This is a genomic window from Dictyobacter arantiisoli, assembly GCF_008326305.1.
GTDB lineage: Bacteria > Chloroflexota > Ktedonobacteria > Ktedonobacterales > Ktedonobacteraceae > Dictyobacter > Dictyobacter arantiisoli.
The window spans coordinates 1-56,321 of sequence record NZ_BIXY01000044.1; the positions used below are offsets into that span (position 1 = coordinate 1).

Sequence of the window (56,321 nt, forward strand, 5' to 3'; positions counted from 1 at the left end):
TCAGTTGTCAAGGTACTCTTTGTTTTTGGTGTGTCGAGGAGCAGTACGTTTCTTTTCGCTTGCTCGCTTCAACTCCCGTAGTATCGCATATCCCTTGTGGTTTGTCAAGCGTTTTTCCCGGGGGATTTGCGCTTGCGCTGAAATTCATTTTACTCATCGTTCGTGCTGTCTCCAGCAAGGAGACGATCCGAAAAAAAGAGCCGGCAGCTCCCGGCAATCTCAACCAGGTTGGGAAGCGCGTGAGAGATGCATGATCTCAGAGGAGCCACCTTAGCGTGGCACACAGGATGTTCGAACAAACAGGAGCACAATCCCTTCAAAAAGGAAGGTGTGATTGTTTCGTTTCGACAGCTCGCTGATTATGCCATACAGCAATGACTTTGTCAAGCACTTCAATCTTTGCACAAAAAAGTACTGCTGGAAAAGTTTTTGCGGCTATTTAATCACTCTTACTCTGTCTCTTCATTCAAATCTTGCCATTGCAGGCGTAATTGCCGTGACCTGGCAAATTCTTCGTTCAACTTACTGCTATGCATGGCAATTTGGTCGCGCAACATCGACAGGTTAGCCACATAAGCGTCCATCCAACGTACAATTGCTGCACTATTCGTGAAACAAATATCCCGATACATCTCAGGACTGCCAGCAGCCAGACGGGTCGCATCCCGAAATCCACTTGATGCTAATAAAGAGGAGTCTGCCCAGGTTGGATCTTCGGCTACCGTGCTCATCAATGCAGTCGAAGCCAAAAATGGAAGATGGCTCACTGCCGCCACCAGGCCATCATGCTCAGATGGTTCTATAAAACGTGGATGAGCCCCTAATAACTCAACCAGGATAGCAACCTTCCGAACCGCACTGGCCGGTGTCCGTGCGGTAGGAGTCAGGCAATAAATACACTTTTGAAACAAATCAGCATCTGCAACTTCGATCCCACTTACCTCTTTGCCAGCCATCGGATGCCCTCCCACAAACGAAACATGAGTTGGTAAAAACTCTTCCGCCCAGGTGATGACTTGCGATTTTGTACTGGAAACATCTGTCACAACTGTCCCGGGAGTTAACGATGGCGCAATGATCTGCAGTAGAGTGCGCACAACTCCTACAGGGGTCGCTAAAATTACTAAATCAGCACCACGGACAGCATCAGGTACATTTGTACACGCTTGATCAATCACCCCAATTTTGCGGGCACGTTCACCAACCCCAGGACCTGAATCATATCCAACTACTTTTTGTGCGACTCCCGCTTTCTTCAATCCAAGCCCAATAGAGCCGCCAATCAGCCCCAGGCCGATAATTGCCACATGATTAAACATAAAATCGGAGCTCCTTACTCTTTCATCTCCCAACATTTGCCCACTCTTTAGATTCGACCTATTATACTAAAACACCTGCCAAAATCATAGGGGCAACAAGCCATGTTGCACAACGATACGAATCTCCTCAGGAGAAGATTTAGGAAACAAGGCTTGCAGGAACTTGCCAATACCTGATTTTATCAGCAGTTCCTTCCAATGCCAGAGCTCCTGCATAAGGTGGCTCCACAGGCAAAGCAGTAAGTGACCAATTTTGTGCTACTGAAGGAATTTCGCGACAAGCTAATAATTGCGCTGGCAGATCAGGTCGTAATGTGACATCAAAAGAAGTCAGAGGAATAGACAGTCCCTTGCCACGAGCCTTAATGTAAGCCTCTTTACGGGTCCAGCCTGCAAAAAAAGCCTGCGCTTTCTGCTCTCCAGACAAACTATTCAGTTGCTCATTTTCATCAGGAGAAAAATAATGCTGCGCTAGTTGCTCATATTCAATATTTGTACGCATATATTCAACATCAATACCCACGGGATTCATCAAAGTAAAAGCATAGGCAACCATATTATATGAATGCGCCAGATTAAAATAAACAAGAGGGTAGCGCTCACTTTCACTCAAAGCGGGCTTTCCATAGTCATTATAAGTAAAAATAATATCGCGAGGAGGACATGAACAATACTTTCCTAGCAGTATACGTAACAAGCCTCGTGCAATAATCGAGCGCTGCCTATCCTTCTCAAAATGAAAGCGACTTGCCCGCTCTCTCTCATCGTCGGATAACACTGATGTAAGCCGAGAAATATCCGACAGCCAGGCATCAAAATATGTTCCCCAAACATGTATTTCCTGCCTGGTAAGTGTAAAGTTTTCAGGGGCCTCCTGCCATATTGCCACAAGCTTCCTCCATGTTAAACTTCAATTTAGCCATTAAAAAAGAGAAGATGTAAATATAATCTTTACCATCTCCTCTTCTCGTATGAATGCGTTACAACCTGAAGAGTAAAACCTCTTCCTTAAAAGTATACAAGTTCTTCAAGCCACTCTTCAGCACCCGATCCAAGTGCATCGGCGAGCATTTTTGTCACCTGGTCACTGAGGAATTGTTTGCTCTCAACACGGTAAGCCGAGAGGAAGCGAGAAATAACAGAAACATTGTAACGCTTTAATAGATCTGCAGCAAACTGCTCCAACAATAATTCGTACGTGAGATACTCTTCAGGCGTGGTATCTTCATACCAATCAAATCCTCGAATGGTAACAGGCGTCTTCCCATCCAGTTCTGGCTCAAAGGCTTCCTCGTATTGCTCCAGGCCATCCTTATTGACAACGCCTTCAACATTGTTCAATTTCTGAGCCAACCATAACGCAATAAACTTAAATTGCCATTCATCAGCCCATAAGGGGGTTTCATCTGGCCATGGACGCGGGTCATCTTCGAGATAAGCAACCGTCAACTCGTGGTAGAGCATAAACGCAAATTTTTCTGGCGTTACTACTCCAAAAATCGGATCGATTTCAAGCGGCACAACTAACGTCGCAGGAGTTGTCAGGTCTGTCATATATGGATGTGGCGAGTCTACTTCTTCGCTCTCACTGTGAGGGACGAGAGGCCAATCATCCATATTGACGAGCAATACTTCAAAATCAGGCATGTCAACATGGAGTAAAGCAGTAAGTTGCTTCGCTGCTTGATCCAATGATTGTAAAACCTGGTGGGCAAGGGTCTCCTCGCCCACCGGATAATACGCTGTAAAGGGCTCAATCACAGTTTTATAATGATCGTAAGGAAAGAGCATTGGCACAGTTTAGGCTTTCCCTTCTTCTATGAGCCTGTCGGGATCTTCCAACAACGGAACAGAATGTCCCTCTTGCAGCTCAGTAATTGCTTGTGCGCGCAGCGCATCAACGTTTTTATCACGACGGAAACGACGATACGTGTCCTTGTATAATTGCTGTAAACGCTTTGGATTTACTTGCTTGTTACCTTCATAATATTCCAGGGCGACTTGACCGATTGACCAGGTAGCTGCACCTGCAATTGCACCTGCCACAAAATCACCTCCAAATGGGACGGCTTTCGCAGCTTGCTGAGCCAGATAACGTAAACCCAATCCACCACCAATAGTAGCAATCAATTCACGTGCATGCTTCTTCGCATCGGCATTGTCCATCGGCTCACCATATAAAGCTGCCAGACGTAATACCAGACGAATCTGCGTTCCCAAAAGAATAGGAATATCTATAAATGGAATCGGTTCTAAGCCAGCGGCCAGGCTTACCAATGTGGCATTACGAATAATTCTTTGCGCCGCAGCGCGCCGATATGCGGGCAACTCACGGCCAATAGCCAGTGCAGCTTCTGGGCTGGCTTCAATAATTACCGGGATCAACTCTTCAGCGATATTTTCGCCAGTTTTAGCAGAGACAGGAATAACACCAGGGGCTTCTAATAAAACAGCGACTTCTGTTGCCAGTTGATCGCCAGTTTCTCCTCTTTTGAGCTCATCGATTTTATTCACAGCTACGACCGTTGGCTTTTCAAAGCGTTTGATCACGTTATACAACTCGCGATCTGATGTCTGCAAGCCCTTTGAAGCATCTATCAAAAACACAATCACACTTGCCTGATCCATACCACTTTCCATTACATCGGGCAAATGTCCTGGAGTATCTACCAGCGTAAAGGGACCAAAGTCAGTGCGCACTAATGTTCGTGTCGTACCAGCCTGGGGGGATGCTGGAGATAATGTCTGTCCTTTAAGGGTATTAAACAGTGTACTCTTACCAGTGTTCGGCTGTCCAACCAGAACAACAGTATTATTAAGACCATCAAGTACTTCTTGTTGTGCTAACTTCCAGTTAACAGCTTTCATCAGCCCTTGAACCATTGAGATATTCGCTGGCAGGTTGCGCAGCGTATGAATACTGAAATCCTTCAGAGTTTTCGGTTGATTCCGCTTGCGGAATATACTGGCAGTCAGATCATTTCTCAATTTTTCACTACTGCCCTGGGTATTTGCTATTTGTTTTTTATTAGCCATGCTCAACTTCCTTCCCTGACGTTGTTTAATGAAGTTTCTTTATATCAACATGCCACAAGTACATTTTTTATTGTACCGCCCTGATATATTTCGCTAACAATGTTTACAACAATAGTACGAGCATATATAAGGACACGTTTCATGGAGAACGATAAGTCATCCTATAAAGTTTGTCTCCAGCCAAATAATGATGCTTTGATTCTAGCATACCGCATAGCCTCAAGCTAAAAAAATAGACTAATCGGTTCGTCTTATCTCATCCATAGGAGCTTACAGGCCCCATCACATACCCGACACGCATGAAAAAAGAAGAATCTTTCTTGACACATCGATACAATTTCTGCCATAATCGTGTCAGGAAAATTACACATCGAAGTATATTCTTTTCACTTCATCGTTTTTCTGCAGAAGAGGCGTTATTATGCAAAATATACCCATGCGCAATGACTCAGCAGATCGAGAATATGAGGCTGGTTATACGCGCATTATGTGGCTGGCTGATCGGGCTCATCAACATGGTTGGCGCTTGAGTGAGCGCCAACTAATTCACGAAATCATTCAACGGGAGAGAGCGGCACAAATCCGCGAAAAAAGCTCCCTTCCCATTGTTGGTACTGAAGTGCATTCCGCAGCCTGGAATCATGGACAAGCTGATGCTTTGCGTGCTTTGCTACGCGGTCAACGGGAATCCAATGCTTAACCATTTTATCCTATCATTTTTTTACAGACACATATAGCCATCAAAAAATATGCCTGGATTGCAATAACCCTCATTAAGGATCTATCCAACAATCGTTAATGAGGGATGCCAGGCACCATTCGCTCCCCCCCTCGTTCTTCTCCTGTTGCTTCTTCAACTTTCGCCAGGTACAATATCCATACCCTATTCATTATGCCGCTCTATTCTCCTGTTCGAATAGACCCGATTGCAGCAACAGCTTGCATATGCACTGAAAAGTTATCGAGAGAAAGAAACAACACTCATGAATCTCACAACACCTATTTACTCCGGTCCTCAACCAGGTTCACCAGAGCAAGTAAACGCCATTATTGCTGAAATACGACGTCTCTATCCAGGGGCAACCTGCTCGCTCAACTTTACCAATCCCCTGGAACTTTTGCTTGCAACGCAATTATCCGCACAGTGTACTGATGAACGCGTAAATATTGTTACGGCCAAACTTTTCAAGAAATATACCAATGTTGAAGATTTTGCAGCGGCCAGCCAGGAAGAATTGGAGCAAGATATTCGCTCGACAGGCTTTTATCGCAATAAAGCAAAAAATATACGTGCAACTTGCCAGCGTTTGATTACTGAGTATAATAGTGAAGTTCCCCACACGATGGAGGAACTATTGACGCTACCTGGAGTAGCCCGTAAAACAGCCAACGTGGTGTTGGGCAATGCCTTTGGTATCGTAGTTGGTTTTGTAGTTGACACGCATGTGGGGCGCCTTGCCCGGCGATTTGGCTGGACGACAAATACTGATCCGGTCAAAATCGAACAGGAGTTAATGCTGATTGTTCCCAAAGACGATTGGCTTGATCTCTCTCACTTGTTAATTTTTCATGGTCGAGCTATCTGTGATGCTCGCAGGCCGCTTTGTGAACAATGTACCATAGCCTCACTCTGCCCATCAGCATTTATCGCTGCCCCGATACGTAGTACAACTAAAGAGAATAAGAAAAACCAGCTATAAAAAGCACTGCTACACACGTATCCATAATGCGCCGGGCAAAACCGCGGCATCGATCATCGTTACGCGCGACTCCTCGCCATCCGCTTGCATAGTCGCACCTTGCTTGCTCTCAATATGCACTGTTTTTGCACGGTAAAAGGTCACTTCGGGCTCACCAACATGTTTCCCTTGTCTGACACCAGGAAACAATCGCAAGACTCTCTTGATGGGCATGTACTCTACCACACAAATGTCCAGGAAACCATCGGTATGATCAGCAACAGGATTAATTCTGAAACCAGCGCCATAGGCGGGTCCATTGGTAACAGCAAGCAAGATATAGCGCTTCTCATGCGTTTGTGAAACCTTGCCAGCGTCAAAAAGAAAGGTCAACCAGGGGCAACGATGAAAATGAAAGAGAAGTTGCCATAATGCCGCAACATAGTATAATTGAGCACCACTCATCAGCGGTATATTTTTCATCTGATTGGTCATAGCACCTATTTCTGCATCAAGACCGATGCTAAAACCATTCGCAAAATAGCTATTGTTCACGCGACCTGCGTCTACATCTATCAATGTTCCATTAAAGGCATGCTCAATCGCTTCCAATGGTGCATGTGGAAGTTTTAAAGTATTCCAGGCAAAATCATTGCCTGATCCCGCCGCCACAATCCCTAATGGAACCCGCCTTCCAGCAGTGAGCAAACCATTTACTACTTCATGAATTGTTCCATCACCACCTACAACTATTATTGAACGATTTGCCATCGCTGCCTGCTGGGCCAGGTCTTTTGCTTCTCCCGGCGCCCGTGTCTCTCTATATTCTGCCTGATGCGAGACTATATACTGTTGAAGCAAATCCTGATATACTCGCATACGTCCTCGGTTCGCGGCAGGATTAAGAATGATGAGAGGATTCCCAATGGGAGTAGATGCCTTCATTGGCAACAACTCCTTCCAAGTTGAATTATAGACGATACTCTGTCATGATATTCACTACTACTTATCCTTAACTAGGACAACTATCTCGTCTCGCTTGATTATGTAAGAGCCTTATTTTATGCTGCAGTAAGCTTTAAAACTATAAGAGATACACATGTCGAGCATTTTCATTCCATAGTTTACGCTTTGCCACCACAGACAAATCAGCCGTCACAACATCTAAAGCCTCTACCCAACGTGGATAGCTCGTTGTTTCCAACACAACGGGCCAATCACCACCGAAAAGCACACGGTCTTCTCCAAAAGATGCTATCACATGGCTCACATATGGGGCGAGATCTTCAATCTGCCAATGCTCATGGTCTGCCTCAGTCACCAGACCACTAATCTTACACACAACATTGGAGAAGGCCGCCAGAGCCTTTATGTCGTCATACCAGGGCTCTAATATATGTCCTTGAATATCGGGCTTCCCAATATGATCCAAAATAAAAGTTGTTTCGGGACAGGCACACACCAACTCAACCATACTGGACAATTGACCATGACGCACACAAATATCAAAAGAGAGCTGATATTCCGCGAGAAGTTGCACACCCCGCACAAAGTCAGGCCGCAAACCATATGCGCTATCTGCTTCAGATTGCAGTAAACGACGTACCCCTTTTATTAAAGGGCTTATTTGCACCAATGTATCCAGATAGGCACGCACTCTTTCTCCAAATTCAAGCGGAGCATGCGCGACAATGCCCAGTAAACGTGAATCTTTGGCTGCTTGTTCTGCGGCCCATTTTGCTTCCGCTAAAGCATAATGGGGATCTACATCCACCTCGACGTACACCATACCTTCCACAGAGACTCCCTGTGTATACTGTTGATATTCTTGTAAACCATAACGCCTGTTCAAAAGCTCTGTATCATCCAACCAGGGAATACGAAAATGTTCGGGGTCCCACAAGTGCACATGAGCATCCAAAATTGGGAAATCAGGCATACTATTCACACCTTTCAATGTTTCTACGTTGCAACATCAAAATCAATTCAAGCAGTCAAATGGATAGTATTACTCACCACTGCTATCCGCTAGTAATAGTGGGCGTAGCAAAAAAAACGTCGGTTAGAATCATAACATATTTCATTCATCTAAAGTGGGAAAAGAGCTCATTTCACGATAGAGAAAAGAGCTTTCTCACACTTCAACTTCACATATTTCTCAAATATGATAAAGACTCTATTATCCCTGTATGCGAGGACGATATTGGATCGCTTCGGCGACATGGTTAGCAGCAATAAGATCACTGTTGGCTAGATCAGCAATGGTCCGGGCCAATTTCAGCACGCGGTGGTAAGCCCGAGCAGAAAGATGCATCTGTTGCATAGCAGCCTTCAACAACTTCTCTCCACCACTATCCACTCCGCAGAACTCCTGGATCTCGCAAGCACCCATATCAGCATTGCAGGTTAATCCAGTCGCTTGGAGACGTTGCAACTGGCGTTCACGGGCTTGCTGGACACGCATCTGGATAGTCACCGATGACTCGACGTTGCGCTTATCCGCCAGTTTCTCATAATCTACCCGTGGCACCTCAATATGAATATCAATACGATCCATGAGCGGGCCACTGATACGCTTTTGATAGCGTGTAATAGCCAGTGCCGAACACGTACATTCACGAACAGGGTCACCATAGAAGCCACAAGGACAAGGATTCATGGCAGCAACTAACATAAAATTTGCAGGATAGGTAATACTTCCCTGGGCACGAGAGATGGTGACAATTTTATCCTCTAGCGGCTGCCGCAAAACTTCCAATACATTCTTTCCAAACTCAGGTAACTCATCCAGAAAGAGCACGCCACGATGAGCCAGGCTAATCTCACCTGGTCGTGGCATACGTCCACCTCCGACCAGGCCAGCATGACTGATAGTATGATGGGGAGCCCGAAATGGACGCTGACGCACCAATGGAACATCTGAAGAAAGCATGCCACTTACACTATATATTTTCGTTACATCTAAGGCTTCTTCAATAACCATGGAAGGAAGAATAGAAGGCATTGAGCGAGCTAGCAATGTCTTACCAGAACCTGGAGAGCCACTCATTAATACATTATGTCCACCGCTGGCCGCGACTTCTAAAGCACGCTTCACATGTTCCTGACCTCGTACTGCTGACATATTCTGTCCACTATACATTTCCTCGATATTGAGCAAAGATGCATCACGCTTATATTGCTGTATCAGTACGCTTCCATTTAAATGCTCTATCAATTGCCGCAATGTCTCAACCGGATAGATCTCAATACCCTCCACCAACGTTGCCTCCAGCGCATCTATAGCAGGAACGAAGACAGTTTTAATATGCTTCTCGCGTGCGAGAGACACCATTGGCAACACGCCATTGGTATGGCGTACACTACCATCCAGCGATAACTCTCCCAGGAACAGAGCACCCTCTATCTGCTCATGCTTAACCACTTGCTCAGAAGCCAGGAGAATCCCTATCGCTATCGGCAAATCATAGACGGGGCCTTCTTTACGCAAATCGGCCGGCGCTAGATTTACAGTAATACGTTTGAATGGAAATGTACAACCACTATTTTTGATAGCTGCACGCACACGATCTTTAGCTTCATTCACTGCAGCATCAGGCAAACCCACAATCGCAAAGGCTGATAACCCAAATGCCAGATCCACTTCTACCTCGATCAGAGCACCTTCTAAACCAACGACAGCACAGCTACGAGCCATTGCCAGCATATTTACTATCCTCCTACCAGATAAGATGCTTACCATTTCTACCTCTACTTTATATAATGCGTATCGTGGTGCGTTATCTGGAAATATTTGCAAGAAAGATCATATTTTCCACCAATGTTGGTGCCATTTGCGTGCAGTAAGCAGAGCCTGTTGTGTTTCCTGGCTAAAAATAGTCTGACAACGAAGCAACTCATTTGAAGTAGCATATAAATCAACGATGCCCAGATCGACTCCAACCAGGGCTTCAACAATGGCTGCCGTACAATAAGGGACATAGGGAGCGCTATAGCCCCCCTCATGGCACATAAGCAATCTTCCAGCACAAATATTCTCAGAAAATTCAAGCAGGCATCTGGTAAGATTTCGATATCCATCCATAGTCATCATCATCTGTGCCAGTGGATCAAGCCAACTAGCATCCTGACCGGCAGAAACAAGCACAAGTTGGGGACGATACAGGGTTCCAATCGGTACAATAATCTGTTCAAAGGCTGCCAGGTAGCCTACATCTCCCGTACCTGGCGGCAGAGGAATATTGACAGTATAACCTCTACCCGCATCAATACCTACCTGATCCAGATTACCGCCAGAGGGAGGGAACCAATCATGTTGATGGAGTGAGACAAATAATATTCCTGGATCAGCATAAAAAGCATCCTGGGTACCATTCCCATGGTGAACGTCCCAATCTACAATCATAATCCGTTCCAGCCCCAAAACACGTCTGGCGTACTGTGCAACCAGAGCGACATTATTAAAAAGGCAAAATCCCAATGCCTGATTGTGGGTAGCATGGTGACCAGGAGGACGCAATAAAGCATAGGCATTTCGCACTGTCCCGTCCAACACCGCCTGCACAGCGTTCATCGCACCACCAGCAGCATATACCGCAGCATCAAATGAACCAGGACTGAGCACAGTATCTTCGTCAATCTCACCCCAGGAGGCGGTCAATGGCCCGGTAACACCCTGGTATGAAAGCTCTCGTATACCAACAATGTATTCACGAGTATGACACATAAGTAACTCATCTTCCGACGCCGCACGGGCGGGTATTGGGATCATACGTGCCGTCAGCTCAGCACCATCCAAAAACTCTTTGGTGCGCCGGATAATTGTGAATGCTGACGGATGCACTTCAGGAGATACTTGAAATGAGCCTTCACGCATGTTCACTTTATCTTCGACACCGGTATCGTGAGCCAAAAAACGTTTATCATAGACCAGGCCAGAGCCAGATGTGGCTGACATAACAAAACATTCCTCTCTACATGTTATAAAATTATTAAAATTTTTACATACCTCAAAAACAGCTCTCGCAATGTACGCATCATTACTTTATCATATACGAAATTTCTGTCTGTCTATCCTACCAGTTAAGCCATTAAAAACGCTTAGATGATGGAGAGAAACACAATAAAATCCACTATGTGAGGACATCTCACAATGCTCTCATTAAGTAGTCCTAGAGGCAGTCAATGACGTGTACATGTTCTACGAACTGGTGTATAATGCGAATGCTAGTGTGAAAACGGCCTGGACACCAAAAAACAAGGGACCTTATTTATTCATTGGTAACAACACATTGTCTGCTTAACTATACGAAGAGTTGTCTCCTCGTCACGTACTTTAATTCACACACGAACAGTTTATATTTTTAGCCACTTACTTAAATTTTGATCCCGGTACGGATCATCAACCGTCACCACCAGGGGATTATATGGGTAAAAGAGGATAGATGTTGCTATTTCACATTCTCAGCCCCCAATAAGTTCAATGTTCCCCGTTCACAAAACAAACAGAAACATTTTCTGGAGGCACGAATGATAGAGACAATCCCATCAGGTACGATTGTGCATGGACGTTATCGTATCGAACGTGTGTTAGGAAGTGGTGGCTTTGGTCACGTCTACCTGGCACATGACCTGATGACAAACCAACAATCTGCGGTGAAGGAATATTTAGTAACCGGTGCAAGCGGACAAGAGCAACTAAAACATGAGGCTCGCGTGCTTAGCCAGTTACACCATCCGAATCTGCCAGCATTTCTCGATACCTTTATGGAACGGGGCCGCTATTATGTAGTCCTCAGCTATATTGAGGGCGACGATTTAACCGACATCGTCCGATTAATACGGCAACGCAATGATATTATTCCAATCCCACAACTGTTGAGTTGGATCTTATCTATTTGTGATGGCGTTATGTTTATGCATAGCCAGCGCCCCATCGTCATTCACCGCGATATTAAGCCTGATAACATTCGTATTACTCCTAATGGCACTGCGGTACTGGTAGATCTGGGCAATGCTAAAGCAGTCGCTGATGGCGCACGTACGCTTTTCTTCATTCGTCACCAGGGAACTCCTGGCTATGCACCACCAGAACAATATCCTGGTGGAACGGGCACGGATGCTCGTTCTGATGTCTATGCGCTGGGGGGAACGCTCTTTTTCGCCTTAACAGCTAATGAACCTCCAAGTGTCTCTACGCGTAATCAATCTGTCCAACAGGGACAACGGGATTTGCCATATTTACAAGATTACCTGGCGAACAATCCTCCGGAGGAGAGTCCCGAGGCCCATGCTGCACGGCAGTTCAGGCTCGGTGTTTCAAAACCCGCCAAGCCTGCACCACGTCATTCGCGGCATATTGCACAACTTGGCGCACTCTCACCAGAAATACTGAATGCATTAAACCGCATTATTCAAAAATCGATGGCTCTGCGCCCACAAGATCGCTACCAATATGTAGCAGATTTCGCCAATGATTTAAAAAATGTGATTGCTGCACTACCACAACCACCAAACAGACCGCGGGATCCCAATAGTACCCAACCCGATCTGGCAGAAATGTATGATGCATTACAGGCAGGAAGACAACAAGTTCAGCCACCGGTCACGTCTCCTTCCCAACTGCAACCCCAACAAATGGGGACACGTATGTGCCCTCAATGTCAGAATACGCTATCGCCTACAGCCGCATTCTGCCCACGTTGTGGCTTACAATTGCGACAATCTGGCAATCCTGGCAATCCACCGAATGCGCACGCAAGCGTTGAGATGGCCCTACCTGATCAGACACTGATAATGTCGCAGGAGCAGATGCGACAAGCTGCTTCAACACCTGCCCTGGCTCAAAGCAGGAGCAATAGGACATCAGCCCCCTCTGTCATACAACCTGATTATCAACAGTATGCAAATACATCCTCTCAGGCACAGGCTATGGTGATGTCGGCTCCAGTATTGCAGCCACATCTCACTTCAGGGGATCATACAGCACAACCCAATAAATTCCCCAATGGAAGCCAGATAAATACAAGACTGCTTGTGATTGGTGGACTTACAATCCTGGTCCTACTGCTGATTATTGTCTTTTTCCTGCTCCATCATGGTTAGACACTGCTCCATTTAGCACAGGCAGTAGTCTAACCAGGCTGACCTTCCGCATATCCAATACGGCTTAGCTTCAGACAAACATGCGTCAGTGGTTTAGTCCCACATTTCAGAGAACGTGCGGCGAACACGATTAAGCCAGGCAGGCAACGATGTCGCCCATGCCAGGTACTCCATGATATCGTCAATCACCATTCCTTCAGTTTCTTCTTCGGCATACACGAGATCTTCTAGTGGTCCATTCAAAGTAACCACTGGCGCGATTAACATCAATGCATCCACCAGTAAACTTGCTTCGCCTTTTACAGGAGGACATAGTTCACTATAGCCTTCAAGAAAACTCTGCACACGTTCGGGATCAAAGCCACGCTTGACCAGAGGTGGGGTCGCATCGCTACCAGGTAGCCAGGCCAATCCACTGAAGTAAAAGAGGGCATAGGCGACTTCAAAGATGCGCTTTTCCCAGCGTGCCGCCTCTAAACCTGTCACTGCGCTGACCCCAAAGGGTCCAAAGCGCAGATTCAAAGCGTGATAGTCCCCATGAATATGAAATTCCGGCAGGTTATGATGGCTACCAATGGACATCATAGCTGCGGGCAAAACCGCCTCCCACTGGTCTGCCCATTCGGCCAGAGCAGAAGAGATAGCCTGCAGGGATGTATCATTGGCACGATTGCGAGCAAGGTTCAGATATCCTTGCACGATACTGCCAACCTGCGCTTCCGCAGGCCAGTGGTGTGGCGTTCCCTGATATTGCTGTGACGTTTGATGGATACGCCCCAACATGGTGCCCGCAGACTTCACCCAATCAATACTACGCAGGCTGCCTGTACTAAAGAATTCTCCGCCAATCTGTTGCTGAATCTCAAAGAAATCCTCTCCCAGTTGAACGGTTGGTTCTCCCTGTGGGGTCAGTAACAACGACGGTACCGGAATACCAGCTTGTCGCAAATGCTGTTGAAAGGAGTACCGAAAGTGTGGATCTTCTCCCATTGGTCCTTCAGGGCGCTCGCGCAGCACATATTTCTGTCCATCGATTTCGATCAGTAAACTTAAATTGTCGGTGTGTAATGTTTCTAGCGGTCCTGAGTTTTTCCAGCTAGAAACGCCGAAAGCCTGCATGACCATGTTAAGATCAAGCAGGTTTTCTTCTGTGTTGGTATGATTAAATTCATTCATCAGTTGTCGGTTTCATCTACTCCTTTTAAATCTCAACTGGAAGATCTTGACGTATCCCCCATTCATTCCAGGAGCCATCATAGTTCGTCAATTGTGGATAACCCAGCATGGCAAGACTAAAAAGAACGCTAGTGGCAGCAACACCACCATTACAGTACGCCACGACACGTTGCGCAGGGTCAATATGAGCCTCATCGATGATCTGCTTCAACTCTTCCTCTGAACGAAACGTGCCATCAGCAGGATTAATCAATTCCTCACGTGGTAAGCTCAACGCGCCTGGAATGTGTCCCGCGCGACCAGCGCCCCGCACCACAGTACCATTATATTGTCCACTATCACGCGCATCCACCAGTGTTACCCCTTGCTTCCCCAGCATAGACAGAACATCTTCAGCGCTCGCACGCAATTGAGGTTGCCGACGTGGTGTAAAGGTTGCCGCAGGATAAACTGGTTGCTCACTGTCCAGAGGTCGTCTTTCTCTCATCCATTTGGGCAGTCCACCATTGAGCACCACTACTCGTGTATGTCCATAATAAGTAAGTGCCCACCAGAGACGGGTAGCAAACTGTGAAGCGGGATGCGCATCGTAAGCGACTACAAGATGTTCATCACCAATACCAACCCGTTGCATCGCTTCCGCAAAATGTTCCGGCAACGCAATCTGCGCCTCAACGGGATCATTGTGATCTACAATATCTTGTGTCCAATCGATATAAACGGCACCAGGAATATGGGCCTGCGCATATTCCTCAGGGGCGCCAACATAGACTGCCTCCTGGGCACCATCTTTCACAACTGTGCGCACATAACCACGCATATCTACCATGCGCACTGCCGGATCATGTAAATGATTTTCGAGCCAATCTGTCTCAACTAAAAATCGTGAGCGCTCTTCCTGTCCCATTGTACATCTACCTCTCTACGCGAACAAACCGGCCGCATCGGGATTATCAGTACTCACAAAATGCGCAGGCGCACCCATTACGGTCAATGACTTTACGTCAAGAATACGCATTGATGAGTTAGGTGTCTGCGTTGTAATATAGCGCTGAACAGTTAAGCCTAGAGGACGCGCCAGGATGAGCGATGCAGTAGAGGCTAATATGACATTATTCGCGGTGCTATATGGACGGCGCATTTTCGCAACCGCCATCGACGATAGCCCTGTCAATAAACCTGCCACAGCAAGATTTGTGCCACAGCGCTCGTGCACAGCTAATTCTGGTTGTGTTGTACGCAATAATTGTAACGCTTCATCGGCAGCAGGACGAATAGCAGCAGTCGGCAAATCTCCAAATACAAAAAAGCCGGCGGCAAAAGAAATACCGGATAAACGTACTTCGGGATATTTACGGGAAAGGAGCACAATTGTAGCATGCTCAAGGGCGTGATTCTGCTTGACAGCACCGCCTAACAGCATTTGTTGTGCTACCTGGACAACAGGATTAATGGAACTCATAATACTTGTCCTTCCATAGGAGCATGCGACCGCCTGTTTTTCAGCGTTCTAAGAGGTCGCAAAAATTGATCTTCACAACGTAAGGACCGTCAATGCATCATACCATAACCCACAACTTACGGACCATACGCTATATTAAATACGACTATCTCGTCCCCAAAGTTGATTACATCCCCATCATTGAGCACGACCGGCTGAAAAACACGCACACTATTGACCAACGTCCCATTCGAGCTCCCCACATCATCCAGATACCAATGCCCATCCGCGAACCAGAGGCGCGAGTGACGCCGCGATACTGAGCGCCCAGAAATAATCAGATCGTTGCCATTGGTACGTCCAACCGTTGTCACATCCTGATGAAACCGATAGGAGCGCCCTTTCGCTGAACCGGTCTGAATGGTCAAACGCGCCAGCACAGGGCGACCATTGACCATAAAAGTATCATTACTGGCGCGCGAATTTGCTAGCTCATCCCCACAGGTCGTACAGTAAAGGCGCGAACTGGGATTGACGGCGCCACAACGGAAACAGGTTACAGATGCGGCAGGATTACCACCCGCCTGCCCATGGTAAGGTCCACTTTGATTATACCCACCAGGCTGATTAGATACTGGTGAGACACGATAGAGACGGGGCAGAGATAAATTGGATGCCGCCAGCGCGCTCGTCAAAGCATCTATGACCATATCCGCCGCTTGATAGCGATCATCAGCATGTTTGGCTGTCATTTTTTGCACAACCTGTATCACAGGAGCAGGTACGCCCTCACTCACCAGACGCTCGACTGGCAACGGCTCGTTAATATGCTTTACCGTGACCGTTAAAGGACTATCGGCGGTAAAGGGTACGCGACCAGTCAGACAATGAAACAGGACAATCCCTAGCGAATAAATATCGCTACGGCGATCTACCTTCTGTCCCATACCCTGCTCAGGAGACATATATTGCGGTGTTCCAATCCCCGTCCCAACACGTGTCAAACTGGTGGATTCCTCAAGTAATTTAGCGATACCAAAATCTGAGAGCAAGAGATGCCCATCACGGCGTAGTAGCATATTAGCAGGCTTGACATCTCGGTGCACAATACCATTGCGATGGGCACAATCCAGTCCTTCGGCTGCCTGGATAATAAAGTCTATTGCTACAGGTACTGGTAATGGAGATTTTAGGCGATCTTTAAGCGTCCCACCATCCACGTGCTCCATCACAATATACGTAATATTATCCTGTTCACCAAAATCATGTATTTGCACGATATTCGGATGCGCCAGCTTCGCTACTGAACGCGCTTCTTGTACAAAACGCTTCACGAAGATAGGATCTCGCGCATGATAAGCTGGCAAGACCTTAATGGCGACATAGCGGTCCAGCGTCGGCTGATATGCTTTGAACACGGTCGCCATTCCGCCGACACCGATACGCTCAACGATTTGGAACTGACCTAATGACTTGCCAATAAGCGAATTGATATCACCGCTGTTCCCTGCTTGTTGAGGATAATTATTTCCTGACTGCATTACCCTGAAGGCTCCCTCTGTTCTTGCCGTGTGTGATCTATAACCATACCAGCATATCCACTCCCGGCAATATACCTCGCAATGGCGTTTATGTGAGACTTCACCTTTAGCTAACCAGTAGCGATGCCTGAATCTGGATCATCAGACATCGTCACCGGCAAGTTATTTCAAATAGTGGTTCTTCTCTAGTCCCCTGATTATACAGGTATAAACGCATCATGTCGAGAGAAACAGGGCATTGACTTATCCTTCAAGTAGCAGAGACTCTGGATCTTCGATCAGTTCTTTTACCGTTGTCAGGAAACGCACTGCCTCACTCCCATCGACAATACGGTGATCATAAGAAAGTGCAACATACATCATAGGGCGAATAATGACAACCCCATCCAGTGCTATTGGACGCTGCTCTATCTTATGCATGCCCAGAATACCTACCTGAGGAGCGTTTAAAATTGGTGTCGATAGTAATGAGCCGAAGACACCACCATTCGTGATTGTAAAGGTGCCTCCCTGCAAATCGGCCAGGGAGAGTGTATTCGCCCGCGCACGCTTTGCAAGGTCAGCTACCTCACGTTCAATCTGTGCGAAACCCTTGCGGTCAGCATTGCGCACCACGGGGACAACTAAGCCCTCATCTGTAGAGACCGCAATGCTGATATCATAATAGTGCTTGAGGATGATATCATTTCCCTGAATTTCAGCATTGAGACGGGGATAAGCCTTTAAAGCACCGACAACTGCCCGTGTAAAGAAGGACATAAAACCAAGGGAGACATTATGCTTCTCTTTAAAGGCATCTTTACGACGACTTCGCACATCCATGACCGCGCTCATATCAATCTCATTGAAGGTGGTGAGCATAGCCGCTGTATGCTGCGCTTCAACCAGACGCTGTGCAATCGTTTGCCGGCGGCGAGACATACGTATACGCTCCTCACGCCGATCACTGCTGTCTAATACAGCTTGAGGGGCTGGCGGCGTCACCGGACGTGGTTGCGGCGCTACAGCCTGTGTTTCAACTACAGGAGGCTGTTTGGCTTGTCCCTGGACATTCTGCTCTAAATAGCTGACAACATCATCTTTCGTGACACGCCCATGGGGACTGCTACCGCGTACTTGCGCAATATCAACATGATGCTCGGCAGCAATACGGCGTGCCAATGGCGAAGGCGGACGTTGAGCATCAGCAAATGGAGCTGTACCAGATGCCACTGATTGATCTCGCATACCATTTTGTTGTGACTTTGCTTCTGCTGGAGCGGCTGCTATCTTTTCAGCTGGCACGGCTCCATTGCTGGCAACTGACGCACCTTCACCAATCACACAGATCGCCTCACCCACCGCAACCACATCACCGATCTGCTTCAACACTTTCTGGAGCACGCCATCCTGCTCAGCGTTTACTTCAACATTGATTTTATCAGTCTCAAGTTCAGCAAGGGTGTCGCCACGTTTAATCGTGTCACCCTCTTTTTTTAGCCAGGATGCGATTGTCGCATCTACAATAGATTCACCTAGTTCAGGGACTCGAACTTCAATGGACATAGTTTCCTCCGGGCTGCTTTAGTGGTAAATGGGAGGCTTCGGCAACGATTTGCTCTTGCTCTGCTATATATAAATCCCAGAAGCCTGCGGCTGGACTCGATCGCTCAGGACGAGAAATGATATTCACGGTAACGGTGGGAGCTACAATTTCTGATAAACGAGGCAACATATAACTCCATGCACCCATATTCCGTGGCTCTTCTTGTACCCAGACAACTTCATGTGCATTGGGATAGGTATTCAAGATGCGCTTGATTTCTTCGCCAGGGAATGGATAGAGCATTTCAACTCGTACAATCGCGATACCTTCATTATGAGCATGACTATTATGTGCAAGCAAGTCAATAGCAATTTTACCGGTACATAGGACTATTCGCCGCACTTCGTCCGCTTGCCGACGCGCCTTCTGATCGTCTATAACAGGTTGGAAACTTCCCTGAGCAAGATCTTCTAAGTGCGAGGCTGATTGAGCATTACGGAGTAGCGCCTTGGGTGACATAATCACTAACGGTCGTGGATAGGTCTTCAAATTGTGCGCCTGCAAACGCAAAAGATGATAATATTGAGCTGCAGTTGAACAATTTGCGACACGCCAGTTATCCTGTGCGGCCAATTGAAGATAGCGCTCTAAGCGTGCGCTTGAGTGCTCTGGTCCCTGTCCCTCATATCCATGAGGTAACAACAAGACGAGTGATGAATTTTGCTTCCACTTTGCCCGACCTGAAGCAATAAATTGATCAATAATAACCTGGGCAACATTGGAGAAATCGCCAAATTGAGCTTCCCATAGGACAAGGGTATCAGGCGCATGGATACTATATCCATATTCAAAACCGAGCGCGCCTACTTCACTCAACGGACTGTTATAAATGGAAAATGATGCCTGAGAATCAACCAGATGTTGCAATGGAATATAAATCTCATTGTTGTCCGTATTGTGAAGGACCGCATTGCGATGGCTAAACGTGCCCCGCTCGACATCCTGTCCGGTAAGACGAATTGGTGTACCATCAGCCAGGATAGAAGCAAACGCTAATGCTTCGGCCTGACCCCAATCTATACCACCCTCAGGTCCCAAAGTTGTAGCTCTGCGCTGCAAAATACGCGCCAGTTTCGGATGCGGCGTAAAGCTTTTCGGCCAGCTTAATAATTCCTCATTATAGGCTCGTATTTGTTCAGCAGGAACCTCAGTAGCGGTTGCCAGTACAGGCTTTTGCCGCTTACGCTTTGGATCAGGACGCTCCTCAACCGCATAAGCACCGCTATCAGCCTCTTGCTTCGCCTGCTCCAATGTTGCCATTGCTTCGACAACCAGTTCATCAACCTCTTCTTGCTGGATCAAGCCTTGTTTTACAAGCATTCGAGCATAGATTTCACGCACCGTAGGATGAGCACGAATGATATCGTACATCTTTGGCTGCGTAAACGCAGGTTCATCGCCTTCGTTATGTCCCCACCGTCGATAGCCAACTAAATCAATCAACACATCTTTATGAAATTGATCTCGATAGGCATGGGCGATACGTACCGCTGTTAAACAGGCATAGGGATCCTCGGCATTTACATGAATAATTGGAATACTAAAACCCTTTGCCAGATCGCTTGCAAAAGGCGTTGAGCGGCTATCTTCGGGATCAGTGGTAAAACCAAGTTGGTTATTGGCAATAATATGAATAGTGCCACCTACCCAATAGCCACGTAAATGCCAGAGGTTCATTGTTTCAGCGACAACGCCTTCGCCCGGGAAAGCAGCATCACCATGAATCAGGATCGGCAACGTTTTGTCAACATCCTGCAACGGCGCACCTGCTACGATGCGTATTTCCTGCGAGGCCCGGGCGATCCCTTCAACCACAGGATTAATAAACTCCAGATGGCTGGGATTGGGTGGGAGTACAACCTTCAAATCCACTGCTGCACCTTCACCAAAGATATGTTCAGCTCCCAGATGATATTTCACATCACCAGTCCATCCATATCCAAAACTGTCGGTAAGTGGAATTCCTTCCTCGTGCTTTGAGTGTGAAAATTCCGCCAGAATCGCAGCATATGGCTTGCCTAAGACGTGGGCCAGCACATTCAGCCGACCACGATGTGCCATACCTATGACAACTTCTTTGGTCTCAGAATCGATTGCGCCTCCAATGATCTCATCGAGCATTGGCAAGAGCATATCCATGCCTTCAATAGAAAAACGCTTCTGTCCAGCGAAAGTTTGATGCAAATAACGTTCAAACGTTTCTACCTGCGTTAAACGCTTCAAAAATTTTCGGGCTCCCGCCACACTGGGATCTCGATGATACAGGTTTAAACCAACAGCATCGCGCAACCAGCGCCGCTCATCTGGACTCTTTACCTGATCAAACTCATAACTTATGGTGCCTGAATACATACCCTTCAGAGCATCTATCGCTTCCAGTGCGTTCTCTACACCTTCCGCTGAATGGCCTCCAATCGCCTTGGGAGAAAGTTGCTCTAAATCCTCCTTCGTCAAACCATAGGTTTCAGGCTTGAGCGCTGGATCACCTAATGGCTCACTTCCCAATGGATCTAAATGCGCTCCTAAATGCCCCTTTTCACGCAAGGCATGAGCATAGGTAGAAGCGGCTACAATTTTTACAACTTGATTACGTGAGAAAGCTGGCGTGTTTTCATGATCAATAGACGGCTTTGCGGTATCCTGCGTGCTTTGTTTCTTCTGTAGTGATGCATCCGCCACATCTTCCGGGGTCCAGGTCTCAAAAATGGCACGTGTCGCGGCATCGACCGATGCAGGATCTTGCTGATAACGTTCAAAGAGTTCAAGAACGTAACCCGCATTGGGACCATAATAGCTTTCTAGATTTTGCATAATATTCCTTAGGTTACCTTCACACGAGTTAGTATAACTTACGGAACACGAAATTGAGGAATGAGCCTCGTTGCTCGTGTCTTCTATCCAGGTATTGTATTCTACCATTTACTATGGTATCATAGCTTTACCATACTCCAAAATATTCACGGTACTATAGACCGCTGAAATTAAGACGAATCGCAAGTCAATTTAGTCTCAACAGGATAGAGAGCATGCGAATAATGGAGATGCAGCAAAAAATACACAGCGAAACGCATTGTTCCTTCTCGTCAGGTAAGCTGATTGCCGAATGAGAATAGGCAGTACATCACGATAGAAATAATATCTCACAAAGGCAAAGATGGAGCGAGTAGACCGTCAAGCTTGTTACAGAGAGTCCACATATGGTGTAAGCGGATACAAGCCACGCGTCGAAAATCACTCCAGAGCCACGAGCCGAAACATACCGCCGGCCTTGCAAGGCATGGCGCAGGTGTCCTCTCTCGACATATATCCTTTTCAGATATACCCGTCGTCTATGAAGACAGATACGTGTGTAGGCGTAGTCGGCCCCTTCCCGTTATCATGAAGGCATGTAATCCGCCCGCCATTCCCGTATGCGTTCTTAACATCTACGCACCCTTACAAGACGAGCAAAACCGTTGACATGGGGAAACTCTCGCTGGGAACTGTAACGGAATACAGTGTAATGAAGTGAATTCGGCTCTGATGTTGCCGGATTAAACAGGGTGGTACCACGGGATTTCCTCTCGTCCCTTTGCGGGCGAGGGGTTTTTTTGTTGATGAAAAGGAACCGAGCATGAAAACAAAGCTCCTTTACCATACAAATAGCTTTACCTATGAGTGCACTGCCACCATTGTGGCGATTGAAGGCGATGATATCGCCCTGGATGCTACCGCTTTTTATCCAGGTGGTGGTGGACAAATGGCGGATCGTGGCATCATTACCTGGGAGAATCAGGATTATCCTGCCAGTGTCATTTCGATGCATAAAAGGAATGATATTGTCTGGCACTCCCTTGATTATCCACCACCGCCTCTGGGGACGAAAGTTGTGGGTACCATCGATTGGGATTTCCGTTATCAGATGATGCGCACCCATACTGCCTTACATATTCTTTGCGGTATCATCTGGAAAGAATTTGGTATTCAAGTCACCGGGGGACAGATGTATCCTGATCGCGCACGTATGGATTTCGCGATGGAAAATTTGGATAAAGAACGCATCAACTACATTGAAGAACAGGTCAATACAGCTATTGAAGCAGATTATCCAATTCGTGTCTATTCCCTACCGCGCGAAAAAGCATTCGCGATTCCAGATCTGGTTCGCACAAAAATCAACCTGTTACCACCTGATATCGAAGAGGTGCGCATTGTTGAAATTGTCGGTCTGGACTTACAGGCTGATGGTGGAACACACGTCAACCATACACGCGAGGTCGGTGGTATTCGCATAACTAAAACAGAGAATAAGGGCAGAATTAACAAACGTTTGGAAATTATGCTCGATTCTTACAATTCGTAATTATTTATCCCTTATTGCATTCATTGTAATACAAACATTTCGTCTGCGTGCCATTTTTTATTCGTAGCCCTTATACGCAGAGGAGGACAGAGTGTCAGTAAAAGCAAATGTATTCAATCCCGTTGTGGCAGCGGATCGTGTCGATTATCCACAGCTTGAACATACCATCCAAAACTGGTGGGCGACCCATAATATCCTTCAGCAGTATCTGCATCGCAATGAGCAGAGTGAGAAACGCTATTCTTTCCTGGATGGCCCAATTACCGCGAACAATCCCATGGGTGTGCATCACGCATGGGGCCGTACCTACAAAGATCTCTATCAACGCTTCAAAACAATGCAAGGCTATAAGCAACGCTACCAGAATGGCTTTGACTGCCAGGGTCTCTGGGTAGAGGTTAATGTTGAGCAAGCCCTCGGCCTCAAAACCAAACGGGATATTGAGGACTATGGCATCGCGGCTTTCGTGGAAAAATGTAAAGAGCGCGTCTTTACCTTTGCTAAACGCCAGACTGAGCAGTCGATTCGCCTGGGCTACTGGATGGATTGGGATAATAGTTACTACACTCTTTCAGATGAGAACAACTATACTATCTGGTCTTTCCTGAAGAAATGCCGGGAACGTGACCTGCTTTATAAAGGGCACGATGTAATGCCATGGTGCCCACGCTGTGCCACTGGTATCTCAAATATGGAGATGGAGGCTGAGGGATATAAGGAACTGACCCATCTGAGTCTGTATGTCCGCTTCCCACTGCTGGATCGACCAGGAGAATATCTACTGGCATGGACCACAACGCCCTGGACGCTAGCAGCCAATGTGGCAGCAGCCGTCAATCCAGAACTCACCTACGCAAAAGTAGAACAGGATGGCGAGTACTACTATCTCGTCGAATCATTGCTGTCGGTGCTGAAAGCGTTGAAAGGCCGCGACAAGGGCGAGTATAAGGTTGTTGAAACCCTTAAAGGCAGTGAAATGGTGGGCTGGAAATACCAGGGACCGTTCGATGAACTTCCTGCTGAAAAAGGGATCGTGCACACGGTAATCCCCTGGAAAGAGGCCAATGCCACCGAGGGTACCGGGATCGTGCATATCGCTCCTGGTTGTGGTAAAGAGGACTTTGGCCTCTCGAAGGAACTGGGACTGCCGGCAATCGCTCCCGTTGATGAGTTTGGTGTGTACAAAGAAGGCTTTGACTGGCTGACAGGCAAACAGACCAGTGAAGTCGGTCCGCTGGTTGCGGAGAACCTGACGAAAAAGGGATTGCTCTATCGCCCACAAAATTACAAGCATCGCTATCCTACCTGCTGGCGCTGCAAAACTGAGTTGATCTTCCGCCTGGTTGACGAATGGTTCATCTCGATGGATACACTCCGCTATGAAATCATGGATGTTGTGCGCCAGATCAATTGGATTCCCGCTTTCGGCTTTGATCGCGAGATGGATTGGCTGCGCAATATGGATGATTGGATGATCTCGAAAAAGCGCTACTGGGGACTGGCATTGCCTATCTTCGATTGTCAGCAATGCGGCAATTTCGAAGTAATCGGCAACCGTGAAGAGTTACAGGCGCGAGCAGTTGCGGGCTGGGAAGAGTTCGATGGTCATACCCCACACCGCCCATATATCGATGGCATCAAAATCAAATGTCAGAAGTGTGGGAATGAGGTCTCGCGCATCAAAGATGTGGGAAATCCCTGGCTGGATGCCGGTATCGTGCCTTATTCTACTATACACTATCGCACCGATCATGAGTATTGGAAACAATGGTTCCCGGCCAATTTTGTGACCGAATCGTTCCCTGGCCAGTTCCGCAACTGGTTCTACTCGATGTTGGTGATGAGTACAGTACTGGAGAAGACGGCTCCCTTCAAGACACTCTTTGGCTATGCCACATTGATGTCTGAAGATGGCACACCCATGCACAAATCCAAGGGCAATATGATTGTCTTTGATGAGGCAGCAGAACGTGTCGGATCTGATACCATGCGCTGGCTCTATGCTAATCATACACCAGAACAAAATCTGAACTTTCCCAGTATCCCTACTGATAAGGATATGCAGAAGTCGGCGGAGAGCGGCCTCCCGGTGCGCTTGAGTGAAAAGTGGATGTTGACCCGGCGTACGCTGGATAAAATCTGGAATGTTTACTGGTTCTTTGTTACTTATGCGAACATTGACCAGTTTGATCCCACCCAACATCAACTCCCAATGGCGAGTCGTAGCGAGCTAGACCATTGGATCATCTCAGAGCTACAGCAGACGATCCGCGATGTGACTAGCGGATTAGAGCAATACGATACAACGAAACCTGCCGAGGCCCTGCAATCATTCCTGGAGGACCTCTCAAACTGGTATCTACGCCGTAGCCGTGAGCGCATCTGGAAATCTCAGTTGGATGATGATAAGCTCGCTGCTTATCTGACACTCTATGAATGTCTGACGACCTTACTTACAATGTTGTCACCCTTTATGCCATTCTTGACTGAAGAAATTTATCAGAATCTGGTGCGCAGTGTAGATCAAACAGCGCCCCAAAGCATTCACCTCTGTGATTGGCCACAGGTAGACCAGGCATTGATCAATGAACAATTGACCAATGAGACACATCTGGTAATGCGTATTGTAGGACTGGGACGCGCAGCGCGTGAGAAAGCTCAAATCCGTGTGCGCCAGCCTCTGAACGCGCTCTATGTCCACGTGCCAACTGTCGCTGAGGAGGAGGCGCTCCAACGTTTAAGTGATCAGGTACTTGAAGAACTGAACATCAAACATCTAGAACTTATGAGTGCGGACAGTGCAATGCTGAACTATACCCTGAGACCGCAGGTCAAAATCCTGGGACCCAAATACGGTCCACTGGTACAAAAAATCCTGGGGCATCTCAAAGGGCTTTCAGCTCATGAGGCCCAGGAAGCCGCAACCCAACTCAACTCAACAGGAACATTGACATTGACTATCGCAGGTCAGGAAGTGTCATTAACACCGAATGAAGTTGAGGTGCTGGCAACCGCCCGTCCTGGCTTTGTGACAGCCGAAGAGCGAGGATATATTGCCGCGCTCGAAACAACGATCACACCACTGTTACGTGAAGAAGGCATGGTCCGCGACCTGATCCACTTCATCCAGGATATGCGTAAAAAAGCAGGTTTCAATATTGAGGATCATATCGGGCTGGCAATCTATACAGATCGCGAACTGGCACAGATTCTGCAACCCTACCAGACAGAGATCATGTCAGAGACGTTGGCCTTGAATCTGCTCCTTTCCATTAGCCCACGTGATTTCCCGTCCTTTGAAGAGGTTTATCGCGAACATATCTCGCCCGAGTCGACGAAGAAACTTGGTAACTATACCATTGATATCGTGCTTGGTAAGAATGTGCGCGATGGGAAACATGTATAGTTTGTACGTAAATAAAAAGATGTAATCAACCAGGAGTCCTATTGCCTGTTCAATAGGACTCTTTTTTTGCTAGCATGCTAAAAAGTATATAAAGGTATTTACATGCATCTGAAAGAAGCCACTATTGCTGAATTACAAGCGGCCATGTCACAGGGTCACCTCACAGCCCGCCAACTGACAGAAAGCTATCTGAAACGAATCCATAGTATTGATCAGCATGGGCCAACGCTCAATTCAATTATTGAACTCAATCCAGACGCCCTCACCATTGCGACAGCATTAGATGAGGAACGCGCTCTTCAAGGATCACGAGGACCACTTCATGGCATTCCAATTATCCTCAAAGATAATATTGCTACCGCCGACGCTATGCAGACAACAGCTGGCTCGCTAGCACTGGTCGGCTCACGACCTCCACGCGATGCCTTTGTGGTACAAAAGCTGCGGGCCGCAGGCGCGGTTATCCTGGGAAAAAGCAACTTAAGTGAATGGGCGAATTTTCGTGGCAATCCATCGATCAGTGGTTGGAGCGGTCGCGGTGGTCAAACGCATAATCCCTATGTCCTGGATCGCACTCCCTGTGGATCGAGTTCAGGTTCCGCCGTCGCGGTAGCAGCTAATTTGACCTCGGTCTCACTGGGCACTGAAACTGATGGATCTATTATCTGCCCGGCCTCAATGACAGATATAGTTGGCATCAAACCCACGGTCGGGCTTACCAGCCGGGCGGGCGTTATTCCTATCGCCCATAGCCAGGACTCCGTTGGTCCCATGGCTCGTACAGTTGCGGATGCCGCTCTTGTGCTTGGTATCATTACAGGTATGGATGACCGCGATGCAGCAACACGAGAAAGTGCAACCCATCTCCAGACTGATTACACCCAATTTCTAGATGCCGATGGGCTACGTGGAGCCCGTATCGGAGTTACACGTAGTGTCTACTTTGGCTATAGCCATAAAGCAGATGCCCTTATTGAGTCAGCACTTACACAACTTGCATCGCAAGGTGCCATCCTGATTGATCCAGCGGATATCATCACTGCGCAACAAATGGCTAAATCAGAGGTTGAGAACCAAGTCTTGCTTTACGAGTTGAAAGCCGATCTTAACAAGTATTTGAGTGAACTGACAGACTCATCAGTTCATACCCTGGCAGATATTATCACCTTTAATCTCGAGCATGCAGATCAAGAGTTACAGTTATTTGGGCAGGAGCAACTGATTCAAGCACAGGCTACCAGCGGGCTTGACAATACCATATATCAGGCAGCCCTGGCGAGCAGCCGCCAGCTTTCACGGCAGGCAGGTATTGACGCAATCATGGATAAATATCAATTAGATGCTCTGGTCATGCCCAGTTGTAGCCCTGCCTGGCATATCGACCCGGTTAACGGAGATCATTATAGCGGGAGTAGTACACAGGCAGCAGCTATGGCTGGATATCCAGCGATCAGCGTTCCAGCAGGCCACGTACAGGGATTACCAGTCGGCATTACCTTTACAGGCAGAGCTTATAGCGAGCCAACGCTAATCAAACTCGCTTACGCTTTTGAACAAGCAACAAAAGCACGCCGTGAGCCCACTTACCTGCCCACCATTCAATAATTAACCGCATCAACACCAACAACAAGGGGGCATTGAAATGCTTGAAAGCCCCCTTGTCCAGTCAGACAGACATCACTATAAATCTGCGATATTGAGCGGAGCTGATTAAAAGTGCATGTGTATGGATATTTAATTCCAGCGATCCAATAGTGGCAAAAGTTCGGCCAGGGTAGAGATGATAGCGGTAGGATGAATATGTGCAGGTTCAGGCCAGGGATAATCAGTCTTTTTCCATACACCTCGCATGCCTACCCCCAGTGCACCAGATACATCATCAACCAGACGATCACCTACCATCACACACTCTTCGGGTGCAACCTGCAACCGCTTACAAATCTTAAAAAAAGCCTCAGGATGCGGCTTAGAGTGGAAAAGATCGGAGGTATAAACAACCACATCCAGCAATGTGTTCAGGCCATGCAGGACCAGGTCAGCGTTATGCCAATCGGCCGCCCACCAGGTATTAGAAAGCAAGCCCAGACGATATCCTCGTTTTCGTAACTCAATCAATGTCGATGCAGCGTCAGGAAACACCATCGACCAACCATCGACAGCCTGTGCATAGCCATCCAGCGCCAACTCTAGATCGTCTATACCTACATCACATTTTAGAGTTCGGAATCCTTCAAGCAAAACTTCCGCTGGCGTGTTACTCGTCTGCACAGTATTCACGCGTTTCCAATGCTCTAACTCAGCATTACGCATGGATTCTACGTAACGGCTACGCTCAGGCCACCCATGGGTGGCGCTTTTAGCAACAAGATAATCGTAGGAAAGCGCCCAACGCCGACAGATATCATCATCCCAGTCCGGCCAATCAATCAATGTGCCCCCCAGATCAAAAATGACAGCTTTAATAGCCATACGCGTATAATCCTCTCAAACACACAACTCTCACACATATTCCACACGGACAACCTGCAATCTCCACACTCTCTATCCCTTCTTCACATATGTACCCTATACAAAAGATTATTTACACTTCAGACCAAGATGAATATTTAAAGCTATCCGATCTTCACAAGCATACTACACGATAATTTTTTCTACCTGAAGATGGTAGTGAAATTGTGCCTTATCAAGGTTATTTGGATCGTGATAACTACTTCAAAAGTATTTTATCATTTTTCATACATACTGGGCAAGCCTCTGTATAAAAGTACTTACGATCTCTATAGCATTAAGCTAGCATGCAAGCAGTACGGGCAGCGCTAAACAACAAAGATAGTAATGCGTCGCCCTTAAGACTATCTAAGTGTTTGATTCCCGTGATTTTCACAGTCTCTGTGCATGAGTTTTCGCACCTGCGGTGCTCAAACATCTTTTTAGTGTGTGGTGCAGGAAAGGTGCTGTGCACCTTTCCTGCACCACACACTAAAAAGGGCGCAGGCGCTTGCGCGCCTGCCAGCAGGTGAGCATTAAGATCCCGATAAAGAAAGGATCAAATACGGTAAAAATATGAGAAAAGACATATTTTATCACCTGTACATGATCCCATTTCGCCAGACAAAAAACTAGTCCACTAAACCTTTACGTCGCATCTGCTCCAGGTCGTACTCGATAGGAGCCAGTGGACTGATACCAGCTGAAATACACGCCCAGCCAACAATCGAGAAGCCAGTTGTCAGTCCATGAATCAACTGAGCTGTATTATGGGTAGTAACCGCCTGCACACATTGTTCTCGTAATTCTACAGCTTTCTCCGTTGTATACTGTCCGGCAAATCCTTGTAGCAAGGCAGTATGAGGATTAAATTGCTCATATGTCAGATCATTAATCGCAGCCAACAGGAATAACCAATAACCTACCTGACTTCCCTCCAGTGCCGTATCTTCCGGCAAATTCGTATGTATGTGCTCACCTGTTTGCACACCGATCAATTCGCTTAGTTCATCAGCGAGCCGTCCCTCAAGGAAGGTTTGATTCTTCTCATGTAACAGGCGAGATGTGTTCGAAATGGCAGTTCGATCTTGATCCCTCAAAGAAGCATAGACCGCATACAACTGGCGTAACGACTGCTCCAGTTGCAGTGGTGTCTGAACCGCAGCATCATCCTCATTTGAACTCAATGGGACTTCCTCTTTCTCCGTTTGATAGATATCCTCTGGATCAAACACACGCTCAGCAACAATCTCTAAACGATCATCTGGCAGTAGTTGACGGTAATAACAACTTTGATAACCCTCATGGCATGCCGCATCCCCATGCTGAAAGATACGAATCAAAAGACTGTTTTCTTCGCAATTTACAAAGATAGCACGCACATCCTGCACATTGCCGGATTGCTCGCCCTTATGCCAGATTTTATTGCGGGAACGGCTAAAAAAATGCGTCTGACCAGTCTCACGTGTCAATTGCAGCGATTCTTGATTCATAAAAGCTACCATTAACACCTCATTGGTAGCATCATCTACAATCACAGCAGGGACTAATCCCTGGCTATCAAAATTTAACATGGCCGTACTATTACCCCTTTTGACTGTAAGTATTGCTTGACATCGCGTACACGAAATTCTCCGAAGTGGAATATCGAAGCTGCCAGAACAGCATCAGCGCCCCCTTCAGTGAGCCCTTCATACATATGCTCCAGAGTACCAACGCCACCAGAAGCAATTACCGGCACCGTCACTGCCGCCGAAACTTTGGCATTCAAAGTGATATCATATCCTCGTTTCGTCCCATCACGATCCATGCTGGTCAGTAATATTTCGCCCGCACCCAGGGCAACGCCGCGTTGCGCCCATTCCAGCACATCGAGTTGCGTCGGCGTGCGGCCACCATGCACATACACTTCATAACCGCTTGGCATGGCGGAATTAGCCCGTGCATCAATCGCCAGCACAATACACTGCGCCCCAAACTGCTCTGATCCAGCCGTAATCAGCTCAGGATGCTGTACGGCTGCTGTATTCAACGACGTCTTATCCGCCCCGGCCCCCAGCGTCGCACGAATGTCTTCTACCGAGCGAATACCACCGCCTACAGTGACAGGAATAAACACTTGTTCAGCAGTTCGCCGCACCACATCAAGCATAGTAGCCCGTTTCTCATACGAGGCGGTGATATCCAGAAATGTTACTTCATCCGCGCCTTCCAGATTATACAATTTCGCTAACTCGACCGGATCACCAGCATCGCGTAAATTGACAAAGCTTACGCCTTTTACCACACGGCCATCCATCACATCCAGGCAGGGAATAATACGCTTCGTTAGCATAGCCTTTACCTTTCAATTTCACGAATAGCACTGGCGAGATCGACCGCTCCAGTATAGATCGCCTTGCCCACAATCGTTCCCTCTACTCCACTCTGGGCCAGGGCATGCAGATCTTTCAGCGAGCTCACTCCACCGGAGGCGATTAATGCACTCGACACCGCCTGTTGCATCTCAGCAAGCGCTGGCAGATTAGGCCCAATCAAAGCACCATCACGTGCAATATCAGTATAGATAAAACGCTGCACTCCGATGGCTGACAATTCTCGAGCCAGATCAACGGCCTTCACCTGCGATGTTTCCAACCAGCCAGCAATAGCCACCAGACCATCACGTGCATCCAGACCGACAACAATTCTTTCCTGCCATCTATCCAATGCCTGCTGCAATAATTCCCGATTTGTGATCGCCACAGTGCCGAGAATAACCCGCTCCACGCCCACCTCAAGGATTTGCTCAATATGCTCCAACGTGCGCATACCGCCGCCAACCTCAATCCGTAGCGTCGTGGCTGCGCGAATACGTTTGATCAATTCAATATTCACCGGATATCCTGCTTTAGCACCATCCAGATCGACCAGATGCAGCCAACTGGCTCCGGCCGCTTGCCAGCGTAGTGCCACCTCCACAGGATCAGTATCATAGGTGGTTACCTGAGCGTAATCGCCTTGAAAGAGACGCACACAACGCCCATCCTTAATATCAATGGCAGGTAATATAATCATTGCTGCACCCATTTCACAAAATTTTTGAGCACCTGCATTCCCACATCCCCACTCTTTTCAGGATGAAATTGTGTACCCCAGACTTGCTCAGTAACAATCACACTACAATAGGGAGAACCATAATCAGTGACAGCCGCGACGCCCGTTTGATCTTGCGGCTCTACATAATAAGAGTGCGCAAAATAAAAATAGGCATCACTCGGCACATCTGCGAAAATAGGCAGTCCCGCCTGCAAAGGGCGAATCTGATTCCAGCCCATGTGGGGAATTTTGGGACCATGCGGAATACGGCGTACTGCACCACGGAACAAATGCAAACCATCTACCCCACCCTCTTCATGATGATCTGCCAACAACTGCATGCCCAGACAGATACCCAGAAATGGCTTCCCCTGAGATGTGGCTTCACGAATAGCACTATCAAGTCCACGTGCTGTCATACGAGCCATCGCTGCTCCACCTGAGCCAACACCGGGCAGGACCACGGCCTGGGAATTGGCTACGACCAGTGGATCGTCTGTCACCTGTACCTGCGCTCCAACATGTTCCAGAGCTTTCTCAATACTCCGAATATTGCCTGCTCCATAATCGATAATGGAAATCATACACCTATCCTCCTATGATTGAGAAATTGCCCATCTGCATGACCTGCGAAAGTCCCAACCAACATATCGCTGCTGACCGCTTCGTAGTATCTAACAAATTCACTGTCAACAGTGGACAACACATCAAGGCCAGACGAACTATTTCTTCCCAGTTGTCCGGCAATGCCTGATGCTCACGTAAGAGCTCAAGCAAGGGCATAATCAGATGCGTCCGTTTCGTAGCAAGGATAGCTTGCCGTACTGGTGTCACCTGATAATTATGCTCAATCACAATACGTGAATCCTCAATGTGCACCGAAATCTGGAGGTCTTGTTCAACCTCTTGTGGAAAATACATCCAGGTGGCAAAAACGTTATGAAAGAACGGTTTGACGACATCTAATAGTGGAGAATGGCGTCCGGCAAAGGCGGGATCAAAATATTGATAGGTAGTGCTATGCTCTAAAAACACATTCCCAAAGTGGGCATCCCCATGGCCAACCACGGTCAAAGCGGCCTGCGCGGGCTGCAAAACCTCTCTGGCGCGCTCGATTAACTGGCCCAATGTTTGCCCATACTCCGAGGCATTACCTCCCACATCTTCGCCATTGATGGTCCATTGATACTGTAACAGATCCGCGAAGGATAGAGCCTGCCCACCTTGCTCATATGTGTTCTGGCCAGGCAAGGGAAACCATTTGTCCTCGTAAAAGCTCTGCAAACGTCCACCAGTCAAACGATGCCAGAACAATTGATGAATCGGGGCCTGCTCATGCTCTTCAACTGTACTCTTTTGTAACGTCTCACGATAGATTGCCAGTAACCGTTCACATTCCAATTGTTCAGCCGATCTTAGCATCTCAACGTTGGCCTGAGAGGTATCACCAGTCTCCACTGCACGCATCAAATCAAACATCACCGGGGCATGAATGACAGGATAAATAACCATCTGCTGCCCCTTCTCATGCACGGTACGCAAAGGCAATACAATATTATAACCCGCATGATGCAATAACTCGGCATGATAATACTCTTCCAAAATCCCCTGTTCCTCGACATGAGTTTTGAAAAAATACTCTTCGCCGCCAACTCGATAGATACCGTTGAAGGAATTAAGCGAGACTGCTTTAGGTGTCAAAGTGATCTCATCCACTGGCACTTTGAGATGATGGGTAAACCAGCGTCGCAATAGCATCTCAGCCTTATTAAGCTCTATAAATTGCATCCGCTGGATGGTTATCAGATCATCTAAACGTGTCAGAAGCTCCGGTACCCTGGAAACGTCAGGGATCAGGAAATCTGGCTGGCTAAGCTCCAATTGCTGGCGCGCATCTACGGTCAGGGCACCCGTTAGAACAGCTATGACGATAGCTCCGGCGGCCTGACCACCACGTACATCGCTGGTCGTATCCCCAACGACAATAAAACTTCCACGTGGCGGAGCAGACTCACCAATCTGATAGTCTGGATCTGCGGCTTTGAGAAATTGATAGGGATGTGGTTTGACCAGCGAAGTATTGTCATCCCGCAAAGCCAGCTGCTCTTCAGCCAGTGCGACCTCTGTATGGGTCATGACATAGGCTGGATCAAAATACTTCCATAATCCATAATTTCGCAGCGGAACCACCGCCTCTGAACGAGGGCGACCGGTGGCAATACCTAAGGTATAGCCCTGCTCCTTGAGCGTACGTAAAGTCTCATGCAAGGTCTCTACTGGCAACACTGGCTGTTCCATAGCAATACAAGCATATGGCCTCGCCTGTGTGGGAGAATGATGGTAGACCTGAGTATATAATTCATCACCTAGATAGATCTCTTGGAAGAGCTCCTGACAACTGGACCAGAAGAGGCTATAGCGTGCAAACACGCCCTCAACCGGCTGCCCAAAGATCTCATTGGCATGAATAGTCAGGTTTTCAAATAATTCCAATCCTACATAATTCTGAAAAGCAGGCTCGTTCAGACGCTGGTAGGCTCGAGCGGAAATGTCACTTCCCAAACCTGCGTGGGCTAATGCTGTACGAAAAGCTGCCAACCAATCTGCATCCCATGGTTGTATCGGGAAGAGGGCAGTACGCTCCGGCACGCTCTCCACTTGCTCTAATAAATAGAGTAAACAGAGGCACACAGCAGCAAAACAGGTATCCCAGTTGGAGTTAAGAGAGCGTGCCTTAAAACTAAGCATAACCGATTCTGGCAAGACGTCATGGCTCCAACGTATACATTCCTCAGCATCAGCCGGTGAGACGTAAGACGTCGCGCCATTCACATTCCAATAGCGAGGACTATACAATAACTCATGCAGTACCAAACCCGCCGCAATCCAGTATGTCATCTCGCTCGTTATCACGCCATCCAGATCAAAAACAACAACGTTGCTCAAAATATCCCTTTCAATCTATCTCTCGGAAAGATAATTGATATCAACCATATTCCCGACATGCTATTCTTTTTACATTTGTCATACGCAAGCGCTCCAGGGATCAGAACTGCGTCGGCTGCTACCTGAAACGACAAACAAGAGCAACGTTGCCCATAGTTAATCAAGAAAGAATATTCAAATGCCAGATCAGTACTATAAAGATAGTGTATCATCCAATCACGCCGTTACGCGACATCGCACACCTCATCAGTGTTCGCACAATAAAAATGGGTGGATAGCGACGCATACAATGTGCTATCCACCCCCTTCACCATGCACGTATTTCGACATCTTTTTAACGGATAATCATAGTACCTGCGCCCTTGTCGGTGAATAGCTCACGCAACAGAACATGTGACTCGCGGCCATCGACAATATGCACGCGCGGCACAGCAGCCAGCGCATCCAGGCATGCCGTTACTTTTGGAATCATGCCGCCGCTAATCACACCATCATCAATCAACTGGCGAGCTTCGCTTTCGCGCACCTCAGTCATCAATGTACCATCGGCGCGGCAGATACCAGCGACATTACTCAAGAAGATTAACTTTTCAGCATTCAGCGCTCCGGCCATATGAGCCGCGACCAGATCAGCATTAATATTCAAACAGGTTCCGTCCGGGCCTTCACCAAGAGGGGCCACCACAGGAATAAAACCCTCTTTCAAAAGTGCCTCAACCGGCATCGGATCGACAGAATCAATTTCGCCCACAAAACCCAGACGCTCATCACTAATATGAGCGCGTACCATGCCACCATCAGTTCCACACAATCCAATCGCTTTTCCGCCCATCTGAGAGGACATCAATACCAGGCCCTGATTTATCTGACCCAATAACACCATACGCACCACATCCAGGGTAGCGGCATCCGTTACACGCAGGCCATTGACAAAGCGTGTAGGCAGATTAAGTTTGGTCAACCACTCATTAATATATGGGCCGCCACCATGCACTAGCACAGGATACGCACCCAACGCACGCAACCAGATGATATCTTGCAACACCCCACGCTGATGCTCTAATGTACTTCCACCCAACTTGATCACCAGCGTTTTTCCCTTTAAAAAGTCGATATATGGGAGCGCTTCACCCAATACCTGGGCAATAAGGTGGTGATCACTGATAACATCGCCTTCCGGCGTGCGTGAAAATGAGATTGCCATGAGCCCTACTCCTCAGAATGAAATTCTTATGATTCCATATCGAATATTGTATTATTGTAAAATACCACTTCAAGTTGAACCTATGGATGCACGGCGAGTGATGTTAATCCTGCAATCTCTGGCAATCCATACAGTATATTCGCATTTTGTATCGCCTGTCCTGCCGCTCCCTTAACCAGATTATCCAGACAGGAAACGACGATCAGGCGTCTGGCACGGCTATCAACGATTGGATAAATAAAACAATGGTTGCTGCCGTATGTCCATTTCGTATGTGGTGGTTGATCAATCACATGTACAAACGGTTCATCTTTATAGTACTGCTCATAAAGAACACGTACTTCCGCTGTCGTGATGAGAGGCTCAACGCCGTTTTGCTTGAGATCAGCATAACAGGTAGCCAGAATACCACGTGTCATAGGCATCAAATGCGGAACAAATGTAATACGTAACTCTTGTTCAAAGGGATGCCCACCGGCAATAGCAGATGCCGTTAGCTCTTGCGCAATTTCAGGCATATGTCGATGCCCGGACAATCCATAGGCACTGACATCCTCATCTGCTTCGGGGAAATGGTAGATTAAACTTGGGCTGCGTCCCCCGCCACTGATGCCGGTCTTTGTGTCAATAATGACATCCGGCTTAACGATGCCAGCCGCCACTGCTGGACTTAGTGCAAGAATAGAGGTCGTTGTATGACATCCAGGATTGGCTACCAGCGATGCCGCAGCGATACTCTGTCGATAGTGTTCACAAAGTCCATAGACGGCAGATTCTAGTAATGCCGGAGCGGGATGTGTATGTTTATACCATTCTTCATAGACTGCCACATCGTGTAAGCGAAAGTCGGCCGATAGGTCTATTACTTTCATACCGCGTTGCAACAGTTTCACAACGGCTTCCGCTGCCGCGGCGTGCGGAAGGCAAACAAAAGCCAGGTCGGTCTGCGCTGGTTCTTCGGTAATTACAAGGGTAGGATCTATTGCTGGACGCCGACCATCACTTATGGGTACACCAGCACGCAAGAACGGAAAAATCTCTTCCAGACGCTTCCCAACGGTGCTACGACCGGTTACAGAGGTCACCTCAAATGTGGGGTGCTGCGCAATCAGGCGTAGCAGTTCCGATCCTGTATAGCTTGTTACATTCACAATAGAAACAGTCGTCATATACCGTCCCCTTCGCAATTTCTCTACTCAACAACAATAAAAAAAGCCTTCATCCCTCATGCTTATACTGCAAGGGACGAAAGCTATCTCTGCTCCCGTGGTACCACCCGGATTGTCTTCCACACTTACATCGAGAGATCACAATAGCTGTAATCTCAATTCTCAATACCACGCTGTAGCGAAGGTGGAAAGACCACTCTTTCTAGCTATATGCTGCGCGGGAGCCACCCACCTATCCTACTTGTCATATGGTTATAGTTTTTTTCTCTATTACTGACAAAAGCAAACGTTTGCCAGCCTCTATAACCAGGACTTTCTTCGGACAACCGCTCACGAAGGGGTTCTGCGTGGGTCTCACCATTCCGGCTTCTCAGCATACAGCCAGATCTCTGTCGGCTCCCAACGTCATACTAGTTTCGCTCAACGCGGGTCAGTCTTTATTTATAAAGTTGTTATTGACAAGCATAACAACAAAATCTTTATCTGTCAATTAGTAATTTTTATAGTAGGATCACAAACATATGTCAAAATTAACTATATCATCCGTTTTTTTCAAACGGCAGTTTCTCCTTGCCCTGACCTCTCACATCGAGTAAAATGATTGCTGGACATGCATACATCACATCTCCTGGTAGAAAAATACGTGCTAATCGAGGAGGCCTTTCAAATTCATGCCGATGACAAAAGATGCTCAACGCGAAAAAACCACGGCAGCACTTTCCTCCGTGCTGGCAGCTGTGGGCCTGACAGGATTAAAAATCCTGGTGGCAATTCTCACAGGAAGCCTGGGCATTATGGCAGAAGCCGCTCATTCCGGGCTCGATCTGATCGCTGCCCTGATGACCTTTTTTGCGGTCCGTGTCGCTGACCGCCCCGCTGATGCTGATCATAATTATGGCCATGGGAAGGTTGAGAATCTTTCCGCCCTGCTAGAAGCTCTTTTGCTGTTACTCACGGCGGCCTGGGTAATCTTTGAAGCGTCTCAACGCTTGCTATTTCATACAGGACATGTTGAGATCAACATCTGGGCCTTTATCGTCATGCTGGTTTCAATTGTAGTGGATATCACGCGTTCACGGCTGCTTCTCAGAGTGGCAAAAAAACTCGGTAGCCAGGCACTTGAGGCTGATGCCTTGCACTTTAGCACTGATATCTGGAGCTCCGCTGTCGTGATCTTGGGTCTGCTTATCGTCTATCTCACCCAGATTTTTCATCTCCCGATCTGGCTAGAACAGGCTGATGCCATCGCAGCCTTTGGTGTCTCGGGGATCGTCATCTGGGTCAGTCTCAAACTCGCCCGTGAGACCAGCGATGCTCTCCTTGATAAATCACCAGGTCCACTTGCCATGCAGATTCAACAAAAACTGATGTCCCTGGAGCAAGTGATCAGTGTACGCCGTGTGCGAGTACGCCGGGCCGGAAACAAGTGTTTCGCCGATGTGATTATTCAAGCGTCACGTTTGCTCTCATTTGATCAAATTCACCAACTCAGCGAATCGGTAGAACAAGCCACTATAACAGAAGTGCATGCCTTCTCAGCCCTGGATGATATTGATGTGGTTGTTCATGTAGAGCCGGTCATTTCCTCCCAGGAAAGTATTACTGATCAGATTTATTATCTGGCTGAACATCATGGCGTCCATGCACATCATATTCATGTACGCGAGGTTGCAGAACAACTTGAAGCGGATTTTGACCTTGAAGTTCAGGCCGATATGAGCCTTGAACAAGCCCATGCTGTGGCAACACGCCTTGAGCAGGCGGTCCTACAAACCAATCAACGACTTCGCCGCGTGACGACACATCTGGAACCACCTGATGAAAAAATCGTTCAGCGCCAGGATGTGACGGACCAATACCAGGAAATGGCTTCGCATATGTGCCGCATTGCAGACGGCATTGCAGGAACAGGGAGCGCCCATGATATTCATCTCTACCGTCCTAGCAAAGCACTGGCTGAAATACGAGGACATAGGACCAAAGGCGCGCCAGAGTTAGATCTTGTTCTTCATACCATTTTTGATGCCCAGGCTCCTCTCAGCCAGGTTCATATTGACGCGGAAAAGATTAAACGTGCATTACGCCGCTCTTACCCGAACTTAAATACAGTGATTATTCATACAGAACCACCTGAAGCCAGCATATCCAGAAGCTAGGAAGCCTGTTCTCTCTGTTCAACTCCCAAAGCGGAGCCGCTTAAATACGCCCTTGATCAAATTTCCCAGCCCATATATGCTAACGCAACGGTTGACGTTCCCCAATCGTTTATTATAATGAGGAAGAACCATCACAAGTATCACCTTCTCTATTTCTTTCCTTTGATGACATGTCAGGGATAAGTGTGATACCTTATATAATTGTAAACAGATACTCTATGCTCAGATAAAGATTATCTGAATCTGGAAACTAGAGGAGCCATTAAGGAAATCGCTAAATATTATCTTGCCTGAAAAAGGAGCTCCACAAAGGGACTTGCTGATTGAGTCGGGCAAGGTACAAGGGAATGAGCCTTAATAGAAATATTTCTTATGCAAACTACCAACCAGTTGATACATTTCATTGAGAGGAAAAGCGAGCGTGGTAACCGATAGCAATGAGTTACTAGGGCAGACGCTCGGAACATGTACACTCCAACGTCTCCTAGGACGCGGTGGTATGGGTGCAGTGTATCTGGCGCGACAATCACGTCCACGGCGCATCGTCGCCGTCAAAGTGCTGTTACCTGGCATGGTGCTTGAACAACGATCACGGGCCGAATTCCTGGCCCGCTTCCGTCGTGAAGCCGATGCTATTGCGGCACTGGATCATGTCAACATTATGCCTGTATATGAATACGGCGAACAAGGCGATCTTGCCTATCTTGTCATGCCCTATGTAACAGGTGGCACACTCCGCGATGTCCTGGAGAAACGCGGCATTCTCTCCCTGGAAGAAGTTGTGCCCATCATCGAACAGGCAGCGGCTGGACTGGATAGTGCACATACACAGAGCATTGTCCACCGCGATCTGAAACCTGGTAATATTTTGTTTCACGCCGATGGTCGTATTCTGCTTGCCGACTTTGGCTTAGCCAAAGTTTTGAAAGATGTCACTGATCAAGAAAATAGCCAGGGCCACTTGACCAGCATCGGTACAATCGTCGGGACACCCGAATATCTTTCTCCAGAACAAGGCACAGGCGATGCCATCGACTACCGTACCGATGTCTATTCTCTGGGGGTTGTACTCTATCAGATGCTTGCCGGGCGCGTCCCTTTTACTGGAACCTCTCCAGTTGCGGTAGCCATTAAACATACGCTTGAACAAGCTCCCCCTCTCACCCGCTTCAATCCTCAGGTACCAAAGAATGTTGAAGCCGTCGTAATGAAGGCAATGGCAAAGTCTCCTCACGACCGCTTTGACAGCGCAGGTATCTTTGCACAGGCATTACGACAAGCGGTCGCTGAAACGCTGGGAGATAGCTTTCCCAGTGTCCTACCATCCTCTTCAGGAGAGCATTTTACGCCTGTGTATCCCCTTACCCAGGAGAAAATAACCGAAGGACAACCGGAACGTCAGACAGAAGAAGATGAAATGCCCACTGAGGCGATGAAGCATCCGCTTGATAAAAAAAAGGATGTGGCAAATCAAATTCCTTCCATGTCAACAATGCTCATGGAAGAAGATGAAGATGTGGACAGCCATAGCAAAAAAACCGAGGTTGCACCACGTCTTTCAGAACGTACCCAAAACCGCCTTCAAGCCCTCCCAACTGTGATTACAGATCAGGGCCGCAACAACACTACTTTTGTTGATAATATCGACCCTGTAGCGATGCCAGAAAATGCTGGATTGCAAAAAGCACGCAGGACAGAATCTTCAGCACAGTGGAATACTGACAATCCTGTACAGCAGCCACAAATCCTGCTTTCGCAACCGCAGAACTATCAACGTAGTATAACCACACCTAAAAAATCTCGTACCATGCTCATCGTTGGCGCACTCCTTGCCGTAGTTGTCATACTGGGAGGAGGGTTAGGATTAGTGACTCATATCTTTAACTTGAGCAGCAATACAAATCAAACAGGCATCCCCCTTATATCAGGTCATGCAACCAGTACGGCCATCAACACAAAAGCAACACTGACGACACCGGGCACAACAGCGGGAAAAACAAATCCTGCTTACCCACTTCCCAGTTCTAAATCGCCTGGCCCCGGAGATGGTACACTCGGTGCCCTCATCTATGGTACTAACTATCCAGGCATGTGTGACCCCAAAAAAGGCACGTGGACCAATATAAATATCCAGGCGACATGCGGACCAACGCAACTGCGACTCACCAATCCTACCTCAGATGACGCGGGAGTTATTTTAACTCAACTGCCAAATGGACAGACTTTACCTGCTAACTATGCTATTCAGGTTCAAGTGAAGCTTAACACACCAGATAGTCAGCTTGGTATCTATTACCATAGATCATCAGATGCTAACTACTCATTTATGGTAGGCAATGGAGCATGGACATCAAATTACAGTAAATCGACACAGGGTTCTCTGGCTGACGTTCCCATCCATGGCACAAATCTTAACGGTTTGGTTACTATTGATGTTCTGGTGTCTGGAAATAAGTTTATCTACTACATTAATGGAGTTCGGGAAGGTGATTCCAGCAGTGGTTATCCAGGCACCGATACAGGTGGAAATATTGGTCTTACAGTAGGCCAGGGCTCCGATGTGTCCTTCCAGAATCTGGCAATTTACAACTACACAGCTTGACGCACTGCACAGAATAAACAACAAAGCAGAGGAGCATAATCTCATGTGGATTATGCTCCTCTTCTTTGTTTGATGCTCACACAATCTAATTATTGGTATAGAATTGAGAAAGATCCGTAATGGGTGCGATCACTTTCTGGGATGCCAGAAACTTTTCGGTGGAAGTCCAGGCGGTTGGATCATTATAGCCAGGATTACCTTTCCCCTGGTATATTGGAATCGTGGCTTTAAGCACTTGCAGGGCCACATCGGGATTTACCCCGGGTATTAAGGGCTTGCTGATATTAACTGCTCCCTGGGGATCAGCAACCACATCCTTGACACCTTTCAGGGTTGCTCGCACAAAAGCATTCACTACCTGCTTTTGATTGGTGTAGGTATCTTTTGTCGTGATAATGCCATTTGAGACCAGTGGCATATAGTCCGAAACATCAAACGTACGCACATGGAAACCATTGCGCTCAAGCTGCAATGGCTCATTGTTAGAATAACCAACCACGGCATCCACTTTATGCGACATCAAGGCAGAGATCTGGTTGAAACCAATAGACTGCACTTTGACATCATTGGTTGTAAGATGACCCGCTTGCAATAAAGCTAATAATCCTGTATAGGTAGCACCAAAGGGTCCAGGCACGCCAATAGTATGACCTTTAAGATCAGACAACTGTTGAATCCTGGCATCTTTGGGCACAATTAAACTAACAGGATACTTCTGAAAAATAGTCGAGGTATCGATAGCTTGCAGGCTTTTATTTTTATCATAAGCGGCCAACAGCTCATCACCGCTGGCAAACACAAAGGTATTTTTTCCGGCGATCATCGTACCAATCAGATCAGTGACGATGCCATGATGGAAGGTCACATTCAGGCCAGCATCTTTATAATAGCCCTTTGATTGCGCAACATAAAAAGGGGCAAATTGGATATCAGGATTATATCCCAACCCGATTGAAACATCCGTCAGGGACTTATCCGCTGTAGTTGATGAGTTTCCTGAAGAGTTACTGGTAGAAACTGGTCCTCCACATGCGGCCAAAAACATGACACACACCAATGCGAGTGATACAAATGACCAGGTCACAGACAAACGACGATAGATTGTCATCTAAATGCTTTCTCCATTCAAAAGGTTGCGTATTAAGCAGTAGCGATCTGACACTGATGTGCGCAAAAAGCGTGAAGTGACCCAAAAATACCACTTCACGCATTATATATGCATTGAACAGAGCAGATCATCCGGCTAGCTATTCTCAGGTGAATGCGAGCTCACAGCATCAATATATCACTTCTGCGAGCTTCACTAATAATGCAGTGGCGCTATAATAGACGGCTGCAAGCACCGCCAGAATAATAACAGTTGCAAACATAAAAGCCATATTATATTGATGTAAAGCCATTTGCACCAACGCACCCAATCCCTGATCAGGGCTACAGAAAAATTCACCGACCAGTGCCCCGGTGATTGATAAGGTTAAACCGGTACGGACCGAAGCGAGAATGGCAGGCAAGGCCAGAGGAAACTCAATTGCGGATAATAAGGACCAGCCAGAGGCTCCTTCAAGACGGGCGGCATCCAACAATTCGCGCTCGATCGTTCGAATCCCAAGCACTGTATTTACCACCATGGGGAATAATACTACCAGCATACACACAACTATCACAGGTAGCACACCCATCCCCAACCAGAGGTAGAGAAATGGAGCGATGACAATGGCTGGTATAGCCTGCCCGGCGGATAAATAGGGCTGTACGGTATATGCCACCAGGCGGGACTTAGCAATGCCATACCCTAACGGCAAGGCCACAGCTACCCCCAGCAGAAAACCAAAAAAGCTCTCTTGTAGCGTGATGCCAATATGTTCCCAATACAAACCTGAACTAAAGCCGTCAATCAAGCTAGCAAACACATCTTTTGGAGCAGGTAAGATAAATGCATTCACGCTTCCAGTCGCGGTTACGATATACCAGGCCAGCAGTAATAGTGCGCCGAGTAGAAAAGGAGGAAGAGTCAGGACACGATTCATGATCTTCCAGGTCGTGCCCCTGGTAGCACGAGTCTCTTTCACGCTGCTTGCCGCAGCATCGTTTCCTTGATATTTTTGACGCACATCCAGTCGTGCACCATCAGTCCTTGAAGTTGTAGCACTCATACAAATATAATCCCTCGGTCATAGCTAATACTAACGTGCTCACCCATTTTGCTGACGGTTTGTCTGCAAGCAAACAAAGTGATACGTCAATTCAACTAACCCAGGGGGTCATGTAAGGGAGATTCCTCAAACCATGTTTCGCTCTATTACATTCGTAAAACGCAAAGAGAGCGATGATCAAATGCATCATCGCACATGGTTTCTGCATAACCTTCTCCCATCCGGACTGTACCGTCGGCTTCGGAATTGCACCGAATCAATCATATACATAGTCAAGAAGCGACTGCATATAGACTCGCGGGCTTGATAGGGCTCTTTTTAAGCTTGCTACCTTACCGCCGGTCGGGAATTTCACCCTGCCCCGAAGGTCTCTTTGCTAGTAAGTATGCCATATAGTTGCACTATAATGCAAGTGTTTAAGCCAACTCCATCAACACATCAAACATTCTGGACTTATACAAACATGCCTGGTGCTTATAAGTTTGTCGTACGGTGGAATTCCTCGGCATAAGCAACGCCATACCTTTTACCAAGCTCTGCGCTCCATCCTCGTAGCATGTGCTCTATATCAGAGAAAAACTCCCCCACCTGACCGACATGTGCGTGTAGTGCCAACACTTTCGTATCCAGCGTTGTAGAGATATCGCTACCGTAATTGTGTACAGGCGCCCCCATAATGTAGATTTCAGAAACTTTATGCGGTCGCAATCCTTCTGCCAATAGTTCAGGAAAGTCCCAGGGATTCTGGGAGGATCGCTCTCTTTTTCTGTACTTCTTGCTCCATCACAACCATTCATCCTTTCAAAAAAAGCTCGCCTGACCTCAGATACTGGAAAAATCTGGGACAAGCGAGACTTCAATCTATTTCCCTATATTGTACACACTCTTCTATTCGCTATCTCCTGTGATGACTAACAACAAACCACCGATACAGGCAAGATTCTTAAAAAACTGCGTCTGCTGATTTGCGCGGCTGGCCGCTTCTTGCTCCTTCCAGAAGGCATGTCCTACGACTGTTGTTGCCGCCAGAGGTCCAACCAGTGCCAGTGCCGATAATTTTGGCAACAGGCCGGCCGCCAGGGTAGAGCCAGCTACTACCATAACAGCACCATTCAAAATGGTAGCCTGATGAGGATAAGGCAATCCTGCCTTCTCAACCAGCTTTTCACGATACTCCGGCTGCATAATTATTCCTGCTCCCCCATAAATGAAAAGGGAACCCAGGAAAAGTCGGCCCAGGGTTTTCAACATACTGATTGCTCCTTCCAAATATCTGCACCAGCAAACTCTAGCCATCTAAGGAACTATCACCATAGATCAGAAGAGGCCACAGAGTCATTCAGCCAGCACATCACGACTACTTTAATATTCATTTCGTCACAATGCAACCCCTTTCTCCATTATCAAGCAGCCATTAAACTGAATGCAAGCACGACCCATACAGACCCAGTTAAAAACATTGTCGCTTGGCAGTCCCTCTTGCAAGAAGATATAATAATCACACGAGGAGGGCTATGAGCACAGAATTACGCATTATTCCGATCACAGGCATCGGCGAAATCAACCCCGGCACTGATCTGGGCGTTCTTATTTATCAAGCACTACAGCAGCAACAGCTTACACTACAAGCGGGCGATGTATTGGTAGTGACACAAAAAATTGTTTCTAAAGCTGAAGAACGTCTCGTTAACCTGGAAACTATTGAACCATCAGCATTTGCTCGAGCGTTTGCTGAACGCAATGATAAAGATCCACGACACGTTGAAGTTGTTTTGCGCGAAAGTAAACGTATTGCGCGCATGGAGCGCGGCGTTATGATTAGCGAGACCTATCATGGTTTTATCTGTGCCAATGCTGGCGTCGATGAATCCAATGTTGAAGGCGGAGAATTTCTGACATTGCTGCCGGTTGACTCCGATCAGTCTGCGCGTGCCATTCGGAGTCGTTTGCAAGCATTGAGTAATGAAGAAGACATCGCTATATTGATCTCGGATACCTGGGGTCGGGCCTGGCGCAATGGACAGGTCAATATGGCAATTGGAGTGGCAGGCATGGAGGCACTGACCGATTATCGCGGACAACATGATGCCTATGGCTATGAGTTACGCGCCAGCATTATTGCAGTCGCCGATGAACTATCTTCGGCGGCTGAACTTGTCATGGGTAAGGTTGACCGTATCCCGGTGGCTCTTATTCGTGGATATCGCTATACACCTGGAGAAGGCACGGTTCACACCCTGACCCGGGATAGCGCTACCGATATGTTCCGTTAGTCTTGAATAGGTTTTGTAGTATTTTCATGAAAGAACTCAATCACACTGGAGATCAAGCTGCCGGAGAGCCAGCAGAATCAGCGCACGCCTTATCCACACTACGGCGTGTCGATGATCTGGCTGCGTTGATGCGAAGCCGTCGCAGCGTTCGTCAATACCAGGACATTCCTGTGCCACACGATCTCTTGCACCAGATGATAGAAGCGGCACGCTGGGCCCCATCTCCACACGGCCGTCAACCCTGGCGTTTTGCGGTCTTAACTCGAACAACACCCAAACAGCAACTTGCGGATGCGATGGGACAAACCTGGCAGCAAAATCTGGAGATGGATGGACAAGCGCCAGATATCGTGGCACTACGCATGGAAAAATCGCGCCAACGTATTTTGCAGGCACCAGCTATCATTCTCCCTTGCCTTTATCTAGAAGATCTTGATCAGTATCCTGATGCGCAACGGCAGGCGGATGAAAAAACCATGGCGGTACAAAGTATTGGGGCTGCCATCCAAAACATGCTGCTCACGGCTTATGAGTTGGGATTGGATACAGGATGGATGTGCGCCCCACTCTTTTGTCCAGAAGTGGCCTGTGCGGCTCTTGATCTCGATAGTCGACTTATTCCCCAGGCATTGATTACGGTAGGTTACGCAGCGGCCGATCCAAAACGTCGCCCGCGCCTCCCTTTGGATAGTTTGATAGTTCGTTTTGATTGAGGTAATCTATGATCGTCGTTCTCGCAGGTGGTGTTGGCGCTGCACGTTTCTTACAAGGTCTGATACAGGTCGTTCCCCAGGAGGAGATTACCATTATTACCAACACAGGGGATGATCGGGTCTTCTATGGCCTGAATGTGTCTCCTGATACAGATATAGTGATCTACACCCTTGCTGGTGTCGTTGATGAGAAGTTTGGCTGGGGTATTCGCGATGATACCTACCACACGATGCAACAATTGACCAGCTATGGCAATGAAGATTGGTTTATGTTGGGTGATCGCGACCTGGCAACCCATATCCATCGTACGGCTCGCTTACGTGAGGGTAAAACCTTGAGTGAGGTTGCTGACGAACTGCGCCAGCACTTTGGACTCAAATTGCGCATACTCCCGATGAGCAATCAAACAATTGAAACCCACATTCAGACACCCGCAGGACTTTTCCATTTTGAGGAATACATGATCCAGCGCAAGTGTTCTGATGAGGTACAAGATGTTCTATTCGTAGGAGCGCAGGAAGCTAAACCAGCGCCAGGTGTCATCGAAGCCTTGAAAAGTGCAGACGCCATCTTACTGGCTCCCAGCAATCCTATTGTGAGCATCGGCAGCATCTTAGCCGTGCCGGGGATTCATGATGCGTTGCATGAAACAAGTGGCATGATCGTTGCCGTCAGCCCCATCGTTGGTGGTGCTCCCATTAAAGGGCCCGCAGATAAACTGATGCGCGGTCTCCATATGGATGTATCTGCTGTTGGCGTGGCAAGGCACTATCGAGATTTTCTGGATGTCATGGTAATTGATAAGCAAGATGCCCAACTCGCTGAAGCCATTGAGGACCTGGGCATTCCTACATCCATCACCAATACTATTATGAGTGACAGCGAAGCCAAAGCCAATCTGGCACGTCATGTATTAAATGCGGCGGGACTGTCGTATTAAAAATTGCTCATCTGCCAATCACGCGGATAGGGAGCGAGCAATAGACTAGAGGACGTCTGGTTTGTCTATACAACAACAAAAAATAGTGAAATTTGCCGCCCTTGTGCCGGTCAAATCTCTTGATCAAGCGAAAAGTCGTCTCGCTGCTCACTTACAACCGGAGCAGCGAGCAACTCTTATGCTAGATATGCTCCGGCATGTCTTGTTGACCTTGCGCGATAGTCATGCCTTTGACCATATTTCGGTTGTCAGTTCCGACCAGGATGTCCTGCGGTATGCCCAACAGTGGGGCGCCCAGGCCCTTTTAGAGGAGCAGGCGGGACATAATCCCGCCCTTACGGCCGCAGCCACCTATGAATATCAGCATGGAACAACAGCTCTGTTAACCATATCTGCCGATCTCCCACTCCTGCAGGTGGAAGATGTTTGCAATCTTGTAGAAATAGCACATCAGCACGATGTGATTATCGCGCCTTCTCAGGATGGGACTGGCACCAATGCATTGTTGACCCGACCACCACTGGTCCTTCCTTATCGCTTTGGTATCAATAGCCGTTATCATCATCAATACGAAGCTGAACAAAGACAGCTTCGCTACTACTGTTATAGCAGTATTGGGCTGGCACTGGATATCGATACTATTGAGGATATTAACGCTTTTCAGACCTATGACGAGCAGGATCTGGCATGCTGCACATCTAGTTATCTGTAATAATGGGGTGATTGCTTCAGACAAATCTTGATAAAAAGGTGGTTACAATACATAAAAGAAAGAAATATCAAGCCATACAACACAGATTGTGCACAATGCACAAGAGCGGACCAGTAACTTTCGGATAAACTGTCTGTAGTATACTCCTCCATAACCGTCATATTATAAGGGCAGATAGAAGCGATCTCGTGGATGTAAGGATTGCGAAACTTATCCCATGAAGTAATCGCGTAAGGCATACCGGGCAATGCACGCCACCCCTTCCTGCAACGATGCGAGGATATCATGTTAAGAGGAGAATAAGACAGATGACCCCAGAGGAAGTTCTGAAGCTAGCAAAAGAAAATGGAGTCAAGATAGTAGACTTCAAATTTTCTGATCTACCAGGAACATGGCAGCACTTTAGTGTACCAGTCCATGTACTATCAGAAGATTTATTTACGGAAGGTCTGCCATTTGATGGCTCCAGCGTTCGCGGTTTCCAGGCCATCAATGAGAGCGACATGCTCGTTATTCCTGATGCAAATACCGCATTCCTCGATCCTTTCACAGCCGTTCCAACCTTGAGCCTCACATGTGATATTGCCCATCCAGGTCCTGCCGGTAGCCAGAAACCTTACTCTCGTGATCCACGCTACATTGCTAAAAAAGCAGAAGCTTATCTGCGCAGCACGGGAATTGCTGATACCGTTTTCGTTGGTCCAGAAGCTGAGTTCTACATCTTTGACAACGTTCGCTATGCATCACAGGACAACATCCAGTATGCAGAGATTGATTCGGAAGAGTCTCAGTGGAATAGCCGTGGTAAAGATGGCGTGCGCAATCTGGGTCATCTGATGAATGTCAAAGGTGGTTATTTCCCGGTCGCTCCTAATGATACCCACCAGGACCTCCGCACAGAAATGGTGCTGAACCTGGAAGCGCTTGGTATTACGGTAGAAGCACACCACCACGAAGTTGGTGCCGCTGGACAGTGCGAAATCGACTACAAGTTCGGTCCATTGCTCGATACCGCTGACAAGCTTATGCTCTTCAAATATGTGATCAAAAATACTGCTCACAAGTATGGCAAGTCAGTCACCTTCATGCCCAAACCAGTTTATGGTGATAACGGTTCCGGTATGCATACTCACCAGAGTCTGTGGAAGGATGAGAAGCCTCTGTTCTTTGACGCCGAGGGCTACGCCAATCTTTCCAAACTGGCTCGCTACTACATTGGTGGTATCTTGAGCCACGCTCCATCCATTCTGGCAATTGCAGCACCTTCAACCAATAGCTACAAGCGTCTGGTTCCTGGCTTTGAAGCTCCTGTTAACCTGGTCTTCTCACAGGGTAACCGTAGTGCGGCTGTGCGTATCCCTCGTACTGAGAGCGCGAAAGCAACCCGCATGGAGTTCCGCCCGCCCGATCCAACCGCCAACCCTTATCTCCTCTTCTCAGCTCTGCTGATGGCCGGACTCGATGGCATTCGTAATGAGATCGATCCCAGCCAGTATGGTTATGGTCCAGTCGACAAAGACCTGTACAGCATGACTCCTGAAGAATTGAGCGAGATTAGCTCGGTTCCTGGCTCGTTGGATGAGGCGTTAAAAGCCCTGGAGAATGATCACGCATACCTGCTTGAGGGTGGCGTTTTCACTCCTGACTTACTGGAAAAATACATCGAGTTGAAACGTGAGCAAGCCGATCAGGTTCGTTTACGCCCGGCTCCGATTGAATTTTCCATGTACTACGATGCCTAAAAGCTTTCTTGCCTGGCAGAACTAAAAGTAGCAAGCAAGATCTAAAGCTAATCCGAAACAGGAAGCAGCCGTTAAGTGTTTTACGATACTTAACGGCTGCTTTTTACTTCTTTTTCAGATCGTTTCTTCCAGACCAATGAAAAGCTTGTAGCCGACTTCAGAGACATTTTCGACCAGATAATAACAAAGTATTTTACTCGTATTCAAACTTATGTTATTTTGTAAATAGATAAGTACTAGAAAGCTACCTCAGTCTTAATACTTTGTTCGTCATAACGTCATACACATAGATAAAAAACACTTACAGGCAAAGGTGTTATAGTTATACCATAACAGATTGTTTGTCTAACTGCATCCTTAGAGAGGTACGATTATGGAATTACTCACGGATAGTTATGGAAGACGTATCAAAAGTATGCGTATCTCCATTACTGATAAATGCAATTTCCGTTGTACGTATTGCATGCCTGCTGAGGGACTTCCCTGGCTGAAAAAAGCTGAAATCCTTTCCTTTGAAGAGATTACACGCATTGCTCGTGTAGCAGTCAGCATTGGCATTGAGCAGATTCGCTTAACTGGTGGTGAACCCCTGGTTCGTAGAGATGTCCCGGAACTTGTCAGTCAGTTGAAAAAGATTGAGGGACTGCACAGTTTGAGTCTGACGACCAATGGTATTTTGCTCAAACAACAGGCAAAACCTTTGGCTGAAGCTGGCCTGACCCGCATTAATGTTAGCCTGGACTCTCTGCTGCGCGAGAAATTTGCACAGTTAACCCGTCGCGATCAACTCGAACAGGTACTAGAAGGTCTGGCCGAATTAGAAAAATACCCGGCTATTCATCCCATCAAGATCAATGCAGTTGCCATACGCGGCTATACAGAGGAAGAAGTGCTTTCCTTCGCTCAGCTGGCTCGTAGCAAAGCCTACCTTGTTCGCTGGATCGAGTTCATGCCTCTGGACGCAGATCAACTCTGGCGCAAAGAAGATATTCTCACCGGCGCGGAAATCAAACAAATTATTGAGGCCGAATATGGTCCATTACAGCAAATTAAGTCCGGCGACCCCTCAGAGACAGCACGCCGCTACACATTTAGTGATGGCATCGGAGAAGTAGGCTTCATTAATCCTGTAAGTGAGCCCTTCTGCTCTACCTGTGATCGTATTCGTATTACTGCCGATGGGCAATTGCGCACGTGTCTGTTTGGCACAGAGGAAACCGATCTTCGCGCTGTGGTGCGCTCAACAACTGATGATGATTTACTTATACAGACGATACGTGAAGCTGTCAAAAATAAAGAGTTAAAGCATTATATTGGAGATAAAAGGTTTAAGAGAGCCAGCAGAAGTATGTCTAGGATAGGTGGATAAATCAATCGCTTGATTGATAGTCCATGTCTTTTACATATACAAGTGATACGTTCCAGTTCTTATTTTGTTCATTAATAAAGTGTAAGACGTTGTAAAATGAATGTTACAAATAAAGGGCACAGATCGTCATTATAGTAGAATGGACAAAACATATATTGACTGAAATATACTTTTGTCTCCCTGTATTAAAATCGGAATTGACATCCGTTGGCCTGACTAGAATTCGGGCCGGAAAGAGGAAATTGTGGCAAACGAGGATGCGGATTTGCTCACCGTCGGCGAGGTTGCCAAACAACTGCGCGTTGACGACACCACTGTGCGTAGATGGATAAAGAGTGGTGTACTTGAGGCTATTTCACTACCTCATAGTGGTATACGTCAGGCCTATCGTATACGTCGTTCAACCCTGGATGCCTTACTCGCAGCCCCGCCGCCTTTACCAGAGGATACAACTGACGAAGAAACGGAATAAACCGTTAGCTTCCGCGCTGCTAGCATCCTTCTCTATCTGGCAGTATCGGAGGCTTTTTTTGCTGCACCTTTATTCTATAACCTTTTTTAGTATGATTGAAATTATTCATAAAGCTCTTTTTGATATAACTGTAATCCTTCGATAACTGGTCGATTTTTCATTTTCATGCCACATTTCGCCGCTAACCGGGACGTTGCATCATCAGCAACCGGTAACAATGCCTCAAAGAAAATAGGGAACTGCTCCCTTTCAGCCTCAAATTCAAATTCGGTCGCGCTGATGCGCGCACGATTTAAAGCCCCCATCAACAAAGCTCTCCCGGCGTTTCTTCTTCTTTGCGCTGGATGGACACTCCCCCGACAAACAAAATGATACCCTTCCTGGTCATGCTGATACTGCAGGACTGTATAACCAATAATTTCTCCCTCGATTCCTTCCAATGTACCAGCCTGTCCCCACACCAGCATCTCATCATCATCGTCGGTCATCACAAAAGCGTTAGCAGGAGCATCCAGTTCAGGATCAAGCAGCCAGCGGGTAAACGCAGCTTCATCCACTTCCCTGGTTTGATCAACTACGACGGAACTGCTTTGTACCATGACTAATGATGGAAGGTCACTATAACGAAAATTTCGAATACGCATAAGCTTCTCACAATCTTACTATCTATCCTGATTCAAAAAGTTACCTGTAGTAGAAACATCTTCAGGTTACAATCATACCTTATGCAAATGACAGAATAAAGCAGTTATACGCAGGAAAAAATATACATATATGGTATATTTTAGTATTCCATCTTTACTCATATTGATGGCTTCGCTAAGGCTCTTAATTTCTTGATAAAGGCCACATCTAAACTAGAGAAATCTATCAACAATGATTCAGAAACACAACAGAATACTATACGGGATAATCTATCTGCAATAATCCTTAAGTACATTTAAATAGCTGCATGGATAAAAAAGGGCGCATTTTCAGCTCGATAAAATAAACGAATGGACAAAAAGAGGGTATACGGCAAAGGACAATTTCCTTTTTGCGTACTTGAGAAAAAAATCATTCGAGTTTACAATAAAAAAGCCAATGTAGAAACGTGACATCGTCTGTACAAAAGCAGCATGTAAGTCATAAAGTGTTGAAAAACTGCAAATTGAGCAGTGTTTGGCACAGCTAGAAAGGAAAAAATATACGTCTGCTAAGCCCGAAGCTTATTGATTGTTCGTTATTGTAGGTTTAAACTCTTCAATAACCACATAAAGATGAAGATCGCTTCAAGGAGTTGCAGAGTGGCTAAAAATATTCAGGACTACGCAACACAGACTCAACCTTCCCCTCGTCAATCTCTGATTGATTGCTATACGCGAGTACGTCATTTTACTGAACAACTGTGTGTGCCATTGGAGACTGAGGATTACGTTATTCAATCAATGCCAGACGTGAGTCCAACGCGCTGGCATCTCGCCCATACTGCCTGGTTTTTTGAGACCTTTTTATTGTCTCCCAATGTAGCTGATTATGCTTCACCACATCCTCAGTATGCCTACCTGTTCAATTCTTACTACAACTCGGTTGGTGAGCGCCATAATCGTTCTCAACGCGGTTTGATTTCACGTCCTACGGTGAGCGAGACCTATACGTATCGTCACTATGTAGATCAATGCGTCACTGACTTCCTGGCTTCTTGTGATGAACAACTTCTCGAAAAGATTACACCGGTATTGACACTGGGTATTCATCACGAACAACAACATCAGGAATTGATGGTGACCGATATCAAACATGTTCTCTCTTGTAATCCTCTGTATCCAGCTTACCATGAGCAAATACCTCAAAAAACCGCCCAGGTCCCGCCGCTTGAATGGATTAGCTATCCAGAACAGCTTGCCTGGATCGGCTATCAGGGGCAGGATTTTTCCTACGATAATGAGGGCCCGGTACATCGCCAGTTTGTCGATGCGTATCAGTTAGCATCACGCCTGATTACAAATAGAGAATACCTTGACTTCATGCAGGATGGCGGTTATCAAAATCCCCTTCTCTGGTTATCCAGTGGCTGGAATACTGTCCAGGCAGAACACTGGCAGGCTCCTCTCTATTGGATAAAACAGGATCATGATTGGTATGTAATGACCCTCAGCGGATTGCGTCTGGTTGATCCTGACGAGCCAGTCTGCCATGTCAGTTATTATGAGGCTGATGCCTATGCTCGCTGGGCAAAGGCACGCCTGGCAACCGAAGCAGAATGGGAAATCGCAGCATCTCATCTTCCTATCACTGGGAACTTTGCTGAACAACGCACGTTCCATCCAGAGCCACTGTCAACCCTGCTCACCTCTGACCAGCCAGCACAAATGTTTGGGGATGTCTGGGAATGGACGCAGAGTGCCTATCTCCCCTACCATGGCTATCAACCAGCGCCAGGAGCACTTGGCGAATACAACGGGAAATTTATGTGTAACCAATTTGTGCTGCGTGGTGGCTCATGCGCGACCTCTATCACCCATATCCGGCCCACCTATCGCAATTTCTTTCCACCAGATGCGCGCTGGCAATTTATGGGTATTCGCTTAGCTCGGGAGGTGTAAAATTTTACAGCACATAGAAGAACAGCTTGAACGATATGATTTCGCGCCCAGGCAAGATACATTTCGCATGGAGATTCTGCAAGGATTGCGCAAACCATATAAAGAACTTCCCAGTAAATACTTCTATGATGAGGTCGGCTCTCAATTGTTCGACCGCATCACTGAAGTCGATGATTATTACCTGACGCGTACAGAATCGCTTATCCTGCAACAGCAAATCGAAGCTATCGCCGCTGCACTCGGTCCACAATGTATGCTTATTGAGTATGGCAGTGGAAGCAGTATTAAAACACGCCAGTTACTTGACCATCTGGTAGATCCTATAGCATACGTACCCATTGACATCTCGAGGGAACATCTATTACAGGCATCGCTCACGCTCGCTCATGCCTACCCTACATTAGAGATTCTCCCCATTTGTGCAGACTATACCAGTGCTTTTGCCTTACCTCAGCCATCGAGGCCAGGTAAACGCAAGGTGGCTTATTATCCAGGATCAACAATCGGCAATTTTGATAGCGAGCCCGCTAAACGCTTCCTGTCTCAAATCGCGCAAACCTGTGGAAAAGGGGGCGGTTTACTGATAGGAGTAGATCTAAAAAAAGATTTTGCAATTCTGCATAAAGCCTACAATGACTGCGATGGCGTGACAGCACAGTTCAATTTACATTTGCTCGAACGGCTTAATGAGGAGTTGGCGAGCAATTTTCAACTTGACCAGTTTGGACATTATGCATTTTATAATCCTGGTCAGGGGCGTATCGAAATGCACCTCGTTAGCTTACAAAAGCAAGAGGTGCAGTTTGGTGACGAAACAATCACCTTCGATAACTTCGAAAGCATTTGGACCGAAAGTTCCTACAAATACACGCTTGACGAATTCCGGCAACTGGCAAATAGTACCGGTTTCCAGGTCGAACACGTCTGGCTTGACCCTCAGCAACTTTTTAGTATTCAGTACCTCTCAGAACTTATCCGAAAACGTGGAAGGAGATGATAGAATCAAGAACAAGGAAAGGAACACGAATCCCCCAAGCAAAGGAGAAACCAAGATGGCCCGAACCAAACCGTGGGAAGTCAGTGACCAATT

Annotated in this window: 43 protein-coding genes and 1 riboswitch; of the genes, 17 read left to right on the top strand and 26 right to left on the bottom strand. The window is 47.2% G+C overall.

Going from position 1 to position 56,321, the window contains the following annotated elements; all coding sequences use genetic code 11:
* Positions 1-449: 449 nt before the first annotated feature.
* The 4 genes from F1593_RS15170 to F1593_RS15185 all read right to left on the bottom strand — a co-directional run bounded on the left by F1593_RS15170 (position 450) and on the right by F1593_RS15185 (position 4,355).
* Positions 450-1,319 (bottom strand): prephenate dehydrogenase, encoded by an 870-nt coding sequence (locus F1593_RS15170; protein ID WP_172632138.1) that lies wholly within the window; start codon positions 1,317-1,319, stop codon positions 450-452.
* A 139-nt stretch (positions 1,320-1,458) separates the two neighbouring features.
* Complete coding sequence (locus F1593_RS15175) at positions 1,459-2,208, bottom strand: 4'-phosphopantetheinyl transferase family protein (RefSeq protein ID WP_149402409.1); 750 nt, start codon at positions 2,206-2,208, stop codon at positions 1,459-1,461.
* Positions 2,209-2,327: 119 nt separating this feature from the next.
* Entirely contained in the window at positions 2,328-3,116 is a 789-nt protein-coding gene (locus F1593_RS15180) for a hypothetical protein (protein WP_149402410.1), read from the bottom strand.
* 3 nt (positions 3,117-3,119) lie between these two features.
* The gene (locus F1593_RS15185) at positions 3,120-4,355 is read right to left on the bottom strand and encodes a GTP-binding protein (protein WP_149402411.1); all 1,236 of its coding nucleotides are present in this window, start codon (positions 4,353-4,355) and stop codon (positions 3,120-3,122) included.
* Positions 4,356-4,776: 421 nt separating this feature from the next.
* On the opposite strand from F1593_RS15185, the gene F1593_RS15190 reads away from it, so the two are divergent.
* Positions 4,777-5,055 (top strand): hypothetical protein, encoded by a 279-nt coding sequence (locus tag F1593_RS15190; RefSeq protein WP_149402412.1) that lies wholly within the window; start codon positions 4,777-4,779, stop codon positions 5,053-5,055.
* 283 nt (positions 5,056-5,338) lie between these two features.
* Positions 5,339-6,055, top strand: coding sequence for an endonuclease III (nth, locus tag F1593_RS15195; RefSeq protein WP_149402413.1), 717 nt, complete (start codon positions 5,339-5,341; stop codon positions 6,053-6,055).
* Positions 6,056-6,064: 9 nt separating this feature from the next.
* Here nth and F1593_RS15200 read toward each other — a convergent pair whose 3' ends face one another.
* The 4 genes from F1593_RS15200 to F1593_RS15215 form a co-directional block, all read right to left on the bottom strand.
* Complete coding sequence (locus F1593_RS15200) at positions 6,065-6,979, bottom strand: diacylglycerol/lipid kinase family protein (protein ID WP_149402414.1); 915 nt, start codon at positions 6,977-6,979, stop codon at positions 6,065-6,067.
* A 139-nt stretch (positions 6,980-7,118) separates the two neighbouring features.
* The gene (locus F1593_RS15205) at positions 7,119-7,973 is read right to left on the bottom strand and encodes an amidohydrolase family protein (RefSeq protein ID WP_149402415.1); all 855 of its coding nucleotides are present in this window, start codon (positions 7,971-7,973) and stop codon (positions 7,119-7,121) included.
* A gap of 240 nt (positions 7,974-8,213) precedes the next feature.
* Complete coding sequence (locus F1593_RS15210) at positions 8,214-9,740, bottom strand: YifB family Mg chelatase-like AAA ATPase (RefSeq protein WP_149402416.1); 1,527 nt, start codon at positions 9,738-9,740, stop codon at positions 8,214-8,216.
* Between the two features lie 99 nt (positions 9,741-9,839).
* Positions 9,840-10,991, bottom strand: coding sequence for a class II histone deacetylase (locus F1593_RS15215; protein ID WP_149402417.1), 1,152 nt, complete (start codon positions 10,989-10,991; stop codon positions 9,840-9,842).
* Positions 10,992-11,563: 572 nt separating this feature from the next.
* Here F1593_RS15215 and F1593_RS15220 point away from each other — a divergent pair.
* Positions 11,564-13,138: a serine/threonine-protein kinase gene (locus F1593_RS15220; protein ID WP_149402418.1), complete on the top strand. Its 1,575-nt coding sequence runs from the start codon at positions 11,564-11,566 to the stop codon at positions 13,136-13,138.
* Positions 13,139-13,231: 93 nt separating this feature from the next.
* On the opposite strand, the gene F1593_RS15225 is transcribed toward F1593_RS15220, so the two are convergent.
* From F1593_RS15225 to F1593_RS15250, 6 genes are all read right to left on the bottom strand, one after another.
* The gene (locus F1593_RS15225) at positions 13,232-14,314 is read right to left on the bottom strand and encodes a phosphotransferase enzyme family protein (protein WP_149402419.1); all 1,083 of its coding nucleotides are present in this window, start codon (positions 14,312-14,314) and stop codon (positions 13,232-13,234) included.
* Positions 14,315-14,339: 25 nt separating this feature from the next.
* Positions 14,340-15,221, bottom strand: a complete 882-nt coding sequence (locus tag F1593_RS15230) for a sulfurtransferase (RefSeq protein ID WP_149402420.1) — start codon at positions 15,219-15,221, stop codon at positions 14,340-14,342.
* 15 nt (positions 15,222-15,236) lie between these two features.
* Entirely contained in the window at positions 15,237-15,776 is a 540-nt protein-coding gene (locus F1593_RS15235; protein WP_149402421.1) for a DUF6391 domain-containing protein, read from the bottom strand.
* 116 nt (positions 15,777-15,892) lie between these two features.
* Complete coding sequence (locus tag F1593_RS15240; RefSeq protein WP_149402422.1) at positions 15,893-17,296, bottom strand: FHA domain-containing serine/threonine-protein kinase; 1,404 nt, start codon at positions 17,294-17,296, stop codon at positions 15,893-15,895.
* Between the two features lie 243 nt (positions 17,297-17,539).
* The gene (gene odhB, locus F1593_RS15245; RefSeq protein WP_149402423.1) at positions 17,540-18,841 is read right to left on the bottom strand and encodes a 2-oxoglutarate dehydrogenase complex dihydrolipoyllysine-residue succinyltransferase; all 1,302 of its coding nucleotides are present in this window, start codon (positions 18,839-18,841) and stop codon (positions 17,540-17,542) included.
* Positions 18,831-21,692, bottom strand: coding sequence for a 2-oxoglutarate dehydrogenase E1 component (locus tag F1593_RS15250; protein WP_149402424.1), 2,862 nt, complete (start codon positions 21,690-21,692; stop codon positions 18,831-18,833). Before F1593_RS15250 ends, odhB begins: the two co-directional genes overlap by 11 nt.
* A gap of 802 nt (positions 21,693-22,494) precedes the next feature.
* On the opposite strand from F1593_RS15250, the gene F1593_RS15255 reads away from it, so the two are divergent.
* The 3 genes from F1593_RS15255 (at position 22,495) to F1593_RS15265 (ending at position 28,234) form a co-directional block, all read left to right on the top strand.
* Positions 22,495-23,223, top strand: coding sequence for an alanyl-tRNA editing protein (locus F1593_RS15255; protein ID WP_149402425.1), 729 nt, complete (start codon positions 22,495-22,497; stop codon positions 23,221-23,223).
* A gap of 91 nt (positions 23,224-23,314) precedes the next feature.
* Positions 23,315-26,629, top strand: a complete 3,315-nt coding sequence (ileS, locus tag F1593_RS15260; RefSeq protein WP_149402426.1) for an isoleucine--tRNA ligase — start codon at positions 23,315-23,317, stop codon at positions 26,627-26,629.
* A gap of 102 nt (positions 26,630-26,731) precedes the next feature.
* Complete coding sequence (locus tag F1593_RS15265) at positions 26,732-28,234, top strand: amidase (RefSeq protein ID WP_149402427.1); 1,503 nt, start codon at positions 26,732-26,734, stop codon at positions 28,232-28,234.
* A gap of 129 nt (positions 28,235-28,363) precedes the next feature.
* Here F1593_RS15265 and F1593_RS15270 read toward each other — a convergent pair whose 3' ends face one another.
* The 8 genes from F1593_RS15270 to argC all read right to left on the bottom strand — a co-directional run bounded on the left by F1593_RS15270 (position 28,364) and on the right by argC (position 37,513).
* A complete protein-coding gene (locus F1593_RS15270; protein ID WP_149402428.1) occupies positions 28,364-29,098 on the bottom strand; it encodes an HAD family hydrolase in 735 nt (244 codons plus the stop codon).
* Between the two features lie 650 nt (positions 29,099-29,748).
* A complete protein-coding gene (gene hisI, locus F1593_RS15275; protein ID WP_149402429.1) occupies positions 29,749-30,690 on the bottom strand; it encodes a phosphoribosyl-AMP cyclohydrolase in 942 nt (313 codons plus the stop codon).
* Complete coding sequence (gene hisF, locus F1593_RS15280; protein ID WP_149402430.1) at positions 30,684-31,451, bottom strand: imidazole glycerol phosphate synthase subunit HisF; 768 nt, start codon at positions 31,449-31,451, stop codon at positions 30,684-30,686. Before hisF ends, hisI begins: the two co-directional genes overlap by 7 nt.
* Positions 31,452-31,456: 5 nt before the next feature.
* Positions 31,457-32,173 (bottom strand): 1-(5-phosphoribosyl)-5-[(5-phosphoribosylamino)methylideneamino]imidazole-4-carboxamide isomerase, encoded by a 717-nt coding sequence (gene hisA, locus F1593_RS15285; RefSeq protein ID WP_149402431.1) that lies wholly within the window; start codon positions 32,171-32,173, stop codon positions 31,457-31,459.
* A complete protein-coding gene (gene hisH / locus F1593_RS15290; protein ID WP_149402432.1) occupies positions 32,170-32,778 on the bottom strand; it encodes an imidazole glycerol phosphate synthase subunit HisH in 609 nt (202 codons plus the stop codon). Before hisH ends, hisA begins: the two co-directional genes overlap by 4 nt.
* Positions 32,779-32,782: 4 nt before the next feature.
* Complete coding sequence (locus tag F1593_RS15295; RefSeq protein ID WP_149402433.1) at positions 32,783-35,140, bottom strand: HAD family hydrolase; 2,358 nt, start codon at positions 35,138-35,140, stop codon at positions 32,783-32,785.
* A 334-nt stretch (positions 35,141-35,474) separates the two neighbouring features.
* Positions 35,475-36,344 carry an acetylglutamate kinase gene (gene argB / locus F1593_RS15300; protein ID WP_149402434.1) on the bottom strand — a complete coding sequence of 290 codons (870 nt, stop codon included), beginning with the start codon at positions 36,342-36,344 and terminating at the stop codon, positions 35,475-35,477.
* 80 nt (positions 36,345-36,424) lie between these two features.
* Positions 36,425-37,513: an N-acetyl-gamma-glutamyl-phosphate reductase gene (gene argC, locus F1593_RS15305; RefSeq protein WP_149402435.1), complete on the bottom strand. Its 1,089-nt coding sequence runs from the start codon at positions 37,511-37,513 to the stop codon at positions 36,425-36,427.
* A gap of 671 nt (positions 37,514-38,184) precedes the next feature.
* Here argC and F1593_RS15310 point away from each other — a divergent pair.
* Positions 38,185-39,669 (top strand): cation diffusion facilitator family transporter, encoded by a 1,485-nt coding sequence (locus F1593_RS15310; RefSeq protein ID WP_149402436.1) that lies wholly within the window; start codon positions 38,185-38,187, stop codon positions 39,667-39,669.
* Between the two features lie 421 nt (positions 39,670-40,090).
* The gene (locus tag F1593_RS15315) at positions 40,091-42,271 is read left to right on the top strand and encodes a serine/threonine protein kinase (RefSeq protein ID WP_149402437.1); all 2,181 of its coding nucleotides are present in this window, start codon (positions 40,091-40,093) and stop codon (positions 42,269-42,271) included.
* Between the two features lie 85 nt (positions 42,272-42,356).
* Here F1593_RS15315 and F1593_RS15320 read toward each other — a convergent pair whose 3' ends face one another.
* From F1593_RS15320 to F1593_RS15330, 3 genes are all read right to left on the bottom strand, one after another.
* Positions 42,357-43,379, bottom strand: a complete 1,023-nt coding sequence (locus F1593_RS15320) for an ABC transporter substrate-binding protein (protein WP_149402438.1) — start codon at positions 43,377-43,379, stop codon at positions 42,357-42,359.
* A gap of 169 nt (positions 43,380-43,548) precedes the next feature.
* Complete coding sequence (locus F1593_RS15325; protein ID WP_149402439.1) at positions 43,549-44,424, bottom strand: ABC transporter permease; 876 nt, start codon at positions 44,422-44,424, stop codon at positions 43,549-43,551.
* 205 nt (positions 44,425-44,629) lie between these two features.
* A riboswitch (FMN riboswitch) is annotated at positions 44,630-44,797 on the bottom strand.
* Positions 44,798-45,312: 515 nt separating this feature from the next.
* Positions 45,313-45,675 carry a DoxX family protein gene (locus F1593_RS15330; RefSeq protein WP_172632139.1) on the bottom strand — a complete coding sequence of 121 codons (363 nt, stop codon included), beginning with the start codon at positions 45,673-45,675 and terminating at the stop codon, positions 45,313-45,315.
* Between the two features lie 263 nt (positions 45,676-45,938).
* On the opposite strand from F1593_RS15330, the gene cofE reads away from it, so the two are divergent.
* From cofE to F1593_RS15365, 7 genes are all read left to right on the top strand, one after another.
* On the top strand, positions 45,939-46,697 hold the full coding sequence (cofE, locus tag F1593_RS15335; protein WP_149402441.1) for a coenzyme F420-0:L-glutamate ligase: 759 nt from the start codon (positions 45,939-45,941) through the stop codon (positions 46,695-46,697).
* 26 nt (positions 46,698-46,723) lie between these two features.
* Positions 46,724-47,410: a nitroreductase family protein gene (locus F1593_RS15340; protein WP_149402442.1), complete on the top strand. Its 687-nt coding sequence runs from the start codon at positions 46,724-46,726 to the stop codon at positions 47,408-47,410.
* Positions 47,411-47,418: 8 nt separating this feature from the next.
* Positions 47,419-48,351 carry a 2-phospho-L-lactate transferase gene (gene cofD / locus F1593_RS15345; protein WP_149402443.1) on the top strand — a complete coding sequence of 311 codons (933 nt, stop codon included), beginning with the start codon at positions 47,419-47,421 and terminating at the stop codon, positions 48,349-48,351.
* A gap of 61 nt (positions 48,352-48,412) precedes the next feature.
* Positions 48,413-49,063, top strand: a complete 651-nt coding sequence (gene cofC, locus F1593_RS15350) for a 2-phospho-L-lactate guanylyltransferase (RefSeq protein ID WP_235932594.1) — start codon at positions 48,413-48,415, stop codon at positions 49,061-49,063.
* Positions 49,064-49,371: 308 nt separating this feature from the next.
* Positions 49,372-50,805, top strand: coding sequence for a type I glutamate--ammonia ligase (glnA, locus tag F1593_RS15355; protein WP_149402444.1), 1,434 nt, complete (start codon positions 49,372-49,374; stop codon positions 50,803-50,805).
* 373 nt (positions 50,806-51,178) lie between these two features.
* Complete coding sequence (gene moaA / locus F1593_RS15360; protein ID WP_149402445.1) at positions 51,179-52,174, top strand: GTP 3',8-cyclase MoaA; 996 nt, start codon at positions 51,179-51,181, stop codon at positions 52,172-52,174.
* A 244-nt stretch (positions 52,175-52,418) separates the two neighbouring features.
* Positions 52,419-52,646, top strand: coding sequence for a helix-turn-helix domain-containing protein (locus F1593_RS15365; protein ID WP_149402446.1), 228 nt, complete (start codon positions 52,419-52,421; stop codon positions 52,644-52,646).
* Between the two features lie 101 nt (positions 52,647-52,747).
* On the opposite strand, the gene F1593_RS15370 is transcribed toward F1593_RS15365, so the two are convergent.
* Positions 52,748-53,290 carry a GNAT family N-acetyltransferase gene (locus F1593_RS15370; protein WP_149402447.1) on the bottom strand — a complete coding sequence of 181 codons (543 nt, stop codon included), beginning with the start codon at positions 53,288-53,290 and terminating at the stop codon, positions 52,748-52,750.
* Positions 53,291-53,932: 642 nt separating this feature from the next.
* Between F1593_RS15370 and egtB the strand changes: the two genes are divergently transcribed.
* Positions 53,933-55,231 (top strand): ergothioneine biosynthesis protein EgtB, encoded by a 1,299-nt coding sequence (egtB, locus tag F1593_RS15375; protein ID WP_235932595.1) that lies wholly within the window; start codon positions 53,933-53,935, stop codon positions 55,229-55,231.
* A gap of 67 nt (positions 55,232-55,298) precedes the next feature.
* The gene (gene egtD, locus F1593_RS15380) at positions 55,299-56,228 is read left to right on the top strand and encodes an L-histidine N(alpha)-methyltransferase (RefSeq protein ID WP_149402449.1); all 930 of its coding nucleotides are present in this window, start codon (positions 55,299-55,301) and stop codon (positions 56,226-56,228) included.
* Positions 56,229-56,321: the final 93 nt, after the last annotated feature.

Bases quoted from the DNA above. Each gene is read 5' to 3' on its own strand.
- F1593_RS15270 (WP_149402428.1), bottom strand. From the start codon at position 29,098: ATGGCTATTAAAGCTGTCATTTTTGATCTGGGGGGCACATTGATTGAT.
- moaA (WP_149402445.1), top strand. From the start codon at position 51,179: ATGGAATTACTCACGGATAGTTATGGAAGACGTATCAAAAGTATGCGT.
- glnA (WP_149402444.1), top strand. From the start codon at position 49,372: ATGACCCCAGAGGAAGTTCTGAAGCTAGCAAAAGAAAATGGAGTCAAG.
- F1593_RS15250 (WP_149402424.1), bottom strand. From the start codon at position 21,692: ATGCAAAATCTAGAAAGCTATTATGGTCCCAATGCGGGTTACGTTCTT.
- F1593_RS15200 (WP_149402414.1), bottom strand. From the start codon at position 6,979: ATGAAGGCATCTACTCCCATTGGGAATCCTCTCATCATTCTTAATCCT.
- F1593_RS15235 (WP_149402421.1), bottom strand. From the start codon at position 15,776: ATGAGTTCCATTAATCCTGTTGTCCAGGTAGCACAACAAATGCTGTTA.
- F1593_RS15265 (WP_149402427.1), top strand. From the start codon at position 26,732: ATGCATCTGAAAGAAGCCACTATTGCTGAATTACAAGCGGCCATGTCA.
- F1593_RS15205 (WP_149402415.1), bottom strand. From the start codon at position 7,973: ATGCCTGATTTCCCAATTTTGGATGCTCATGTGCACTTGTGGGACCCC.
- F1593_RS15225 (WP_149402419.1), bottom strand. From the start codon at position 14,314: ATGAATGAATTTAATCATACCAACACAGAAGAAAACCTGCTTGATCTT.
- F1593_RS15210 (WP_149402416.1), bottom strand. From the start codon at position 9,740: ATGCTGGCAATGGCTCGTAGCTGTGCTGTCGTTGGTTTAGAAGGTGCT.
- nth (WP_149402413.1), top strand. From the start codon at position 5,339: ATGAATCTCACAACACCTATTTACTCCGGTCCTCAACCAGGTTCACCA.
- F1593_RS15255 (WP_149402425.1), top strand. From the start codon at position 22,495: ATGAAAACAAAGCTCCTTTACCATACAAATAGCTTTACCTATGAGTGC.
- cofD (WP_149402443.1), top strand. From the start codon at position 47,419: ATGATCGTCGTTCTCGCAGGTGGTGTTGGCGCTGCACGTTTCTTACAA.
- F1593_RS15320 (WP_149402438.1), bottom strand. From the start codon at position 43,379: ATGACAATCTATCGTCGTTTGTCTGTGACCTGGTCATTTGTATCACTC.
- F1593_RS15220 (WP_149402418.1), top strand. From the start codon at position 11,564: ATGATAGAGACAATCCCATCAGGTACGATTGTGCATGGACGTTATCGT.
- F1593_RS15190 (WP_149402412.1), top strand. From the start codon at position 4,777: ATGCAAAATATACCCATGCGCAATGACTCAGCAGATCGAGAATATGAG.
- egtD (WP_149402449.1), top strand. From the start codon at position 55,299: ATGGAGATTCTGCAAGGATTGCGCAAACCATATAAAGAACTTCCCAGT.
- F1593_RS15330 (WP_172632139.1), bottom strand. From the start codon at position 45,675: ATGTTGAAAACCCTGGGCCGACTTTTCCTGGGTTCCCTTTTCATTTAT.
- cofE (WP_149402441.1), top strand. From the start codon at position 45,939: ATGAGCACAGAATTACGCATTATTCCGATCACAGGCATCGGCGAAATC.
- F1593_RS15340 (WP_149402442.1), top strand. From the start codon at position 46,724: ATGAAAGAACTCAATCACACTGGAGATCAAGCTGCCGGAGAGCCAGCA.
- argC (WP_149402435.1), bottom strand. From the start codon at position 37,513: ATGACGACTGTTTCTATTGTGAATGTAACAAGCTATACAGGATCGGAA.
- odhB (WP_149402423.1), bottom strand. From the start codon at position 18,841: ATGTCCATTGAAGTTCGAGTCCCTGAACTAGGTGAATCTATTGTAGAT.
- hisI (WP_149402429.1), bottom strand. From the start codon at position 30,690: ATGTTAAATTTTGATAGCCAGGGATTAGTCCCTGCTGTGATTGTAGAT.
- hisA (WP_149402431.1), bottom strand. From the start codon at position 32,173: ATGATTATATTACCTGCCATTGATATTAAGGATGGGCGTTGTGTGCGT.
- hisF (WP_149402430.1), bottom strand. From the start codon at position 31,451: ATGCTAACGAAGCGTATTATTCCCTGCCTGGATGTGATGGATGGCCGT.
- F1593_RS15230 (WP_149402420.1), bottom strand. From the start codon at position 15,221: ATGGGACAGGAAGAGCGCTCACGATTTTTAGTTGAGACAGATTGGCTC.
- F1593_RS15185 (WP_149402411.1), bottom strand. From the start codon at position 4,355: ATGGCTAATAAAAAACAAATAGCAAATACCCAGGGCAGTAGTGAAAAA.
- F1593_RS15240 (WP_149402422.1), bottom strand. From the start codon at position 17,296: ATGCAGTCAGGAAATAATTATCCTCAACAAGCAGGGAACAGCGGTGAT.
- F1593_RS15370 (WP_149402447.1), bottom strand. From the start codon at position 53,290: ATGCGTATTCGAAATTTTCGTTATAGTGACCTTCCATCATTAGTCATG.
- F1593_RS15215 (WP_149402417.1), bottom strand. From the start codon at position 10,991: ATGTCAGCCACATCTGGCTCTGGCCTGGTCTATGATAAACGTTTTTTG.
- hisH (WP_149402432.1), bottom strand. From the start codon at position 32,778: ATGATTTCCATTATCGATTATGGAGCAGGCAATATTCGGAGTATTGAG.
- F1593_RS15170 (WP_172632138.1), bottom strand. From the start codon at position 1,319: ATGTTTAATCATGTGGCAATTATCGGCCTGGGGCTGATTGGCGGCTCT.
- F1593_RS15310 (WP_149402436.1), top strand. From the start codon at position 38,185: ATGCCGATGACAAAAGATGCTCAACGCGAAAAAACCACGGCAGCACTT.
- F1593_RS15325 (WP_149402439.1), bottom strand. From the start codon at position 44,424: ATGAGTGCTACAACTTCAAGGACTGATGGTGCACGACTGGATGTGCGT.
- argB (WP_149402434.1), bottom strand. From the start codon at position 36,344: ATGGCAATCTCATTTTCACGCACGCCGGAAGGCGATGTTATCAGTGAT.